Source organism: Streptomyces sp. BE303 (genome assembly GCF_036290945.1).
Lineage (GTDB): Bacteria > Actinomycetota > Actinomycetes > Streptomycetales > Streptomycetaceae > Kitasatospora.
Window position 1 is genome coordinate 1 of sequence record NZ_JAQYWZ010000934.1, and the last position, 47,720, is coordinate 47,720.

At 71.4% G+C, this 47,720-nt stretch carries 47 protein-coding genes; 20 read left to right on the forward strand and 27 right to left on the reverse strand.

Features of this window, described 5'->3' with window-relative positions:
* On the reverse strand, window positions 1-363 hold a 363-nt coding region (locus PUR56_RS38590), incomplete at its 3' end, for a DeoR family transcriptional regulator (RefSeq protein ID WP_329952438.1).
* Window positions 364-945: 582 nt separating this feature from the next.
* Between PUR56_RS38590 and PUR56_RS38595 the strand changes: the two genes are divergently transcribed.
* The 5 genes from PUR56_RS38595 to PUR56_RS38615 all read left to right on the forward strand — a co-directional run bounded on the left by PUR56_RS38595 (window position 946) and on the right by PUR56_RS38615 (window position 6,865).
* Window positions 946-1,734: a DivIVA domain-containing protein gene (locus PUR56_RS38595; RefSeq protein ID WP_329952406.1), complete on the forward strand. Its 789-nt coding sequence runs from the start codon at window positions 946-948 to the stop codon at window positions 1,732-1,734.
* 321 nt (window positions 1,735-2,055) lie between these two features.
* Window positions 2,056-2,982 carry an ABC transporter substrate-binding protein gene (locus tag PUR56_RS38600; RefSeq protein WP_329883486.1) on the forward strand — a complete coding sequence of 309 codons (927 nt, stop codon included), beginning with the start codon at window positions 2,056-2,058 and terminating at the stop codon, window positions 2,980-2,982.
* Between the two features lie 357 nt (window positions 2,983-3,339).
* Window positions 3,340-4,554, forward strand: coding sequence for a hypothetical protein (locus PUR56_RS38605; protein ID WP_329952407.1), 1,215 nt, complete (start codon window positions 3,340-3,342; stop codon window positions 4,552-4,554).
* Window positions 4,555-4,899: 345 nt separating this feature from the next.
* Complete coding sequence (locus PUR56_RS38610; protein ID WP_329952408.1) at window positions 4,900-6,096, forward strand: hypothetical protein; 1,197 nt, start codon at window positions 4,900-4,902, stop codon at window positions 6,094-6,096.
* A 337-nt stretch (window positions 6,097-6,433) separates the two neighbouring features.
* Entirely contained in the window at window positions 6,434-6,865 is a 432-nt protein-coding gene (locus PUR56_RS38615) for a peptidase inhibitor family I36 protein (RefSeq protein ID WP_329883489.1), read from the forward strand.
* A 34-nt stretch (window positions 6,866-6,899) separates the two neighbouring features.
* On the opposite strand, the gene PUR56_RS38620 is transcribed toward PUR56_RS38615, so the two are convergent.
* A complete protein-coding gene (locus PUR56_RS38620; protein ID WP_329952439.1) occupies window positions 6,900-7,583 on the reverse strand; it encodes a hypothetical protein in 684 nt (227 codons plus the stop codon).
* Window positions 7,584-7,792: 209 nt separating this feature from the next.
* Between PUR56_RS38620 and PUR56_RS38625 the strand changes: the two genes are divergently transcribed.
* Window positions 7,793-8,974 (forward strand): MFS transporter, encoded by a 1,182-nt coding sequence (locus tag PUR56_RS38625; protein ID WP_329952409.1) that lies wholly within the window; start codon window positions 7,793-7,795, stop codon window positions 8,972-8,974.
* A gap of 72 nt (window positions 8,975-9,046) precedes the next feature.
* Here the strand turns inward: PUR56_RS38625 and PUR56_RS38630 are convergent, their stop codons facing one another.
* Window positions 9,047-9,781, reverse strand: a complete 735-nt coding sequence (locus PUR56_RS38630; protein WP_329952410.1) for a hypothetical protein — start codon at window positions 9,779-9,781, stop codon at window positions 9,047-9,049.
* A gap of 539 nt (window positions 9,782-10,320) precedes the next feature.
* Between PUR56_RS38630 and PUR56_RS38635 the strand changes: the two genes are divergently transcribed.
* Both PUR56_RS38635 and PUR56_RS38640 read left to right on the forward strand, forming a co-directional pair.
* Window positions 10,321-10,797 (forward strand): hypothetical protein, encoded by a 477-nt coding sequence (locus PUR56_RS38635; protein ID WP_329952411.1) that lies wholly within the window; start codon window positions 10,321-10,323, stop codon window positions 10,795-10,797.
* Between the two features lie 168 nt (window positions 10,798-10,965).
* Entirely contained in the window at window positions 10,966-11,355 is a 390-nt protein-coding gene (locus tag PUR56_RS38640) for a roadblock/LC7 domain-containing protein (protein WP_329883492.1), read from the forward strand.
* Between the two features lie 180 nt (window positions 11,356-11,535).
* Here PUR56_RS38640 and PUR56_RS38645 read toward each other — a convergent pair whose 3' ends face one another.
* Window positions 11,536-12,213 carry an NUDIX domain-containing protein gene (locus PUR56_RS38645; protein WP_329952412.1) on the reverse strand — a complete coding sequence of 226 codons (678 nt, stop codon included), beginning with the start codon at window positions 12,211-12,213 and terminating at the stop codon, window positions 11,536-11,538.
* The gene (locus PUR56_RS38650) at window positions 12,210-12,593 is read right to left on the reverse strand and encodes a DUF4406 domain-containing protein (RefSeq protein ID WP_329952413.1); all 384 of its coding nucleotides are present in this window, start codon (window positions 12,591-12,593) and stop codon (window positions 12,210-12,212) included. The genes PUR56_RS38645 and PUR56_RS38650 overlap by 4 nt, the downstream gene beginning before the upstream one ends.
* A gap of 48 nt (window positions 12,594-12,641) precedes the next feature.
* Here PUR56_RS38650 and PUR56_RS38655 point away from each other — a divergent pair, with 48 nt between their 5' ends.
* Both PUR56_RS38655 and PUR56_RS38660 read left to right on the forward strand, forming a co-directional pair.
* Window positions 12,642-13,400: a DeoR/GlpR family DNA-binding transcription regulator gene (locus tag PUR56_RS38655; protein WP_329952414.1), complete on the forward strand. Its 759-nt coding sequence runs from the start codon at window positions 12,642-12,644 to the stop codon at window positions 13,398-13,400.
* A gap of 263 nt (window positions 13,401-13,663) precedes the next feature.
* Window positions 13,664-14,191 (forward strand): trypsin-like serine protease, encoded by a 528-nt coding sequence (locus PUR56_RS38660; RefSeq protein ID WP_329952415.1) that lies wholly within the window; start codon window positions 13,664-13,666, stop codon window positions 14,189-14,191.
* 250 nt (window positions 14,192-14,441) lie between these two features.
* Here the strand turns inward: PUR56_RS38660 and PUR56_RS38665 are convergent, their stop codons facing one another.
* The 7 genes from PUR56_RS38665 to PUR56_RS38695 form a co-directional block, all read right to left on the reverse strand.
* Window positions 14,442-14,789 carry a hypothetical protein gene (locus PUR56_RS38665; protein WP_329952416.1) on the reverse strand — a complete coding sequence of 116 codons (348 nt, stop codon included), beginning with the start codon at window positions 14,787-14,789 and terminating at the stop codon, window positions 14,442-14,444.
* A gap of 685 nt (window positions 14,790-15,474) precedes the next feature.
* A complete protein-coding gene (locus tag PUR56_RS38670; protein ID WP_329883497.1) occupies window positions 15,475-15,711 on the reverse strand; it encodes a hypothetical protein in 237 nt (78 codons plus the stop codon).
* A 467-nt stretch (window positions 15,712-16,178) separates the two neighbouring features.
* Window positions 16,179-17,009, reverse strand: a complete 831-nt coding sequence (locus PUR56_RS38675; protein WP_329952417.1) for a PIG-L family deacetylase — start codon at window positions 17,007-17,009, stop codon at window positions 16,179-16,181.
* Window positions 17,010-17,014: 5 nt separating this feature from the next.
* Entirely contained in the window at window positions 17,015-17,770 is a 756-nt protein-coding gene (locus tag PUR56_RS38680) for a hypothetical protein (RefSeq protein ID WP_329952418.1), read from the reverse strand.
* A 425-nt stretch (window positions 17,771-18,195) separates the two neighbouring features.
* The gene (locus PUR56_RS38685) at window positions 18,196-19,515 is read right to left on the reverse strand and encodes a UDP-glucose dehydrogenase family protein (RefSeq protein ID WP_329952419.1); all 1,320 of its coding nucleotides are present in this window, start codon (window positions 19,513-19,515) and stop codon (window positions 18,196-18,198) included.
* Between the two features lie 67 nt (window positions 19,516-19,582).
* Window positions 19,583-20,023, reverse strand: coding sequence for an NUDIX domain-containing protein (locus tag PUR56_RS38690; protein ID WP_329952420.1), 441 nt, complete (start codon window positions 20,021-20,023; stop codon window positions 19,583-19,585).
* A gap of 28 nt (window positions 20,024-20,051) precedes the next feature.
* Window positions 20,052-21,818 (reverse strand): asparagine synthetase B family protein, encoded by a 1,767-nt coding sequence (locus PUR56_RS38695; protein WP_329952421.1) that lies wholly within the window; start codon window positions 21,816-21,818, stop codon window positions 20,052-20,054.
* Window positions 21,819-22,064: 246 nt separating this feature from the next.
* Between PUR56_RS38695 and PUR56_RS38700 the strand changes: the two genes are divergently transcribed.
* Entirely contained in the window at window positions 22,065-23,456 is a 1,392-nt protein-coding gene (locus tag PUR56_RS38700) for a sporulation protein (RefSeq protein WP_329952422.1), read from the forward strand.
* 152 nt (window positions 23,457-23,608) lie between these two features.
* Here the strand turns inward: PUR56_RS38700 and PUR56_RS38705 are convergent, their stop codons facing one another.
* Together PUR56_RS38705 and PUR56_RS38710 are read right to left on the reverse strand one after the other, a co-directional pair.
* On the reverse strand, window positions 23,609-24,211 hold the full coding sequence (locus tag PUR56_RS38705) for a hypothetical protein (protein ID WP_329952423.1): 603 nt from the start codon (window positions 24,209-24,211) through the stop codon (window positions 23,609-23,611).
* Between the two features lie 3 nt (window positions 24,212-24,214).
* Window positions 24,215-24,493, reverse strand: coding sequence for a hypothetical protein (locus PUR56_RS38710; RefSeq protein ID WP_329883505.1), 279 nt, complete (start codon window positions 24,491-24,493; stop codon window positions 24,215-24,217).
* A gap of 505 nt (window positions 24,494-24,998) precedes the next feature.
* Between PUR56_RS38710 and PUR56_RS38715 the strand changes: the two genes are divergently transcribed.
* Entirely contained in the window at window positions 24,999-25,634 is a 636-nt protein-coding gene (locus PUR56_RS38715; RefSeq protein WP_329883506.1) for a hypothetical protein, read from the forward strand.
* Window positions 25,635-25,668: 34 nt separating this feature from the next.
* Here the strand turns inward: PUR56_RS38715 and PUR56_RS38720 are convergent, their stop codons facing one another.
* From PUR56_RS38720 to PUR56_RS38735, 4 genes are all read right to left on the reverse strand, one after another.
* The gene (locus tag PUR56_RS38720; RefSeq protein ID WP_329952424.1) at window positions 25,669-25,860 is read right to left on the reverse strand and encodes a cation transporting ATPase C-terminal domain-containing protein; all 192 of its coding nucleotides are present in this window, start codon (window positions 25,858-25,860) and stop codon (window positions 25,669-25,671) included.
* Window positions 25,857-26,990 (reverse strand): HAD-IC family P-type ATPase, encoded by a 1,134-nt coding sequence (locus PUR56_RS38725; protein WP_329883508.1) that lies wholly within the window; start codon window positions 26,988-26,990, stop codon window positions 25,857-25,859. Before PUR56_RS38725 ends, PUR56_RS38720 begins: the two co-directional genes overlap by 4 nt.
* A gap of 53 nt (window positions 26,991-27,043) precedes the next feature.
* A complete protein-coding gene (locus PUR56_RS38730) occupies window positions 27,044-27,985 on the reverse strand; it encodes a polyphosphate kinase 2 family protein (RefSeq protein WP_329952425.1) in 942 nt (313 codons plus the stop codon).
* A 231-nt stretch (window positions 27,986-28,216) separates the two neighbouring features.
* Entirely contained in the window at window positions 28,217-29,959 is a 1,743-nt protein-coding gene (locus PUR56_RS38735; RefSeq protein ID WP_329952426.1) for a SulP family inorganic anion transporter, read from the reverse strand.
* A gap of 399 nt (window positions 29,960-30,358) precedes the next feature.
* On the opposite strand from PUR56_RS38735, the gene PUR56_RS38740 reads away from it, so the two are divergent.
* Entirely contained in the window at window positions 30,359-31,666 is a 1,308-nt protein-coding gene (locus PUR56_RS38740) for a discoidin domain-containing protein (protein ID WP_329952427.1), read from the forward strand.
* Window positions 31,667-32,067: 401 nt separating this feature from the next.
* On the opposite strand, the gene PUR56_RS38745 is transcribed toward PUR56_RS38740, so the two are convergent.
* Entirely contained in the window at window positions 32,068-32,430 is a 363-nt protein-coding gene (locus PUR56_RS38745) for a hypothetical protein (RefSeq protein WP_329952428.1), read from the reverse strand.
* A 760-nt stretch (window positions 32,431-33,190) separates the two neighbouring features.
* On the reverse strand, window positions 33,191-33,523 hold the full coding sequence (locus PUR56_RS38750; protein WP_443034620.1) for a hypothetical protein: 333 nt from the start codon (window positions 33,521-33,523) through the stop codon (window positions 33,191-33,193).
* Window positions 33,524-33,780: 257 nt separating this feature from the next.
* Between PUR56_RS38750 and PUR56_RS38755 the strand changes: the two genes are divergently transcribed.
* The gene (locus PUR56_RS38755; protein WP_329883514.1) at window positions 33,781-35,490 is read left to right on the forward strand and encodes a hydroxysqualene dehydroxylase; all 1,710 of its coding nucleotides are present in this window, start codon (window positions 33,781-33,783) and stop codon (window positions 35,488-35,490) included.
* Here PUR56_RS38755 and PUR56_RS38760 read toward each other — a convergent pair.
* Together PUR56_RS38760 and PUR56_RS38765 are read right to left on the reverse strand one after the other, a co-directional pair.
* Complete coding sequence (locus PUR56_RS38760; protein ID WP_329952429.1) at window positions 35,474-36,535, reverse strand: polyprenyl synthetase family protein; 1,062 nt, start codon at window positions 36,533-36,535, stop codon at window positions 35,474-35,476. The genes PUR56_RS38755 and PUR56_RS38760 overlap by 17 nt on opposite strands.
* 204 nt (window positions 36,536-36,739) lie before the next feature.
* Window positions 36,740-37,840: a hypothetical protein gene (locus PUR56_RS38765; RefSeq protein WP_329952430.1), complete on the reverse strand. Its 1,101-nt coding sequence runs from the start codon at window positions 37,838-37,840 to the stop codon at window positions 36,740-36,742.
* 426 nt (window positions 37,841-38,266) lie between these two features.
* On the opposite strand from PUR56_RS38765, the gene PUR56_RS38770 reads away from it, so the two are divergent.
* Complete coding sequence (locus PUR56_RS38770) at window positions 38,267-38,815, forward strand: LURP-one-related/scramblase family protein (protein WP_329952431.1); 549 nt, start codon at window positions 38,267-38,269, stop codon at window positions 38,813-38,815.
* A 170-nt stretch (window positions 38,816-38,985) separates the two neighbouring features.
* Here the strand turns inward: PUR56_RS38770 and PUR56_RS38775 are convergent, their stop codons facing one another.
* On the reverse strand, window positions 38,986-39,354 hold the full coding sequence (locus tag PUR56_RS38775; protein WP_329883518.1) for a recombinase family protein: 369 nt from the start codon (window positions 39,352-39,354) through the stop codon (window positions 38,986-38,988).
* A gap of 492 nt (window positions 39,355-39,846) precedes the next feature.
* Here PUR56_RS38775 and PUR56_RS38780 point away from each other — a divergent pair, with 492 nt between their 5' ends.
* Window positions 39,847-40,002: a hypothetical protein gene (locus PUR56_RS38780; RefSeq protein ID WP_329883519.1), complete on the forward strand. Its 156-nt coding sequence runs from the start codon at window positions 39,847-39,849 to the stop codon at window positions 40,000-40,002.
* A 442-nt stretch (window positions 40,003-40,444) separates the two neighbouring features.
* On the opposite strand, the gene PUR56_RS38785 is transcribed toward PUR56_RS38780, so the two are convergent.
* Both PUR56_RS38785 and PUR56_RS38790 read right to left on the reverse strand, forming a co-directional pair.
* Window positions 40,445-40,882 (reverse strand): DUF4259 domain-containing protein, encoded by a 438-nt coding sequence (locus tag PUR56_RS38785; RefSeq protein ID WP_329952432.1) that lies wholly within the window; start codon window positions 40,880-40,882, stop codon window positions 40,445-40,447.
* A 77-nt stretch (window positions 40,883-40,959) separates the two neighbouring features.
* Complete coding sequence (locus PUR56_RS38790) at window positions 40,960-41,427, reverse strand: DoxX family protein (protein WP_329883521.1); 468 nt, start codon at window positions 41,425-41,427, stop codon at window positions 40,960-40,962.
* 342 nt (window positions 41,428-41,769) lie between these two features.
* Between PUR56_RS38790 and PUR56_RS38795 the strand changes: the two genes are divergently transcribed.
* On the forward strand, window positions 41,770-42,153 hold the full coding sequence (locus PUR56_RS38795) for a hypothetical protein (protein ID WP_329883522.1): 384 nt from the start codon (window positions 41,770-41,772) through the stop codon (window positions 42,151-42,153).
* A gap of 293 nt (window positions 42,154-42,446) precedes the next feature.
* Here PUR56_RS38795 and PUR56_RS38800 read toward each other — a convergent pair whose 3' ends face one another.
* Window positions 42,447-43,310, reverse strand: coding sequence for an NAD(P)H-binding protein (locus PUR56_RS38800; protein WP_329952433.1), 864 nt, complete (start codon window positions 43,308-43,310; stop codon window positions 42,447-42,449).
* 437 nt (window positions 43,311-43,747) lie between these two features.
* Between PUR56_RS38800 and PUR56_RS38805 the strand changes: the two genes are divergently transcribed.
* A complete protein-coding gene (locus PUR56_RS38805; RefSeq protein ID WP_329952434.1) occupies window positions 43,748-44,299 on the forward strand; it encodes a DUF6245 family protein in 552 nt (183 codons plus the stop codon).
* Between the two features lie 136 nt (window positions 44,300-44,435).
* On the opposite strand, the gene PUR56_RS38810 is transcribed toward PUR56_RS38805, so the two are convergent.
* A complete protein-coding gene (locus tag PUR56_RS38810) occupies window positions 44,436-45,266 on the reverse strand; it encodes a MerR family transcriptional regulator (RefSeq protein WP_329952435.1) in 831 nt (276 codons plus the stop codon).
* A 346-nt stretch (window positions 45,267-45,612) separates the two neighbouring features.
* On the opposite strand from PUR56_RS38810, the gene PUR56_RS38815 reads away from it, so the two are divergent.
* Window positions 45,613-46,248: a sigma-70 family RNA polymerase sigma factor gene (locus PUR56_RS38815; RefSeq protein ID WP_329952436.1), complete on the forward strand. Its 636-nt coding sequence runs from the start codon at window positions 45,613-45,615 to the stop codon at window positions 46,246-46,248.
* Window positions 46,245-47,015, forward strand: a complete 771-nt coding sequence (locus PUR56_RS38820) for a hypothetical protein (RefSeq protein ID WP_329952437.1) — start codon at window positions 46,245-46,247, stop codon at window positions 47,013-47,015. The genes PUR56_RS38815 and PUR56_RS38820 overlap by 4 nt, the downstream gene beginning before the upstream one ends.
* Window positions 47,016-47,720: the final 705 nt, after the last annotated feature.

Genomic DNA, 47,720 nt, shown 5'->3' on the forward strand with positions numbered 1-47,720 from the left:
GCCGGGGATGTCGAGGAGTTGCCGGGCGACGGCGAAGGCGGTGGTCCCCGCTCCGACGGCGACGACGCTTCCGGGTTCGACGAGTGCGGCGGCGGCGCTCGCCAGGGCCTCCTTGGCGGAGGGTTCCAGCTGGGACTTGGCTTCGAAGTCGGGTTCCTCGACGAGGGTGCTGACGACGGCTCCGCCGTAGGTCTTCTCGATCGCGCCGGTGCGGGCGAGGGCTTCGAGATCCCGGCGCACGGTCATGTCGGAGACGCCGAACCGGTCGGCGAGCTCCGCCACGCGTACCGCGCCGTCACGGCGTACGCGGTCGAGGATGAGCGCCCTTCGCTGCGGCGCCAGCAGCCCCGTGTCCTCCACGATCTCACTCCGACTTTCCACGCCGCTGCCGGCGTCCACCACGGTCGGCGCAGGAAAGCACCACGACTCACGGGACTGGGTGGCGAACGTGGTGGATCGCGCCCGTCCGGTCGCCACCATAGTTGAACATGAAACAACGGACAACCCTGTGCGAGGGGGAAGGGCCGCACCCCGGCGTGCACGGCCGGCCAGGCCGGCGTCTCGGGCGTTCGGGCCGGATCGCCGACGCGCGCGGTGCGACGTTCCAACTGTCCGGCGCCGGTCCTCCCGGGTTCGCCGGCGGCCTCGGGGCAGGGGCCCGGCGCACCGCCGGTCCGCGATTCGGGCAAAAGCACAGAACCTGCCGATACCCCTGGACGGGACGTGTGCAAAGCGGATAGAAAACGCGCAACGGCAATCCGTACACCCACGGCCGCCGTTTGCGAGGTCGCTTGCCGCGCCTCGTCCGCGCATCCGGCGCCCGGTCACCGATGCCCGCGCCGATGCCCCGCTCCCGCAGTCCGCCCGCAGCCCGCCGTCCGCAGTCTCGTCGAAGGCGCCGGGCGCGAGCGGGCCACCCGGTACGCCGACAGTTGAGGTTGCCCCATGCCCCTGACCCTTGCCGAGCTCCACGCCCGCACCTTCAGCACCGTCCGTCTCCGCCAGGGTTACGACGAGGGCGAGGTCGACGAGTTCCTCGACCGCGCCGAAGCCGAGCTCGTCCGCCTGTCGAACGAGAACGAGCACCTGCGGGCCGCCATCGCCGCGGCGCTCCTGCGCCCCGCAGCCACGGCGGCGAGCACCGGCACGCCCGGCCGGGTGCTCCCGTCTCCGCGTCAGACCGAGCGCCGCGCCCCGAACGGCGCCGAGGAGGCCGCCCGGGCCCTCGAACTCGCCCAGCGGATCGCCGACCGGGCCGTCGAGGGTGCCCACGCCGAGGCCCGGAGCGTCATCGCCGCGGCCCGCGCCCGCGCCGAGGCCGTCGAAGGCGCCGCACGGGACGGCGCCCATGCCCTGGAACACGACACCCGCGCCTGGATCCAGGAGGTGATCGGCGGCCTGGAGGCGACCCGGAGCGCTCTTGAGGCCGGGATCCAGGGTCTGCGGTCGTTCGAATCCGAACAGCACCACCGGCGGAGGAGCTACCTGGAGCAGCAACTGCGCAGACTCCGGCCGCCTACCGGTGACGGGTCCGCCGCGGTCGAGCGCGGGCCTGCGGCGGCGGACCTTCACCCCGTCCGCCCCCGCCCGTCGGCCGACCCGCCACCGGGCATGGCCGACCCGAGGGTCACCGCCCTGCCGCACTCCGTGAACATCCCCATCCCGGGCCTGCTTCTCAAAAGGGTCGCCGCCACGGTCCACCGCGCCGCCGTGCACTGCCACCCGGCCCGCTGAGCCGCAGGTCGACCGCCCCGACCGATGCTCCGGACATGTCGGGAAGACCCGGGTGCGTGTGACGCGCATACGCCCCTCGTGCCGACCGCGTACGACCTGCACCTGCACCATCACCTCGGACACCCTGCCGGTAACGACAAGATCCTGATCCCGACCCGGCGGGCACCCGGGGGAGCCCCAGGGCACGGTCAACCGATAGCAGATCGTGACACGCCTGCCGCCGGTCACCTCCGAACCGGATGGGAGGATCCCGTTCCCGGCCACTTCCGACTCCTCGCGGATGCCGGTCGCGCCGCCCCGCCCAGCAGAGGAGCACCCGTCGTGCGACATCTCTCCTGCCTGTTCCCCCACCGCCGGACCCTGCCGGCCGCCCTCACCACCACCTCGGCCCTGCTGCTCACCGCGTGCGCCGGCACGGATGCCCCGAAGAGCGCCGTCGACAAGGTCCAGGCGGCCGTCCCCGCCGCGCAGCGGGCCGCCGGGGTGCTGCGCATCGGCTCCGACCTGAACTACCCGCCGGTGGCGTTCCGCGGTGTGGGCGGGAGGCCGGACGGCCTCGACCCCGACCTGGCCTACGCCCTGGGGAAGGTCCTCGGTCTGCGGGTCGAGATCGTCGACACGCCGTTCGAGAAACTGATACCGGGCGTCAACGCCAGGGAGTTCGACGTGGCGATGTCGGGGATCAGCGACACCTCCAAGCGCCGCAACGCGCTCGGTGAGGACGGCATACCGACCGGCGGGCCGGGCGTGGACTTCGTGGACTACTTCATCGCCGGTACCTCGATCATCGTGAAGAAGGGCAACCCGAAGGGGATCCGGACGCTGAGCGACATCTGCGGGCACACGGTCGCGGTGCAGCGTGGCACCACCCAGGACGAGATCGTCGGCCGCCAGGTCGCCGCCTGCGACCGGCGGGGCAAGCCGCTGCAGGTCCGCCGCTTCGACGACGACAGCCAGGCCCTCGCCGAGGTGGCGGCCGGCACGGCGGTGGCCGACTTCAACGACCTGCCGGTGGCGGCGTACGCGGCCAGGACCACCGACGACGGCAACCGCTTCGAGGTGACGGGCATGCAGACACAGTCCAGCCCGTACGGGATCGCGCTGAACAAGAGCGACACGGCTCTGCGTGACGCGGTGGTGAAGGGACTGGACCAGCTGATGCGCAGCGGCGAGTACGACACGATCCTCGCGAAGTGGGACGTCAGCGCCGGCGCCGCCCAGGCTGCCGCGATCAACGGAGGTCTGTGACCCGAGCGGCGTCGCGCGGGTGGCCGGAAGCCGCTGCGGTCTCCCGCTGTGTACGGGCGGGCGAGGGTGCTCGCCGCACGCCCCGACGCGACCGCCGCCGTGGGGCAGGAATTGCTGCTGGGGCGCCGTCACCCGGAGAGCGGGCCCGCCTGCGGGACGGGGCGGACGCTTCGGACGGCGGGTGGCACGGAGCAAGGTGAACGGGTGTACGAATCCAGTCGTTTCGGAGATCAAGCTGCCAACCGGTGAACAGAATCGGAAAAATTGAGCTGCAGCGCGGGTTCCCTGCCGGCCTGGAACAGACCCCACACCCATGCCCTTGCGCGTCAATGTCATTGACGAGACAGGAGTGTCCGGATGGCCCGCTTGCGCGTTCCCCGACCTGCAACCTTCGCCGCTGCGGCGGCAACTGCCCTGTTCCTCCTGGGCTCGGCGCCCGTCGCGGTGGCCGAGCCCTCCGAACTGCTGCCGGCCTCACGGCTGCTCCCGATCCCGCAGGGAGCGATCCACAGCCTCGCCAAGGGGCTGAACAGCAGCGGCACGGTCATCGGCGAGTACTACGTGGAGGGCTCCGACGGGCCGCTCGCGATCCGGTGGAACGCCGGCCGCCCCGGCTACACCCGCCTCGCGCCGCTGTCCGGTGAGAAGTACAGCCGCGCGACCGCGCTCAGCGACGCGGGATGGGTGATCGGCCTGTCCTACGACGCCCTGCCCGCCTTCCACCCCGTCCGCTGGACACCGGGCGGCACCCCGACGCGGTTGGCGCTTCCCGGCGGGTCGCGCGGCGGCAACGCGTCGGCCGTCAACAACGCCGGGGTCGCGGTCGGCGACGCCTACGAGGAGGACTACCGCTCCCACCCCCTGCGCTGGCGGTCCGACGGCAGCAGGACCGACCTGCCCGTGCTGCCCGGCGACAGCAGCGGCACCGCGACGTCGATCAACAACGCGGGCACGGTGGTCGGGTGGACCGAGCAGCGCGACGGCGCCGGTGGCCCCGCGCACCCCGTGCGCTGGAACGCGGCGGGTGTCGTGAGCGCACTGCCCCTCCCGGCCGGGTTCGTCGGGGCCCGGACGAGCCAGATCACCGACAACGGCGTCGTCCTCGGTCACGGGCGGTTTGCCGGGAGCACGGAGTACGACCGGGTGTTGGTGTGGGCGGCCGACGGCACCGTCCGCGACGCCGGGCGCGGGCGGGGATACGACGTCAACCGGGCGGCCACCGCCGTGGGGGCTTCGCTGCAGGACTCCCCGAACGGCGACCCGGCCCGGTGGAACGCGAACGGCACGCGGACGGTTCTCGCCAATCCGGCGGAAGCGGCCGGCGAGGCGCTGGCGATCAACAACCGTGGGACGGCGGTCGGTTACGCGTGGCCGCCGGTCGGCAACGCCGCGCTGGACAAGGCTCTGCTGTGGAAGCCCGACGGTACGGTCGTCCCGCTGCCGCCGTCTCCCCTCGGCCCCTACGGCTCGGCCTCCGCGATCAACGACGCCGGAGTGATCGCCGGGGTCGCCGTCGGCACCGACGGCGCCGGGAACGCGACGACCTGGCGTGCGACCGTCTGGAAGCGCTGACACCGGCCGGCTCCTCGGCGGGAGCCCCGGTAGGGCTGCTCCGGTAAGGGGGCGGGCAAGGATTGCCCCCCCCGGGAATCCCCGGCGCGTCGCGCGACGCGCCGGGGATTCCCGGGGCCCGGCTGCCGCCACGGGCGTGCGGGCAGACCGGTGCGGCATCGCCGACACGGCTGTGGGGTCGGGTGCGGCGGTCCCGTTCGCGCCCGGCCGGTGCGCGCGGAGGCCGCGCCGGACGGCCGGCTCCCCTGATGGCTCGTCTGTCGGTGGCTGCGTCTAGGGTGCTGGCGACGATGGCGAGTCCGGGTCCTGTCCCACGTACCTCGCCGCGAGGATCTGGAGACCGGTGTGCGTTCTTTCGTGGTGGCGGATGTTCCCGAGACGGACGACGCGGAGGCGTGGTTCACCTACGCGGACGTGCTGACCGCGGCCGGCGACCCGCGGGGAGCGGCGATCCGTCTGGAGCACGCGTGCGACGCCGACGGCGGGGCCGCGGGTGGGGACCGGGCCCGGCTCGCCGGGCTCTACGCGGAGGTGGAACGGCAGCTCGGTCTCGACGGGCTGCGCACGGACGGCTCCTGGCGGTTCACCTGGAGGCGGGGCTTCCTCGACGAGGCGCGGTTCGCCCTGGCCGAGGACACCGGGGCGGGGCGTCGGGCGCTGGTCGAGGGGCTGTTGGCGGACCACCCGTGGGTTGCGGCCGTCGATCTCACCGACCCCGAGTGCTGGGAGGGGGCGCTGATCGACGCGGTGCTGTCCCACCCCGTCGCCCACCGGCTGCGCGTGCCGGAGCTGCGCCTGACCGACTACCACCACTCCGCCGAGCACTCCGCCCGCTCGCTCGCCGGCGCTCCGCGCCCCCGGCTGGAGCACCTGTCCTTCGGCTACGGGTTCGAGTTCCTCTACGAGGACGGCAGGACGTCGACGGGCGGCCGGATCGATCCCATGGACTACCACGGCGACGGGCTCGTGCAGACGGCTCCGTGGGATTCGCTGCCCGCCCTGCGCACGCTCGAACTCCAGGGGGCGTTCCTCCTCGGCTCGATCCTCCACGACGGCCTGACGCGTCTTCGTGTCCGTGGTCCCGCGACCGGCGACGGGGCCTACTTCGACCTCGGGTCGACGCGGGGTGTGGAGTCGCTGGTGGTGGAGGCCGAGTGCGACGTCTTCGGAGGGTGCTGTCCTGTCGAGCAGCTCGACGAGCTGACCACGGCGGGGTTCCCGGCGTTGAAGCACCTCGACCTGGGCGGGTCGGAGTTCGACGCGACCTCGTTCGAGCTGTTCTCGGCGCTCGCCGAATCGCCGATCCTCCCTCAGCTGGAGAGCCTCACCCTTCCCGACCTGCGGATCGGGCGGTCGGACTGCGAGGGCGAGCCGCTGGTCGTCCTGTCCAGGTGGGCACCGAGCTTCGCCCATCTCGCTCTGGGCGTGCGGGGCACCGTCGACGTCGAGGGCGCCGACGGGCCGGAGGTCGACCGGCTCTTCCCCGGAATCGGCGCCGGTTCGCTCGCGATGGGCACCGCTGTGGAGCGAGAGGGCGACTGACGTCCGGCCGGGTCGGCTGTCCGGCTCCCGTAATCGACCACCGACCACCGACCACCCGACTCCGGTTCCCGGGTCGGGAATGGCTGCGTTTCACTCGACCGAATCGAGCGGCCGACCGATTCTTGTCGGCCCCGTGTTCGATGAAAGAGCCTCGTAGGTAACCCTTTCGTGTGAACTCGCACAGTCGGTCGCATGCGGAAACGATTCGGCTGGACAGGCCCTCTGTAGCCCCTCCGCATCTGCCGACGAGCGCGGTGCCGTGTGCCACCGGTCCGCCGCCCGTTCGGCCCGACGCGTCATCACCCCCTCGCACGGAGAACTACGAAGGGAACATCGCATGCGCAGCATATGTGCCCGTACGACGTTGGCGGTCGCCGGTGCGACCGTGGCCCTGGCCACGGTGCTGACCGGTACCTCGCCCGCTCAGGCCGATTCCGGCAGCAGCGCGGCCGTCGCGCGGCCTCGGGACAAGATCGCCTGTCCCCGTGGGTTCGTGTGCATCTACCCGGACATCGACTTCGTCGGTCAGCCGTACGTCAAACGCGCCGTCGACGGGAGTGTCCGGCACCTGCCGGACTACATCCGAGGGGCGGGGAGCTCGGTGATCAACAACAGCGGCCGGACCGCACGGGTCTACCAGAAGGACAACTACTTCGGGCGGCACGTGTGCGTGGGGAGCGAGGGCGGCTCGATCCACGACCTGCGCTCGTACCAGCTCAACGACGTCACGCACTCGCTGAGGATCAACAACACTCCCTGCGGCGCCTGATACCTCCGGTGTCGGCACGGACAGTCCGACCCTCTCACCAGAGACCGGAGGGCCAGGCTGTCGGGGCTGCTCCCGGCGGGACGTCCGGAGCCGTGACCGCGTAGGCGGGCACGGCGGCTTCGGGATGTCCCGCCCGGTCCGGCGCGGCACGGATCGTGGCCACCTGGCCGTCCGTCCTTCCGCTCGGCCCGACGACGTGCGCCCCGGCTTCGAGCTGTGCCACGGCCGTCTCACCGTAGATCCGCAGCGCGCGGTCGTCGTCCACCTGACCGTGCTCGTCGAGCACCCCGCAGTGACCGTGGTCGGTGAACTCGTCGGCGCACACGCCGGGCATGATCACCGTGCCGTCGCCCACCTCGGCCCGCACATCGCGCAGCGCCGCGTTCAGCACGCCGCCCGGGTCGAGGCCCCGGGTCCCCTCCGCGTCGTACGCGACCGGAGTTCCGAGAATCCTCACGCCGCCGACGCCCGCTTCCGTGGCTTCGACGACCGCCTTGCGCAGCGAGTCACGGGTGTGGTGGACGACGCCGGGCATCGAGGTGATGGGGATCGGCTCGACGACGCCTTCCTTGACGGACATCGGCAGCACCAGCTGACGCGGTTCCAGGCTGGTCTCGGCGACCGGTCGCCGCAGGGCAGGGGTTCGCCGAAGCCCCCTCGCGGGCGCGGTTCCGGAAACACCGACGTCCTCCGCGATGCCGTACGCATGCGATGACAGGTCCTTCCGGACTGCTGGTTGGCGTAGATACCCTTCGGGTTGTCAGGAGGCCGTGTTTTCAGGTCCGGAACCCGCCACAGTCACTCGATCGAGAGTCCAGTTCGACCACCAACCCTCATGATCGGAACGACAACAGCCACTCGGGGAGATCGAAGGCTCCGAGCGCGTCTACCGCCTGGGCTCATTACCGGACATGAGGGTGTGAATCTGTGCGGACCGAGTTGGAACCCGAGACCGAGACCACCGACAAGCGCTCCTTGCGGTACGCGCTGTTGATCGCGCTGGCGAACGGGATCGGCTACATGCCGTTCGCGTTGACCATCCCGGTCCTGCCCGGCTACGTCACGGGTCGGTTGCACGGTGGTCCGGCGGAGGTCGGCGCGGTCATCAGCGGGTACGCGCTGACCGCGTTGCTGTCCCGCCCGGTGTCGGGCGCGCTGATGAACCGCCTCGGCACCCGGGCCCTGACCATCGGCGGAACGGTGCTGACCACGCTCGCCACCGTCTGCTACCCGCTCGCCGGGTCGATCGCCGAGCTGGTCGGCCTGCGGATGCTGGTGGGCGTCGGCATGGGCGTGATGCTGGCTGCGGCCGGGGTCTGGCCGGTGCAACTGGTCGCCAGGGACCGGCAGAGCTGGGCGCTGGGGTTGGGCGGCACCGTCAACTACGTGGCCATCGGCCTGGGCGCTCCGCTGGGTAGCCTGATCGATCACCTGGTGGGCACGGCGGCCACGTTCGTGATCTCCGGGCTGATCGCCCTGCTCGTCATCCCGATCGCCCTGTGCGTCCCCGAGGTGCGCGTCCCGCCGAAGACGGAGCGGACCGGCACCGACAAGGGCCGGGCCCTGCTCGGCACCGCGCTGCCCGGCGTCGCGTTGATCTTCACCGCGTTCGGCTTCGCGGCCGTCTCCAGCTTCGCGGTCGCGAAGTTCGACGACCTCGGCATCGCCGGGGGAGCGGCGGTGGTCACCGCGTACTCCCTGACCGTGGTGCTGTTGCGGGTGGCGGGCACCTGGATCCGCTGGGAGGCCACACGACCGGTGGCACTGGCCGGCCTGTTCCTCGTCGAGGCTCTGGGGATCGCGCTCCTCGGGGTGGCGGACGGCCTTGCCGTGGGCGTGATCGGCGGTGTCCTCATCGGTGTGGGCATGTGGCAGATCTACCCGGTGCTGGGGCTGTTCGTGGTGCGCTCGGTCAGTGAACGCCGGCGCGCCACGGCGCTGTCCACCTTTGGAGCCTGCTTCACCGCGGGCCTCGCCGCCGGGAGCGGCGCCCTCGGGCTGGTGGCCCGGGCCGCCGGGTACCAGACGATGTTCCTCGTCTGCGCGGCCTGTGTCGGTCTGGGACTGCTGGTGGCCGTGGCCGCGGCCCGCGTCGCCCGGACCGACTGACGGCCTCCCGATGACGGGGTGTCCTCGGCGCGTGGTGAGCGGCAGGCGGACACCCCGCCACGGGAAGGGGCGTCAGCCGGCCGGCCGGGGGCGCCAGGTGATCGTGGTGATGGAGGCGGTCATGAGGAGCCAGCCGAGCACGGGAACGGCCAGGGTGGCGGCGAGGGGCAGCTGGGACGAGATGAGGGTGAGGCAGCCGAAGAACGCCATGGCGGCGACGAAGACGGCCATGGCGACGTAGAAGGGGGTCGCTTGCGCGCCGGTGCGTGACCAGGTCAGTCCGTGGGCGGTGAGTGCCGATCCCAGGGCGGCCAGGAGGGCGATCTCGAGGGAGATCAGCCAGGGCGTGCCCGCGTTCGGGGCGCGGTGCCCCTGGTAGGAGACTTCGGCGACCCGCCCTCGGAAGACCGTCAGGTCCACGTCCGTGCCGGTCTTCGTGGCGTTGTAGAAGGCCGAGTCGACCGTGTAGCTGCGCCTGGGAGCCTCGTCGGGTACGGCCGTCTCGCGCGCCACGGTCAGCGTGTAGATGGTCGAGTCGCCGCTGGTGGCGGCGTACCTGGCCGTCACCCTGCCACTCGCGCGCTGTGCGCAGTCCGTGCCGGGCGTGTGCTCGGCCCTGCCGCAGATCGGGGCGTTGCGGTAGGCGCTCGCCGCGTCGTTGGCGTCGACGAACCAGCCGAAGCCGAGAACCGTGGCGGCCAGTCCTGCCAGAAGGAACAGGCCCTGCGTCAGTGCGCGGGCGACCGCGCCTGGGGGCCGGGGCCGGGGCCGGGTCGGCGGCTTCGTGTCCCTGATCCGAGCGTTCATCGCAACCCCCATCGATCGCGTCCACGAGCACCTCCCCGATGCCCTTCGGGAATGATTCCAGGGAAGTGCCCGGCCGGGTGAGTAGCCCGTCGTCCTTGTAGCGAAGTTGTGGATATTCCGGCCCGACGGGATCGCCCGATCCTTTCCCCGGTCGACTCGTCGAGGACGAAGTGTTGTCCGGTTGGATTCGTTGGAACGGCCTCCTCCCGGTTCGCGCGGACGACTTTCCGGGCCTCCTTGAGCTGGGCTGTGCCGTGCCGGGCCGGGGAAGGACGGCGGCCCTCCACGGTCGGCAGCGTGGCGGTGGAGGCCCCCGGCTGCGTCGGCCGCGCCGGCCCTCACCCCGGAGACCGTCTCCCCGGCTTCCGTAACGAGTGGATGTCGGACCAGGACGGAGAAGCAGTGCGGGACTCGGTTACTTGTCACCGGCCCCCGTCGCACTCGGCACACGCAGGAGGGCCGGTGCCTCCCTCAACCCTTGCCGTGGACCACGGCATCGGTGAGAGGTCCGCCGTCGCTCCTCCACGCCAGGATGGTTCATGTTCCAGCATCACAGCCACGGCCGTCGGGTCGGTGCGCTCCTGGCCGCCGCGGTGGCGGTGGGAGCCGCGTCCGTGGGCCCCGCCGCCGCTGCGGCGTCCACCACCTCCCCGGCGCCCGCCGCGCCCGCCGCGCCACCCTCCGGCACGTCCGCGAAAGCCGTGACGCCGCCCTCGCCGGCCCGGCCCTCCGCAGCGGCACCGACGCCTGCGCCGTCGGCGGCGCGGGTCTTCGCCGCCGCTGCCGCAGCGGTGGCGCCCTCCTCCACGCCCGCCGTCGTGGAGGACGTCCCGAGGGAGGCGGACACCGGCTCGGACGATGACGCACGCCGTCCGGCGGTGGCGCCCTTCTCCGCCCCCTCGTCGTTCGTCCTCGCCACGGGTGGCGCGCTGCTGGCCGCCGGGCTCGTCCTCACCCACCGTCTCCGCAGGAGCAGCGCCCGGCGCCGGGCTCAGCACGCCCGGACCCTGCCCTGACACAGGGCCGCCCGTCCGACGGGCAACCCCGCCAGGAACCGGACCGCAGGCAGCCTGCCTCCCGACCTGACCGGCGGCCCGGCCGGCCCGGGGAAGCGAAGGTCGCTTCCGCCGGCCCGTCGAACGCTCGCCGTACCGAGTGAACCGGTCGACAGAGAAGAGTACGAAATGAGCAGCCAGACACCGACCGCCGTGCTGGTCGACGAATTGAAGGCCCTTCGCGACGGGGTCACGGGCATCTCGGAGAGCCTCATCTCCACGGCGGACGGCCTCCTGGTGGCCTCCGACACGGACACCGTCCACCCCGAGTCGGTTGCGGCGCTGTCGGCTGCCATGCTCGGCCTCGGAAGGCACGCCGCAGCCGAGGTCGGCGTGGGTGGCCTGCGCGACATCGTCACCCGCTGCCACGGTGGCTACGTCGTGGTGATGGCGATCGGCGAGCAGGCCTTGCTGACGGTCATGGGTGACGAGGGCCTCGACCTCACCTTCCTGTACCAGAGCTCGCCCACCACGCTTCGTCGACTGGGCGAGCTGCTCGGGGTGGTCCCCGTGCCCTGAGACGCGGCCCCGGGCCGGTGGAGCGCGGCTGTCCGGGGCAGCGGACGCCGCTGCCGGACCACTCGCGCGCGGCACGACGGGGACCCTGACCCGGCAGGCAGGTAGTAGCACGGCGCCGCGGATCGGCCGGGACAGCACTGCGGGTGCCCGGTTCGGTTCCGGGCCACCGGGCAGGGGAGGTCAGCGGTCGCCCGCGGCGGGGGCGAAGGGCCCGTCGAGTGCTGCCCATTGCAGGAGCAGGATGGTCTTCCCGTCGGTGATGCGTCCGTCGCGGGTCATGGCGAGGGCCTCGGCGAAGGGCAGTTCGAGGACCTCGATGTCTTCGCCGTCCTCCTCGAGTCCGCCGCCGCTCCCGGACCGGGCGGCCGGGGTGTAGGGGGCGGCGAAGAAGTGGAGGCGTTCGGTGACGGATCCGGGGCTCATGTAGGCGTCGAGGACGTGGGTGAGCGGGCCGAGGGCGACGCCCAGTTCCTCGGCACTCTCGCGTCGGACGGCGGTGGGCGGGTCGTCCGCGTCGAGCAGTCCTGCGGCGGCTTCGACGAGCATGCCGTCCGGGTGGTCGTTGACGTAGGCGGGGTAGCGGAACTGGCGGGTGAGCAGGACGCGACCGCGTTCGGTGTCGTAGGGCAGGACGACGGCGCCGTTGCCGCGGTCGTAGGTCTCGCGCTGCTGGGTCTCCCAGCGTCCGTCGCGGCGGCGGTAGTCGAAGGTGGTGCGGCGTAGGACGTGCCAGCCCCGGGAGGTGAGCTCGACGTCGCGGACCAGGATGTCGGGGTTGCGGTCCAGGCCGCGTCCGGCCCGGTCGAGGCCGGTGCGGCCGCGGTGGTCGGGGGTGTCGATACCCGGGCGGCTGGTCACGCGGTCTCCTGCGGGGTGAGGCGGGGGATCTCGACGACGTCGTGGTAGATGGGCAGGCCGCGGCGGCGGGCGACGGCGACGTCCTGATCGGCTCCGGTGGACTCGCCGGGCAGGCGCAGTACGGCGTCGCAACGGGCGAGCAGGCGCTCGGCCGTGGGGTAGAGGACCTGGTCGGCGAGGGGGTCGGTGGGGCCCGCGCCGGCGGAGCGCAGGACGGGCAGGGCGATCCACTCCCCGATCACGGGGAGGTGGCCGGCGGCGAAGACGGGCCAGGCGGCGGCTTCGAGGCGGGCGAGGTTGGCGGCCATGGCCTGCGGGTCGCCGTCGGTGCCGGATCGGTAGGGGCCGGCGATGAGGATGAGCATCGGCTTGGCGGTCATGGGCGCTACACTACATGCAGAAACGTGCAAGAACGGGAGATAATGCGGATGCTGGCTGCTGAACGGCGCGACCACCTGCTCGGTCTGCTCGCCCGCGAGGGCAAGGTCGTCGCGAAGGAGGTCTCCGCCCAACTGGGCATCTCCGAGGACAGCGTGCGGCGCGACCTGCGCGACCTCGCCGCCGAGGGACTCTGTCAGCGGGTCTACGGCGGCGCCCTGCCCGCTTCGCCGGCGGTGGTCGACTACGCCGCCCGGCAGAGCGTGGCCCCGGACGGCAAGCGGAAGGTCGCCGCGGCGGCTGCCGCGCTGGTACGACCGGGCAGCACGCTGATCCTCGACGGCGGCACCACCGCCCTCGCCGTCGCCCACGCGCTCCCGCGTGATCTCGTCTGCACCGTGATCACGCACAGCCCGACGATCGCCGCGGCCCTGCTCGACCACCCGCAGGCGGAGCTCTTCCTGATCGGGGGGCGCGTCTTCAAGCACTCGGCCGTCACCTGCGGCGCCGCCGCGGTCGAGGCCGCGCAGAACGTCTCCGCCGACCTGTGCCTGCTCGGTGTCACCGGCGTGCACCCCGAAGCGGGACTGACCACCGCGGACGCCGATGAGGCCGCGATGAAGCGCGCCCTGGCCGCGCGGGCCGCGGACACCTACATCCTGGCCTCCTCCGAGAAGATCGGCACGGCTTCGCGGTTCCGCGTCCTGCCCTGGGAGAAGGTCAGCGGCCTGATCACCGACGCCGACCCCCACGACACGGTCGTCGAGCAACTCAGAGCGCACGGAGTGGAGATCCTGGCGGCCGACTGACGGCTACGACGTTCGACTGCGGTAGCCGTCGGCAGGCGCAGCGTGCGGAGCGGCGTCAGGGCGGTGGTTCGTCGGAGTGGAGCCTTCGAAGGGTGTGGGGCCGGTTCGGCGCGGTGGTCGGCCGGTGATCGTGAACGGCCGGTTCGCGGGTCGCGGTGTCGTCATCGGGGCCGGCCTGCTTCGGGGCGGTGCAGCCCGGAGCGAGGGGCGCCGGGGTGTGGTGGGGCGGGGGCGAGATGACGTCGGTGGGCGATCGGTGGCGCATGGCCGGGCGGTTGGTCGGTGCCGTGGTGGGTGTGCTGGTGGTGGCCGGATCGGTCGGTGGCGCGGGTGCGGCATCGGTGGTGCCGACGAGCCCTCCGGTCGGGCAGGTGGTGGGCGGGGCGGATGCTCCTGCGGCCGCGTACCCGTACCAGGTGTCGCTGCAGAAGCAGAGCTCCGGGACCTGGTACCACGCCTGCGGTGGGTCGGTCATCGCAGAGCGGTGGGTGCTGACCGCGGCGCACTGCCTGACCGGGACGGCAGCCGCCGGCCTGCGGGTGGTGGCCGGGTCGAACACTCTGATCCCGGCGGGCACCGCCTACGCGGTTCAGGAGACGGTCAGTCACGAGAGCTACAGCGGGGCTGCGGCCGGTGCGTGCGCCGGGGACAGCGGCGGCCCGCTCGTCCAGATCGGCCGCCAGATCGGCATCGTCAGCTGGGGCTCCGCCAACTGCAGCACCAACTACCCCTCCGTCTGTACCAGCACCGGCGCCTACCGGCTCTGGGTCACCGCCAAGACCGGCATCTGACCACGTCGAGCGCGTGCCATCGACCATCGTGTGGCGTGGGCCGCCAAGGGTACGGAGTGGGCCTGCGGCCGGTCGAGTGGGGTGCGGGAGGTGACGCCTCTCCCCGGCGGGTACGGACCGGCCGCAGGCGCAAAGGGCCTGCGGCCGGCGGCCGGTGAAACGGAGCGTGCGTCGAGCCCGCCGCCCGTGCAGGGACCGGTCTTTCGCACCGACCCCGACGGGGTTCGGGCAGCGGGCCGCTTCCGGAACCTCAGCCCGCGGTCTCGCTCCGGGCGGGCACCGCGGTGTACAGGCCGCGTCCGGGGCGCTGCGCGCGACCGGCCTTGGCGAGGCGTTCCAGCTTGGTGCGGATGGTGTTGATGTTCCCCTGAAGGGTGTCCAGGCCCAGCCGTTCGGTCACCTCGCGGGCTCGCAGGGGCTCCGCGGCCTGGGCCAGCACCGTCAGGACGCTGTCCGCTTCGACCTCCTGGCGCCGCCCGCCCGCCGTGGGCTCGGCCGGTTCGGCGGTTGTCCGGTTGGCGGGCGCGGTCTTCTTGGGCGCTGCGGGCGTGGCCGTGGACGCCCGCTTTGACGTGGCGGGCTCGGTGTCCTTCGCCACCTTTTTCGCGATCTTCTTCGCACGGGGGACGGAGGCCTTGGCCTCCTGCACGGGTGAGGCCGCAGCCTTCGGGACGGCCGGCTTCCGGACGGCGGCCTTCCTCGGGGTCCGGGCCGCAGGGATCGGCGGGACCGGCTGGGCCGCAGGGACCGGCGAGGGTTCCGCCTCCGGGGTGTCCGTCGTCGCCGCATTGTCGTGGCCGTCGGCCGCAGCCTCGGCCGGGACAGGGGTCAACTCGTCTGCGAGCGGCTCTCGTTGCCCGCCGAGTGGCGTTCCGGTCAGAAGGCGCAACCCCTCAAGTGCCTTGGTGATGGCCTCCTCTTCCCGCACGGCGGCTGCGACGTCCTCCTCCGCTCGGCGACGCCGTTCCAACACGGCGGGCAGTCGCTCCTCAAGCAGGGCGATCGTCGATCCCACACCGTTTTCCGTACCGAAGGCGCTCTCGATTCCCACAACACTCCCACCGTCTCAGCCGTCAGTCGTTGCAGTAATCTACGGCTCGCCGCGCCGGTTGTGGGGGGATTGGCCGAATGTCACCCGGCCGGGGCGGCGCAGGCGAACCCTGCGACGACTCCGCACCTCATCCTGAAACGATCGGTCGTAGGGGGTTCGAATCCCTTCTCCACCACGTCGAACGACGGTGGGCCGCCGGCTGTGCGGCCCACCGTCAGTGCGTCTCGGCGGCTCAGTAGAAGACCACGGAGAGCCGCGCCGGGCCGGTCTCGGTGGTGGTGTCACAGAAGTAGACGACGGCCTGGTGGCTGTTCACGTAGGCCTGGCCGGCCGCGTGGCAGGAGGCGGCGGTCGGGTAGATGCCGATGTAGGTGTAGGTGGCCGCCTGGGCGGTCGGGGCGGCGATGAGGGCGCCGCCGGCCACGATCCCGGCCACGGCCGCGGTGGAGAATGCCTTGCGAAGCGACATGGTGGTCTTCCTCCCATTGGTGAGCGCCGGGGTTCCGTGCCCCTGCGCTTCGCCGAGGAGCCTCCTCCGAATGTGTCGGCGAGGCAATGGTAGAGACCAATTCCGACCGGAAGCAGTGTGGTGTTTCTGTGACGATGCAGGTCGCGGGCCTGCCTGGCGGGCTGACGATCATCTTCCGGACAGTTTTTGCACTGTCCGGAAGATGACAGTCCGCCAGTGACGGCTCTCCGTGGACCACGGTGCACCGGCCGGGGCGGTGACGCCCCGGGGGTGTGGTCGAGGTGTGGGGCGGTTCTCGGGGCTGCCGGCCGGGTGCGGTGTCCTCGCGCGCTCGCCGTTCGCAGCTCAGTGAGAAGGATCCAGCAGCACCGACCCGGCGCAACCGGCGGAACGGATCGCCACCGCCGCCGGGTCGGTGCTGCTGTGGACACCACGCGGTGTCGCGGGGCGCCGCCGGGCGGGGCGGCTCAGCGAAGGCCGGCGAAGAGGTCGTTCTCGGGGAGCTCCGCACCGGTGGTGTCGTGGACCCGGAGGAAAGTCTCGACACCCATCAGCTGGGTGAACTTCTCCTTGCCCATCTTCAGGAAGAAGATGTTCTCGCCCTGGCTGGCGTGCGCGGCCAGCGCGTCGAACTTCTGACCTCCGAACCCGGTGGTGTCCACCCAGGTGGTGATCTCCTCGTCGGGGAGGCCGATCTCGGGCATCTCCGACTCCTCGGAGCCCGGCTCCTCCCATTCCCCGCCGAGCTCGCGCATGACCTCCCCGAACCGCGCCATCATCGAACGCGGGGCCGTCGTCCAGTACACCTTCGGCGCCGTGCCGGCCAGCTCCAGCGCCCTCGACGTGATGCGGTTGGCCTGGATGTGGTCGGGGTGGCCGTAGAAGCCGTTCTCGTCGTAGGTCACGACCACGTCGGGCCGGTACTGCCGCACCAGGTCGGCGAGGCGGGCGGCCGCCTCGTCCACCGGTGTCGTCCAGAACGAGCCGGGCGCGTCGTTGGCGGCCCAGCCCATCATCCCGGAGTCCCCGTAGTCGAGCATTTCGAGGTGGCTGACCTTGAGGACCTCGCAGCTGGCCTCCAGCTCCTGACGGCGCATCGCGGCGACGGCGGCCGGGTCGTGTCCCGCCTCGCCGGGCTTGACTCCTCCCGGTCCGTCCCCGCAGGCGCCGTCGGTACAGGTGACGAGCACCGTCCGGATGCCCTCGGCCGCGTAGCGGGCGAGCACACCTCCCGTACCGGTGGCTTCGTCGTCGGGGTGGGCGTGCACGGCCATGAGGGTCAAGGGCCGGTCGGTCATGGGGTTCATCCTTCGGTCTGCCGAGTGTTCGGCCTCAGTGTGCGGCACGGGTCTGACAGAGAACGGTTCACCGTGTCTCTGAATCGACTGTTGGAAACGACGGGGGCGCCGAGTCCTATTCCGGTGTGCTCGCGCCACGAGCCGCCGCCGGTGGTTGGTGGGTCGTCACCCACGACGCACGACGGATCCCGCAGAGCGCCGACCGGTTTCTGGGTCTTGCGCGCGTGCCCGTGCACGCACGGGCAACACCGCGGGCGCGCCGCTCGGTAGGCTCGGTTTCGGGCTTCCGGGCACCCCGCGGGGGCGGGCATGAGAGTCGTCCGGCCTCGCCGCCGGTGCCACGCCCCTACCGCTCCGCACATCGACGGGCCGTCGCCGTCGCGGCGGCAGAAAGGAGCGACCGTGCAGAACCACGACACCCACGCCCCGCGTCCGCCACGTCCGGAGGCGGATCGGCTCAGATTCCTCCGGCGGGCCGGGTCGAGCTCGGCCAGGTCGAAGAAGTAGCCGACATCGAACGCGGCAACGTGATCGCGAAGGCGGTTGATCGTCTCGATCCAGAGGTAGTTCAACGCGGCGTCGAAGAGTCCGACCGAGCCCGCCATGATCATCTTGGTGAGATAGGGGGCCTTCGACCTCGCTTCATCGCTCATCTCTTCGAGAATGACGTCGGGCGTGTTCCTGAGCAGGGTTTCGCGCTGGCGTGCGCTGACGATGATGCTGTCCGTCGGCAGACCCCAGGAGTCCAGCACTGTGAACATGAGGCTTTCGAAGGCCTCCAGTTCCGCTCCCCGCGGCCTGTGCCGCTGCCCGAGAGGCCACGGGCGCCGGCAGGTTCCGTGGGACTTCCTGAGGACTCATCCAATGCCTTCGATCGCTTCGTCGGGTCGATGGTTAGCCACCTGGTCAGCCTCGTGATCACGTGCTGGCCGGAACGCGGCCATTTGGTCTCAGGCTGGGACCGCACTGCGGTGAGGACACCCGTCCTCGTGGCCGACTACTGGCCTTACGTCCTGTCGGCGGGCCCGTCAACTCGGGTAGATGCAGCAGCATTTCGGCGGCGCTAGGCGTCCCTGCCGTGCTTTTTTCCCAAGCGCGGTTCGACTGGCCTGTGATTTACGTCGGGCCGCCCCTCCCGAAGGAGGGGCGGCCCGACGCTTCGTGACCGCCCGCTGAGGCCCTGGAGTCAGGGGCGACCGAGGGCGCGGTAGGTCCAGCCGGCGGCCCGCCAGCGGTCGGGGTCGAGGGTGCTGCGGCCGTCGATGACGCGGGGAACGGCGACGCGGGCGGCGACGGCCTCGGGGTCGAGGCGTGCGAATTCGGGCCACTCGGTCAGGTGAAGCAGCAGGTCGGCGTCGCGGACGGCGCCGAGCGGATGGGCTGTGAATTCGAGCTGTGGGTGGGCCTTGCGGGCGTTGTCCAGAGCCTTGGGGTCGAAGACGGTGACGGTCGCGCCGAGTTGGTGCAGTTTCTGCGCGACGGCGAGGGCCGGGGAGTCGCGGATGTCGTCGGTGTCGGGCTTGAAGGCGGCGCCCCAGACGGCGATGTTCTTGCCGTTGATGACGCCGCCGCACTGTTCGCGGGCGAGGTCGATCATGCGCTCGCGGCGACGGTTGTTGATCGCGTCGACCTCGCGCAGGAAGGTCAGCGCCTGGTCGGCTCCGAGTTCGCCGGCGCGGGCCATGAAGCCGCGGATGTCCTTGGGCAGGCAGCCGCCGCCGAACCCGAGTCCGGGCCGCATGCCGCGCCGGCCGATCCGGGTATCGTGGCCGAGGGCCTCGGCCAACAGCTGGACGTCGGCGCCGGAGGTCTCGCAGACCTCGGCCATGGCGTTGATGAAGGAAATCTTGGTGGCGAGGAAGGCGTTCGCGGCGGACTTCACCAGCTCAGCGGTGGCCAGGTCGGTGACGATGACCGGGGTTCCGGACTCGATGATCTTGCCGTAGGCCTGGCGGATCACTGACTCCGCGCGCGTGCCCTGGCCGGTGAGGCCGAGGACGATCCGGTCGGGGTGGAGGGTGTCCTCGACCGCGGAGGACTCGCGCAGGAACTCGGGGTTCCAGCAGACGTCGACCTGGTCACCGGCCGGGGCGAACTCGCGCAGGATGTCGATCACCTGGGGGGCGGTGCCGACCGGGACGGTGCACTTGCCGACGATCACGGCGGGGCCGGTCAGGCGGGGGGCGAGCTGGCGGACGGCCGAGAAGAGGTGGCTGAGGTCGTAGGCCATCTCGCCGGGCTTCTGCGGGGTGCCGACGCCGATGAAGTGCAAGTCGGCGAAGGCGGCGGTCTCCGCGTAGGACGTGGTGAACCGCAGCTGCCCGGTGGCGGTGTGCTTGGCCAGGAGGTCGTCCAGGTCGCGTTCGAAGAACGGGGCCCGGCCGGCGTTGAGGGAGACGACCTTGTCGGGGTCGATGTCCATGCCGAGGACCTGGTGGCCGAGTTCGGCCATGGCTGCGGCGTGGGTCGCGCCGAGGTAGCCGCAGCCGATGACGGTGAGCTTCACGAACGTGTCCTTCCGGAAGGGGTGGGGCCGCCCGGCCGGCGCCCCCGACCCTCTGAAGGGCGGGGCGTCAGGCGGGCCGGGCGGCGAGGTAGCGGTGGATGCCGTGGCGGATGAACGGCGGGACGGTCAGGACGGGCAGGTGCTCGGGGGCGAAGAACTGGAGCTTGACGCCCTCCGCGAGGGGCAGCGCCTGTTCGTTGCCGTCCCAGGAGGCGGCGAAGAAGGTGATGATCTGGCCGGAGCCGACGGTGTCCTTCGTCTCGAAGAGCTCTTCCAGGTCGTCGACGGCCAGGCCCGCCTCTTCGTCGAGTTCGCGGACGATCGCGATGGCCTGGTCCTCGCTGGGGTCGCAGCCGCCGCCCAGCAGGCTCCAGTGGCCGGGCCAGGCGATGCCGGTGATGTCGTCGCGCAGGTGCAGGAGGAGTTCGCCGCGCCCGTTGGTGATGATCGCGACCGCTCCGCGCGGTTCGGCGGCGGACGGCTCGTCGGGGAGAGTCTGGGAGTCCATCCCCTCACCGTAGTGAGCCGATGGGCCGTCATACCGCTGTCTCCACCGGCTGGTCGTTGAACCAGGCGGCCGCCATCAGCGACTGCATCCGAGTGCGGTCGAACCGCCCGCCGGGCCTCAGGCCGCCGGCCAGCAGCGGTCGCAGCGAGCGCGGCGCCTGGTCCAAGGCGGCACTGACCTGGGCGGTCGCCCAGGGCTCCAGTGGGCCGGTCAGCCAGCTCGGGACCGGGGAGGCGAAACCGAGCTTGTCCCGGCTGCCCCAGACCTCCGGCGGAAGCCCGAGCGCCTTCGCGGCGTCCCGCAGGATCCGCTTGCCGGCCGCCGGGTCACCAATCTTGTGCTCGACCGGCAGCCGGTAGCAGAACTCGACCAGGTCCCGGGCCAGGAAGGGCGAGCGCCGCTCCAGCGCGAACGCCGACGCCAGCTTGTCGCTCGTCATCACCAGCGGGCGCCAGGCGGTGGCCAGGTCCGCCAGCGTCAGCCCGCGCGCCAAGTCCCCGCCAGCCCGCCGGAGCGCGTCGGCAACGACCTCGCGCATGCACCCGTCCGGGTCCGAGCCCCGAAGGATCAGCTTCACGATCGCCTCGGCCGGATCCGGCGGGCCGCCCGCCGCGTTCAGGAGCTTGGAGGCCAGCGGCCGGTAGGCCTCCAGCCCGGCGTCCAGCACCGCCTGTGGACCGAACAGGACGAGCGCGTGGCGGACGTAGCCCATCAGGAACTCGTCCGGACCCAGCCCCCCGACCACGACCCGGAGCCCTCGCTCGGCGATCGCCCGGTAGGCCATGTGCTCGGAGAAGGTGGCTGCGTTGCCCATCGGGTAGTCCAGCGCGTGCATGATCTCCGGCAGGCAGCGGGCGAAGTCGGCGGCGGTCGGCTCGATGACGACCAGCTCGGCGCCGATGTCCCGCGCGACGACGGCCGCTGTCGCGGACTCGGCCAGCCGGTCCTGGCCCTGGTAGCGGACCGTGACGCAGACCTGCGGCCGCATCAGGTAGGCCAGCACCGAGGAGTCCAACCCGCCCGAGAGCAGGAGTGCGAAGTCCGAGCCGGGGGCTCGCAGGGGGAGGCTATCGGCCAACAGGGCCGAGAACCGGGCGAGTGCCGTGCGGTAGTCGCCCTGCCAGGGCTCCAGGCCCTCCAACTGCCACCAGGTCCGCTGGACGAGCGATCCGGTGGCGATCTCGAAGGCCAGCAGGCCGGCCGGCGGCAGGAGCTGGATACCTTGGAACGGGGTGTCGACGCCGGTCGGCGTCTCGATGGACAGCATCTCCGGACGGACGACCAGGGGTGCGGTGCCGTAGCCGGTCAGGGTGGTGACCTCGGAGGCGAACGCGAGGCGGCCGCCGTCCAAGCGCCAGTAGAGGGGCTTCTCGCCGAGCCGGTCCCGGGCGAGGAAGAGCCGGCCCTCACGGGGGTCGTAGGCGGCGACCGCGAACATGCCGTCCAGGCCGGCCAGGCAGCCGGGGCCGAGCTTGACCCAGGCCCGCAGGACCAGGTGGGCGTCCGTCTCGCCCGCCTCCAGCTGGATGCCCCAACCGGCTGCCGCCTGAAGGTAGTTGTAGATCTCGCCGTTGAAGGTGAGGACGACACCGCTGGCCGGGTCCTGGTAGGGGCCGGGCTGGGCGGTGGTGTCGACGATCAGCAGGGTGTTCATGGACAGCACCGCCCGGCCGTCGGCCGAGGTGAGGTGGCGGGTGCCGTCGGGGCCGCGGTGGTGCTGAGCGAGCCCCATCGCGGCGACGGTCGTGTGGTGGCGGACGGCGTCAGCGCCGGCCAGTCCTGCGAGTCCGCACATCTGGTTGTCACCCCCGAGCGTGAATCGGTGGAGGCCCCCGCCGGAGGGTCTGTGGTCCGGTCCGGCAGAGGCCCGGGGCATCAGACAACCGCGTCCGGTCAGGCCGGGGCAGGGCTCGCAGGGGGGCCCACAACTCGCGAAAGCGGTTCGCTGCGTGCAGCGAAGGCAATACCCTCGGTGATCCGGCGTCAGGTGCCGGGTGTACGACTTCTCGTGCCCAGTCGGGGACCGATTGAGGGGGACGCTGTGGCGTCGACCACGCGCCGGGCCAAGCCGCCGAACGACGCTCTGGCCCGGATGATCGACAAGTGCGAGGGCGCCAGCAACAAGTCGCTGGCCCTCCGCGTGAACCAGCTCGCCCACGAAGCCGGGCTGACCACGACGTATACGCATACCTCGGTCGCGAACTGGTGCCGCCGCGGCATGGTCCCCGAGTGGCCGGTGCCCAAGCTCCTGGCCCAGGCCATCAGCGAACGCCTCGGCCGGCCTGTGCAGTTGGCGGAGATCGGTATGGCGGATGCGGAGACACCGGACTCCGCGGTGGGGTTGGATTTCCCGCGAGACCCCGCCGACGCCGTGCGCGTCGCCACCTCGTTCTGGAGCACTGTGGACCGCCGCGACTTCCTCACCGGAACGGGCTTCGCCGTCTCCGCGTTCACCACCCCGGTCACCCGCTGGCTGGTCACGCCCGCCGATGACGATGCCGCCCACCGAGGCCGCGGCCGGGTCGGTGCCGCGGACCTCGCCGAGCTGCGGGAGGCTGCCGATGATGCTCGGCGGTGGGACTCGAAATATGGCGGCGGGAACTGGAAGGCCAACTCCGTCACGGCCTGCCTGCAGGAACGCGCGGTGCCGCTGTTGAACGGTTCGTTCAGCGACGGGGTGGGTCGCGAGCTGTTCTCGGTGACCGCCGAGTTGTCCCGTCTGGCCGGCTGGACCGCCTTCGACGTCGGCCAGCACGAGGCCGCCCAGCGGCACTTCATCCAGGCCCTCCGTCTCGCGCGGGCCGGCGGTGACATCGAGCTCGGCTGCTATGTGCTGACGACCATGGCGATGCAGACCTTGCTGCGGGGTTTCGCCAGCGAGGCTATCGACATGACTCAGGGCGCCTTCCAGCGTGCCAAGGGCCGGGCCGCCCCCAGGGTGCTGGCCTTCAGCAAGCTCATCGAGGCCCGGGCCCATGCCCGGGACAGCAACGCCAAGGCGGCTTCCGCCGCTCTGACCGCCTCCGAGACGCTTCTCGACCAGGCCTGCGGCGGCGCTGACGAACCGGCTTGGATCGACTTCTATCACCACGCCCGGCTCTCGGCGGACGCCGCCGAGGTCTTCCGCGACCTGGGGAGGCCGAAGGAGGCTCTCGTCTGGAACGCGCAGGCCGCAGCCATGCAGCCGGGCGTGTTCACCCGCTCAGTGGGGATGCGTCTGGCCATCGTGGGGACCGCCCATCTCCAGAGCCGCAACCTCGACCAAGGCCTCGCGCTCGGAAACCAGGCCGTCGAGATCCTTGCCCGCGTGCAGTCCTCCCGGGCTCTGGACTACGTCCGCGAGTTCACCGCCGCCCTCGCCCCCTGGCGCCGGGAGACGGCCGTTCGGGAGTTCGTCCACCGAACGCGTCAGGAGCTCAGGGTCGCTGCCTGACCTGGCCTGACGCCGGGAGCAGGCGTTGGCGACACGGTACTTTCTCCGCAGCCGGTCCGACACCAGGCGCCGTTGTCGAACCCAGCCGTCAGTTTGCGGCAGCCGTCAGCCAGTGGAACGCTAGAACTCGGGTGCACCCAGGCAGAGCGCCATTACATTTTGACTGCACGGGGGTACTCCGTGTGCATTATTAAAGGCGACGAAGTACGTTGCGTCAGAGCGGACCGGGCGCCAGCCGGAACGTTTCTCCACCACCCGTATGCCGTCCATCGCCTCGTAGCGCCCCTTGGCCTGGGCCCGGCGACCACTGCCCGCCGCGTCGTCCTCACGTAGGCGTCGATCGCCCGCAGGCACTCGACCGCGACGTAGGACGTCCGCTCGCGCCGGCTCTTCGTCGTCGCCCTCGCCAGACGCCCGTCGAGATAGCGCTTGACGCTCTCCTCCAGCACCGGGACCTCGATCGTCAGCAGCGATCCGCCCTCCGAGCGCCGCATCCCCGAAGAAAACAGCAGGTCGGAGTAGGCCGCGTTGCGGTCGTCGTTGCGGCCTAGCCACGACGGATCACGGCGGCCGTCTGCGGTGTAGCCACGCAGACCCACGTCCCTCCAGAGCCGGTAGGCCCGGGGCGCCAGCCACTTCACGTTGCTCGACCGCACGTCTTTCGCCCGGGCCGCCGGCACCTTCATCACGTCGCCGCGTCGGCCCATCACCTCGTGTTCCACGATCGGGTTGACGGCCATGTACCCCTTGGCCACGGCTCACTTGTAGAGCCGGGTCAGCGCCGCGAGCTCGCGGCTCCACTTCGCCCCACCGATCCGCTGCGGGTTCCGGGGCGACCAGCGTCGCCAGTCCTCGAAGTTGAGCAGGTCCTCGGAATCGGCCCCGTACCAGTTCCTCTCGTGCTGCCAAAGGAAGTTGAAGAACAGGCAGCAGTCCCCGGCGTCGTTCCGCCGCGCTTCCTTGGCCAGATGCGCAAAGGAAGAGCGCGTCAGGAAGTGTGTCAGCCGTGGGTCCACCCTGTAGTTCGGGTCCGTCATGAAGACGTCCCAGGGTCGATCCGGCTGGCCTCCTTCCGCTGATCAAGGTCGATCCAGCCTCGTAACACAGGGTGATCACTCACCATTGCGGACTGGCCCCTCGTTACCCAATGCACCTGCCAGGTCTTGCTCAACACGTTCCTCTCCGCTCGCAACACGTACCGCTGCAACACGAAGATTCAATAGGGAACATAGTGCAGGCCGACCCCCGCCAGCCGTGTACGACTGGGTCATCGACGACCTCGGCAACGGCGGCACCGACCCCCGCCACCCTCCAGGCGTTGATCCTGACGTGTCGTACATGGAGTTCCGCAGCAGGTCCCGTCCCCGTTGAGCGAGGCGGCCGGGAGACTCCCGGTCTCAAAGCGGTCCCGGACCGCCGGGGGCACCCCTGTCCGGCGGCCCCTGACCGGAGACCGACCACCCCTCGGAAACGCTACGCTCTCGCTGCCAGAATCATGATCAGTACGGATGTTCGGGTGCGACCCGGGGTGAGGGATGACCGATGAACGAGGCAATCGAGTCCGATCCTGCGGGATCGGATGCGGAGGTCAGGCCGACGGAGGCCGCCGGGCCGGTCGCGGCGCCCGAGAGTCCTGCGGGCAGGCGCTGGGGGCGTTGGTGGCTGCTCGGCGGCGCCGCCGCGCTGTCGGCGGCCCTTGTGGCGACAGTGTTGGTGCTCGGTGAGGACGAGTCGGTGGTCGAGCAGTCGATCTGTGGGTTGGAACGGGCGGCCGGCACTCCGCTGAGCACCCTGTTGCCGCCCGGTCGTCCGGGTCTGGGGGAATGGGCGGTGGAACCGCGGGGGGACGAGGGGCGGATCCGCTGGTCCTGCCAGATCACGGTGGACGGCCAGGAGGCCCTCTCGATCTCGATGTTCGAGATGACCGGAGTCGAACCCGACCAGCCCGAGGGTGACCTGTCCCTGGAGGACCTGGTCGGTCGTACGGTGGTCAGCTCCAGTGGGTCGTCGGCGATCGAGTACTGCTCCGACGACCGCACCCGGGTGGCGGGCTCTTTCGTGTACGAGAACATGGACCTGCTTCCGACGGACAGGGCGAAGCAGGACAGCCACGCCCGCGCGATGGCCGACGTGGCGGAGGCCGTACTCGCCGGGCGGGGACGGGATGTCTGCCGTTGACGGCAGAGCGGGCAACGCCGGCCCCGGCCTGGTGTCACAGTGCGGACCGGCCCTGCCGGGCCGCGACCTTGCCCAGCTCCCACAGGAGCAGCAGGGCGAGGGGGGCGAGCAGCGCCCAGCCGAACTGGGCGAGGGTGAGCTCGGTCGTGCCGAGGATGCGCCGGAAGGCGTCCGTCTGTGTCACCAGGACCGCGAGGGCGAATTCGCCCAGGGCCGCCAGGTTCATCGGCCTGCTGTCGAAGGTGGGCCGTAGCCGCTGCCCGAGACCGTGTAGCGGTCGGTGGGGGTGAGGACCTCGACGACGGTCATCTGGTTCATCGTCAGGGTGCCGGACTTGTCGGAGTTGATGGCCGAGGTGAAGCCCAGGGTCTCCACGGACGGCAGTTCCTTGACGATGGCGTTTCGCTTGGCGAGGTTCAGGCTGCCCACGGAGAGGATCACCTGGGTGACGGTGGGTAGGGCCTCGGGGATGGCGGCGATGGCCAGCGACACGGCGCTGACGAACAGGGCGTCCCAGGCCTGGTCGCGGCTGCGGCCGAGGGCGAACATCACGACCATGGTCAGTCCGGCCGCCGCCGCGATCCACAGCGTCAGGGTGTTCAGCTCCCGGGTGAGCGGCGTCTGCTCCTTCTCGGTCGCCGAGAGCATCCCGGCGATCTTGCCGAGCTCCGTCCCGGCGCCCGTGCCGGTGATGATCAGCACACCGCTGCCGTGGGTGACCGGGGTGTTCATGAACGCCATGGTGGACTGGTCGCCCGGGCCGAGCCGGTCGCCCGTCAGGGTTCCCGCACCCTTCACCGCCGGCACGCTCTCGCCCGTCAGCGCAGACTCGTCGATCTGCAGCGAACTGGCCCGGACGATCCGCCCGTCCGCGGGGACGGTGTTGCCGGCGGCGATGAGCACGACGTCGCCGACCACCAGCTGTTCGGCGGGAATCTCCGCCTCGGCCCCGTCCCGCCGGACCCGGGCGGTGGTCTTCATCATCGACCGCAGCGCGTTCATCGCGCTCTCGGCCTTGCCCTCCTGCCTCAGGCCGACGACCGCGTTGAACAGCGTCAGGACGATCAGTAGGACCGCGGTGCTCCACTCCTTGATCGCCAGCGCCACCACGGCGGAGGCGACCAGGATGATCTGCATATAGCTGCGGTACTGGTCGAGGAATCGCAGCCGGCCCGGCCGCGCACTCTCCTCCGGCAGCGCGTTCGGGCCGTCCGCGGCCAGCAGTTCCGCCGCCCGGGCCGCGGGCAGTCCGGCCTCCGGATCCACGCCGAGCAGTGCCGCCACCTCGTCCGGCGGTGTCGCGTACCAGGGCCGCATGGCCGGGCCCGTGTCGGACCGGTCAGCTTGCGGCGCCATGTCCGTACCTCCGAACCATCCCGTTCGTCGCGGAGGCGAGGCCCCTCCGGCCTTCAGTCACGGTGCTCGGCCTCGTACGGGTCGCGCTCGGCGCCTTCCGGGGCCTGCTGCTCCAGGAGCCTTTTGGCGGCCCGCAGTTCCTTGCGGGCCTTCTTGCCGACGGTCGGGTACCGGGGGTCGATCTCTATCAGCGTGTGCGCGAGGACCGCGGCGGCGCAGATGCGCGCGAACCACTTGCGGTCGGCCGGCACGACGTACCACGGCGCCCACGGAGTACTCGTGGCGGAGAGCATCTCGGAGAAGGCGTGCTGGTAGTCGTCCCAGCGCTCGCGCTCCCGCAGGTCCGCCGCGGAGAACTTCCAGTTCTTCTCCGGCAGGTTGATCCGCTTCAGGAAGCGTGTGCGCTGCTCCTCCTCGGAGAGGTTCAGGAAGATCTTCACGATCCTGAACCCGTTGTCGCAGAGGTAGCGCTCCCAGTCGTTGATCTCGCGGTAGCGGCGGTCCCAGACGTCCGGACCCTTCGCCGACCCGGGCAGCCTCTGCCGGTCGAGGTTCTCGGGATGGACCCGCACCACGAGGACCTCCTCGTAGTGCGACCGGTTGAAGATCGCGATGTCCCCGCGGGCCGGCAGGCGCCGCGCGTAGCGCCACAGGTAGTCGTGGTCGAGCTCCTCGGTGGAGGGCACCTTGAAGCTGCTGACGTGGACGCCCTGCGGGTTGACCCCGCTCATCACGTGGCGGATCGTCCCGTCCTTCCCGCCCGCGTCGATCGCCTGGAGGCAGAGCAGTACCCCGTAGCTGTCCTGCGCGGCCAGCTTCGCCTGGTACTCGGCCAGCAGGCCGACGCCGGTCCGGAGTAGCTCGACGCCGTCCCGCTTCTTCATCCGGGCCTTGTAGCGGGAGTCGAAGTCCTCGGCGAGGTCGACCCGTGAGCCCGGTTCCACGCGTAGCGGCTCGATGAACTTCGCGATCCGCCTGGCCTGCTTGTGTGTCATCGCCGACACCGCCTCCTCCAGGTCACGGTCACGGTCACGGTCACGGGTTCGGGTTCGGGTTCGGGTTCGGGTTCGGATCGTCCGTCCGGTGCGGGCGCCGGGCCCGGTGCTGGCCGGTGCGCCGACGCCGGCACGGCGACCCGGCCGTCCGGTGGACACCGGTACCTGTCACCCTCCGGCGGGCCGGAGGGCCTGTCCAACCGGGCGCCGCCGTCCGGGCAGCCGCCCGCCTCACGGCCGGTCGGTGGTCCGCGGCCCGGGGCCGCCGCCGGAGGCCCAGACACGGTAGGCGGTGACGGCGGTGGGAAGCGTGGGGAAGATCCGGTCCGTGCCGACGGAGTCGGTCAGCCCGTACGCGTCCAGGTCGGCCCGCAGGTCCTGCTTGACCCGGGCGAGGGCGAAGACGACGCCGCGTCCGGCCAGCTCGGCCCGGAGCGCCTCCAGCGAGTCGAGCGCGGTGATGTCGACCTCCACGTTGGCCTCCGCGTTGAGGACGAACCAGCGGACGGCCCCGGCCTCCTGGGCGACTGCGGCCAGCGCCCGGCTGCGGAAGTCCTCCGCGTTGGCGAAGAACAGCGGCGAGTCGTAGCGGTAGACGACCAGACCCGGGACCGTGTGCGCCTGCGGGTAGTCGTCGATGTCGTGCATCCCGGGAACACCGGGCACCATTCCCTGGACGGCGTCGTGCGGGCGGGCCACCCGGCTCAGCAGCTCCGCCACCGAAAGCCCCACGGCCACCAGCACCCCGTACAGGATGTCGAGCGCGAGTACCCCGACCAGGCATCCGACGGCCAGCAGGAACTCCCGGCGCCGGAACCCCTTCAGCCGGCGCAGCCCCGCCACGTCGATCATCCGGATCGCGGCGAAGACGACCAGCGCGCCCAGCACGGCCGCCGGCGTGTACCTCAGCAGCGGGCTCAGGAACAGCAGCACGGCGAGCACCGCGACGCCGGCCGCCAGTGCGTACGCCTGGGTGCGCCCGCCCGCCGACTGGGCGAGCGCGGTGCGGCTGGCACTGCTGCTCACCGGGAAGCCGTGCAGGAGTCCGGCGCCGAGGTTGGCCCCGCCGAGGGCGAGCAGCTCCTGGTTGGCGTCCAGCTGCTCGCCCTCGGCGCGGGACTCGAAGGCCCGCGCGGTGAGGATCACGTCGGTGTAGCCGACGAGCAGCACCCCGAGCGCGGGCAGCACGAGGTTGTGCACCTCGCCCAGGTCCGGCAGGGAGGGACTGGGCAGCCCGGCCGGGATCTCGCCGATCACGGCGATTCCGTGGTCCTGCAGTCCGAACACCGCCACCACCGCGGTGCCGGCGACCACGGCCAGCAGCGGCCCGGGGAAGCGGGGAACGAAGCGGTCGAGGGCGAAGAGGAAGAGCAGTGCCGCCGCGCTGAAGACCATGGTGGCGGTGTCCGCCTGCGAGAGGTGTCCCACGAAGTAGTTCAGCTGCGGACCGAACCCCTCGCCCTCCACCTCGACGCCGGTGAGCTTGGACAGCTGGTCCACCATCATGATCAGCGCCACCCCGGCCAGGTAGCCGATCAGGACCGGCCGCGAGAGCAGGTCGGCGACGAATCCCAGCCGCGCCAGCCACGCCAGCGCGAACAGTACGCCGACCACCACGGCGAGCGTGGCGGCCAGCACCGCGTAGCGGTCCGCGTCGCCGCCGGCCAGCGGGCCGACCACGGTGGCGGTCATCAGTGCGGTCGTCGACTCGGGCCCCACCGACAGCAGCCGGGAGGATCCGAGGAGGGCGTACACGGCCAGCGCCGGGAGGATCGCCCAGAGCCCTGCGACCGGTGGCAGACCCGCGACGCCCGCGTAGGCCATGACCTGCGGCACGAGGTACGCCGCGACGGTGCCGCCGGCCAGCAGGTCACCGCGCAGCCAGCCGCGCCGGTAGCCCCTGAGCACGGCGAGCCCGGGGAGTGCAGGTGCCGAGGGGCGCCATCCGCCGCTCCGTGGACCAGGCTGCGGCATGAATCTCCCTCCGTGACCCGTTCATGATGCGGCAGAGCTTCGTGGATCTGCGGCAAGGCTTCCGCCCAGCGCGTCCGCGCCGGAGGCCGGAGTCTTCCGACGTCCTCCTGACGGCCCGCCGCGGAGGGCCGTACCACCGAGGCGTCGCCCACGCCGGGCTCCGGTGAACTGTGCAACTCGACAATGCGCATGACCACGCAGTGGATTGCTCGAAGTTGCTCGTAATGCTTTGGATTTTATCAACTCTTGACACCCCCGCCGATGCCGTCGAACTTGAAGCCCCTGACGCCCTGGTTGTCCATCATGTCGAAGGCCACTGAACGGAAGCGGTCGTCGTAGGCGGGGTCACCGAGTTTGAACCTGCCGCTGCTGTGGGTTTCGTACTGTTGTGCGGCCGGCTTGCTCCTGTTCAGCCGGCTCAACCAGTCCGGCCCCAACAGCAACTACCTCACCGACTACGAAGCCTTGCTGGATCTCCCAACGGATCTTCGCGGCCGCAACAAGGACGTCTGGGTCAACGCCACCGTAAGAACCTGGGGATCCCCCTACTGGCTCTGGTACGTGGACTCCATCTGGCGCGACGGCGAGGACGCGGGCCAGACCGGCGACGGCTCCCCCCAGGAGAAGTACGTCAACTACCGCGACTCCCAGACATTCCGGAACATCGCCACCCAGAACCCCCTCTTCCCCATCCCCTCCGTGATGAACCACGGCATCATCTTCTCCGACAGGGCCCCACAGTTCAGCGCCGACCACGACCTCACGAAGCAGTCGGTCCGCAACGAGGTCTCCAACGACATCCGTTCCTACTTCGCACAAGGAATGGGACTGCAGGAACTCTACGTCCGCGACACACTGGTACGCCCCAACCTGCGAGGAGCACCCTGGTTCTGGGACACCCTGGCCGCCAACGCCAAGTGGGCCCGCGCCAACCAGGACCTGCTCACCGACGTCCGCTGGATCGGCGGCGACGCAGCGGCCGGCGACATCTACGGCACCGCCGCCTGGAACTCCACCGCCGGCACGTCCAAGGGCGTGCTGATGCTGCGCAATCCCTCAGCCACACCGAAGACCTTCGCGGTGGACCCTCAGCAGATCTTCGAACTGCCCGGCGGCACCCAGGGCACGTACCGCTTCACCGAGAAGGACGGCCTGCGCGCCGCCTTCACCGCTCAACGCGGCACACCGGCCGGCATCACACTGCAGCCGCACGAGGTGGCCGTGTTCGAGGCCGCGCCCATCACCGGCACCACCGCCTACACCGCCATCCCGCGCGGCGGCTGGACGGCCACCGCCGACAGCACCGAGACCGTACGGGCGAACGGCCGAGCCACCAACGCCATCGACGGAAACGACTCCACCATCCGGCACACGCAGTACGGCACCGGCATCACCCCCATGCCGCACTGGATCGACATCGACCTGGGCCGGTCCCGAACCGTGGGAAGGCTCGACTACCTTCCACGCCAAGACGGCGGCACCAACGGCACCACGGCCGACTACCAGATCCTGACCAGCACCGACGGAAACAACTGGACCGCCGTGGCGAGCGGCACCTTCCCGCCCGGTTCGGGCGTCAGGACGATCACCTTCCCCGACACCACCACCCGCCACATCCGACTGAAGACCACGCGAGCCGCCAACGGTGCCGGCGACGCCTCAGCCGCTGAGATCAGCCTCTACCAGCGACAGGCCACCGCACAATGACCATGCCGGTACCAGCAACACCACCAGCATGACCGGAAGGCCGACCCACCCCATGGTGGGTCGGCCTCTGCCCCGGCCCACACTGCGCGCGCCCAAGAATCAGAGCGTTCCAGGAGCCCCGACCGAGCCGCCCGTGCGAGCGCCTCACGCGCACTCCACGCCGGGTTCGGCGGGCGGCGCGTGCGCGGGTGGCCGGGCGGCCGGTGAGTGGGCGTTGTGGATGCACGGGCCCGGCGGTGTGTGGTGCCGGGTGATCCGGTGTACGGTCCCGCGTGCGTCCACGGCCCACAGCACGTCCGCGGCGACCTCGCGCCGGGCCATGCGGACGATTCCGGGGCCGCCGTTGGGTAGGTCGACCGTGCGCCCCACCCAGCGGGACCAGGCCGGATCCGAGCTCGTGATCACCGCCCCCACCCCCATTGGGCGATCAGCGCAGACGCCGGGAGTTCGATCACACGGTTTCCCGAACTGGTGAGTTGGGACCAGATCGAGCGCGCTTCGAGGTCGGAGAGGGAGAAGACGAACGGGCCCGGGACGAGCACCGCGCGGAAGGCGCCCGCGGTCAGCAGCCCGATCAGACGCTGGAGGGCGGGAAGCGGGCCCCGGGAGCGGCAGCCGTTGTCGAGGAACACGGCCGGAGGCGCGAACCCGAGCTCGTTCGCGAGGTGCCGCAGTGCGTGCAGGTGCGTTCCCATCCCGCTCGGGTCGAAGGGGTAGCAGCGCAGGTAGACGGCTGCGGAAGTATCGGTGCGAACCGGTTTCATGTGTCACGCCCCGGGAATCCGGATAATCCGGGACAGTGCCCCGGAATCGGTCATGGCGACAGGAAACCGCTCGGGGACCCGCCGGGGCCAGCCCCACCGGCTATCGTTCTCGTCACGGTTCGGCCGAGGAACGGGGCGATCGACGCGCACCGGGAGCGGGAACCGCCCCGCCCGAGACACCCCGGTGGGCCGTGAGGTGCCGGACGGCGCCTCCGGCCCCGAACCCGGCCGGGCGCCCTCCGGCAAGCGTTCCACCGCCTCGCCACCCCCGTCGGCGGAGACCGGCCGCGCGGCGCCCGAAACGCCGGAGCGGGGCGACCGGGAACCACACGTCCCGGCGGTGCGGCGTTTCCTCCTTCAGCCCGGATTCGACTACTCAGAGTCACCGCCAGTCCCAGGGCGCACAGAGGTGACCGTCGACGTGCCCTCGCCGGCCGCACGCCGCGCGGGGCGGTTGAAGGAAGACCGCCCCTCAGTGCGCCGGACCACCGCGCTCACCGCGCGGCCTGCTGGTCGGGCAGAATGCCGGCGTCCTGGCGGACGTACCAGTGGTGGGGAGCTACCGGGCGGGGGCCGCCTGGTCCTGCACGGCGTCCGCGGATCATCTCCAGGTCCGTGTACGGGGACAGAGCTTCGGATCGGGCTGGAGCGGCGGCCGGACCGTGCGCGGTTCAGTCATCCCCCCATGATCGCCCAATTGCTCGTGGGCCGGCTTGGGATTCCAGAAGGACAGAAGCCCGGCTTCGCACTACGACGTCTCCTACTCGAACGGCTCATCGCTCCAGCGGAACCAGGCACGGTCACCGTCGACCTGGAGCAGGAACTCGGCCACCGGGCCCGCCGGGGCGGCCAGCTCCAGGGTCCGGCGGATCTCATCGGTGACGGCTTCCCACTCGTCCATCTCCTCCTCCTCGACCAGCACGAGCTCGCGATCGAACAACGGCTTCACCGCGGCGAAGCCGGGAGCGGGCAGGAAGCGGCCTGACAACCAGGGGAAGTCGGCGTCCTCGATCACGATCTCGCCGACAACCTCACCCTTCTTCAGCAGCTGCCAGATCTCGCCCACCAGCAACACAGCCGTCGCCTCTCCCACGAACCGGAATTGTCCGAAGAAGCCTTCCATACAGCTCTGACACCCGCCGAGCGCCAGGGACGGCGGCCTGACGGCCGGGAGAGGCGCCCTCGCCTGCCCCGGCGCCCGCACTCCCACGCGGCGACCGTGTCCACTCGTCCCGTCGCGCGCGCCCGCCGGTCGCGGGCCGGGCGGACGGCTGACGAACCGTCTGCTCTATCGTTCCCGTACGGGTCGGGTGGGGCCGGTGAGTGCTGGCCGGCCGGAAGGGGTGCGGGGTGTCGGGGGGTTCGGGGCGGACGGTCGTGGTGCTGGGTGGCGGGGTGGCCGGGCTGACGGCGGCCATGGAGCTGGCGGAGCGCGGCTTCGAGGTGACCGTGGTGGAACCCTCCGGGTGGGGCGGCAAGGCCCGTAGCGCCTCGGTCCCCGGGACGGGGACCGGCGGGCGGCTCGACCTGCCCAGCGAGCACGGGTTCCGGTTCTTCCCCGGCTTCTACCGGAGCCTGCCCGACACGATGCGGCGGATCCCTCTGGAGGGCTCGTCCTCGGGCGTGGAGGGAAACTTGCGGGAAGCGCCGCAGATGCTGTCCGCACGGTCGGGGAGGATCGGCGAGACGGTCGCCGACGTGTCCATGGCCACCGGCCCGAGGACACCCCTGCAGATCCTCCGCGCCCGGGGCATGAGGCTGGGCGCCGAGGGCGAGCTGAACGAGGAGCTGCTGTACTTCGCCAACCGCATGCTGGTCTACATGACCAGCAGCGCCGAGCGGCGGCTGGGACAGTGGGAACGGACCTCCTGGTGGGACTTCACGGCCGCGGACGGCGCCTCCGAGGAGTACCGGAAGGTGTGCGTCGTCGGGGCGACCCGCACGGTGGTGGCGGCCAGGGCGGAGGTGTGCAGCGCGCACACCGTCGGGGGGTTCCTGGAGGCCTTCGGTTACGGGTTTCTGGGCCGGGGTGAGGCACAGGCCGCCGACCGGGTCCTGAACGCGCCGACCAGCACCGCCTGGATCGACCCCTGGGTGCGGCACCTGGAGCGGCTGGGGGTGCGGCTCGAACTCGGCTGGCGGGTGGAGCGCCTGAGGGTGCGGGGGCGCGCCGTAGTCGGCGCGGTGCTGCGCGGCCCGGGCACGCGGCGGCGGGAGGTGGACGCCGACTGGTACGTGTGCGCGCTCCCCGTCGACCGGATCGGGGCGCTGCTGGAACGCGGCCTGGCCGAGGCCGACCCCGAGCTCAAGAAGACGGCGGGCCTGCGTACCGACTGGATGGTCGGCCTGCAGTTCTACCTCACCGAACCCACCCCGATCACCCGCGGCCACGTCATCTACCAGGACTCCCCGTGGGCGCTGACCTCCATCAGCCAGGCCCAGTTCTGGGACACCGACTTCCGCGCCACCTACGGTGACGGGACGGTCGCCGACTGCCTGTCGGTCGACATCTCCTCCTGGGACACCCCCGGCATCCTCTACGGCAAGCCGGCCCGCGAGTGCACCCGGGCCGAGGTCGTCGCCGAGGTCTGGGCCCAGCTCACCGACGCCCTCGACGACGGGCGTCGGCGGACCCTCCACGGGGGCCTGCTCCACTCCTGGCACCTGGACCCGGCCGTCAGGAACCTCGACGGCCCCGGGCCCGCCACCAACGACGAGGCCCTGCTGATCAACACCACCGGCTCCTGGGAGCTGCGCCCGACGGCGGAGACGGCCGCGGTGAACCTGTTCATGGCCGGCGACTTCGTCCGCTGCCCGGTCAACCTGGCCACGATGGAGGGCGCGAACCAGAGCGGCCGGGCGGCGACGAACGCGCTGCTGCGGGCCGCTGGTCACGGCGGTGAGCCGGCCGTCGTCCACGCCCTGTACGAGGCGGAGGAGCTCCGCCGGCTGAAGGAGGTGGACGCCGCGCTCTACCGGCAGGGCCGGGCGCACATCCTCGACACCCCGCCGCCGTGGTCCTCCCGCGCGGGGGAGGACCGCTTCAGTACGACCGGGTGACGATCAGTTCGCAGAGCGCGTCGAGGTCGTCGACGGCTCCGGGTACCGTGCCCGGTTCGTCGGCGAGCTGCCGCAGCCGGAGCCGGGCCTCCTCCGCGTGCCCGGCGGCGCGCTCCACCGTCCAGCGCCGGCCGCCGGCTTCTTCCACCAGCAGAGCCAGCGCCGCCTCCTCGGCGCGGTCCGGGGAGGCCGGCAGGGAGTAGCGGCGGGCCAGTTCGTTGCCCGCCGCGGTGCCCGAGGCCATCGCGGCGACCACCGGTACCGAGAGCTTGCGCGCCCGCAGGTCCGCGAAGACCGGCTTTCCGGTGACCGCACCGTCGCCCCAGATCCCGAGCACGTCGTCCACCAGCTGGAATGCCATGCCCAGGTCGTGACCGAACGCGGCCAGGGCCTCGACCTGCGCCGGTCCGCCGCCGCCGTAGAGGGCGCCCAGCCGGCAGGCACAGGAGATCAGGGACGCCGTCTTGCCCGACACCATCTCCAGGCACTCGGGCAGCCCGATGCGCGGCTCACCCTCGAACAGCACGTCCAGGCCCTCACCCACCGCGAGTTGGACGAGCGTGTCCAGCAGGGCTGCCGTGGCCTCGCCCGAGACCGCCCCGCCCGAGACCGCCCCGCCTGAGACCGCTTCGCCGCCGGGGCCCGCGAGCACCTCGAACGCCACCATCAGCAGCGCGTCGGCCGACCTGGTCGCGGCGGCAGGCCCGAACACCTCCCAGGCGGAGGCGCGGTGACGACGGACCGCATCGCCGTCCAGGACGTCGTCGTACAGCAGCGACAGGTTGTGCACCATCTCCACCGCCACGGCGGCGGGTGCCGCGAGGTCCGGCTCCCCTCCCACAGCCCGGGCGCAGCTCAGCGTCAGGGCCGCCCGGACGTTCTTGCCGCCGCGCCCTGTAGCCGGGAATCCGCCGGACCATCCGAAGTGGTACGCCGCCACCTCCCCGAGCGCACCGCCCAACTGCCCGACCCAGTGCCGCAACTGCGGTTCGCAGGTGGCCGCCGCGCCCCGCAGCAGCGACTCGGCCCGCGTACGATCCGACAACACCCAGCCCACCCCCGTTCCCCCGGCCATCCCCGCCCCGGGCGGCACCCGGGCGAGCCTACGCGACCGCCCGGGCGTGCTGCCCCTCGCCGAGCAGGCCGCCCGGTGCCCGGCGCTCCCGTCTCGCCCCGGGACGACGCCCCCGGTGTCGTCAGCGACCGGACGACCGCGCGCCGGGCGGACCCCGGCGCGCGGCCGCTCGGCTCAGTGGCGTGGACGGCGCCGGGACGCCAGGACCGCGGCACCGCCGACCACCAGCAGGAACGCCGAGGCGCCTGCGACCCGGGGGAGACCGGGCCCGGCTCCGGTCTCCGGTAGTTCCCCGCTCGGAGACGGATGCGGGACCCGGGTCGGGGTCGGGGTGGGGGCCGGTGTCGGCGTCGGACGGGGAGTGGGCGACCCGGAGGGCGAGGGGGACGGTGACGGAGACGGAGACGGTGCGGGTGTGGGGGACGGGCTCGGCGACGGCGTCGGGGTGGGTGAGGGTGAGGGTGTGGGGGACGGGCTCGGCGACGGTGTCGGGGTGGGTGAGGGAGTGCCCACCCGGCAGCTGACCTCGACCGCGCCCAGGCGCAGATTCGTCACCTCGCCCTGGTAGAGCTGGTTGCCGCCGGTGTCGTTGAGCGTGCCCCGGACGTCGATGTCGAGCCAGGCCTCCGCGGTGTCCTGCCGGTTCTGTGCGGCCGGGTCCTGATGGGGGGCGACGGTCACGGTGAGGGTGCTGGGTCCGATCTCGGGCCTGTCGAGGTCGGCGCCGGTGACGGCGAGGGTGGAGGTGCCGATGGGGACGAGCTGCCCGAGGACGGTGATCCGGCCGGCGTCCGTCCGGTTGTAGGCCAGGGCGTAGGGCCCGACGGGCGGCGGCACGCACTCGGCGTAGGAGTCCATGGAGGCTACCGTGCCGCTGGGCGCGATGCGGATCAGGTCCTTGCTGCCGAGCCGGACGACGAGGTCGGTGAGCTGGGCCTGGGCGTAGTACTTCGCGGCGTCGGCGGCGGTCCGGGTCGTCATGGTGCTGATGGTGATGCGGCTGAGCATGCCGTCCGGGTCGCTGAAGTCCCCGTCGTCGGTGTCGCCGACGAACGTGCTGAGCGCCGTGCCGTAGGTCCCGCTGTACGGGGTGAAGCCCAGGGGCGGCACCGAGGGGGTGGTCAGCTGCACCAGCTTCGCGCCGGCGAGCGCGCCCGGTGGGAGCACTGCCGCTGCGGGGGTCTGGCCCTGTCCGAGGAGCACCACGCTGGCGAGGCCGGCGGCCGTGACCGCCCCGGCGACGGGGAACGCCGCCCTGCGTACGAAATCGTCCATGCGGCAGCAGTAACAGCCCCGCGGCGAACCGCCGGACAGGCTCGGCGTCCCGAACCCGTTCGGCCGCCGGAGCTCCCACCGGCGGCCTAACCAGGCGCGGGCCCGCGTCGGCTCGGCCCCCTTCTCCTGGCGCCCGCCCCGTCCGCCTCGCGCCCCGTCCGCCTCGCGCCCCGGAGGCCGGGCGCCGCCCCGCCGGGACCGGCCCGGCCCCCGCCGCCCGGCTGCGGGCCGGGCAGCCCCGGTCCCATGCGCACGCCGTTCACCTGTACGGCGCAGCGCGCCCGGCCGTCGGTGGCCCGGCCGGTCCCGGCGGGGTGCGATGGCAGTACCGGAAGGACCTGCCGGCCGGCGGGGGCGAGCGGCCGTTGATCACGACCGGCGCCGAGGCGGGGTGAACCGCCCGCCCACCGGGGAAGGGAGCCGAGGATGTTCGGCGAACGACGGGCCCGCCACCGGGCCAACAACGCCTTCGACGACGGCGAGGGCGTCACCCGCTACCGCATGCAGCAGAAGGTCTTCTCCATCGGGGACGACTACTGGATCGACGACGAGGCCGGTGACCACGTCTACAAGGTCAACGGCAAGGCACTGCGCCTGCGCCGGACGTGGGCCATCGAGGACCGCGAGGGCCACCGGGTCGCCGCCGTGCAGAGCCGGCCGATGCGGATCAAGGACTCGATGGAGATCGAGGACGCCGACGGCCACCGGATCGCGCTGGTCAAGAAGGGCCTGGTGGGGCCGGTGCGGGACCACTGGCGGATCAAGCAGGAGGAGGGCGGCGACCTGACCGTCCACGGCAACATCGTCGACCACGAGTACACGATCGAACGGGACGGCTACAAGGTCGCCGAGGTCTCCAAGAAGTGGTTCCGGCTGCGCGACACCTACGGTCTCGGCATCGGTCCCGACACCGATCACGCCACCGTTCTGGCAGCCGCCATCGCCATCGACGCCATGGCCCACCCCGGCGACTGACCGCCCGCGGCCGAGGACGCTCCGAACGGCTCGGCGCGGGCGGAGACGATCAGGGTCCGGTCGGTCGCAGTCGCCGGCGTGCGGGTCGCGCGCCCGGATCACCGAAAGGGTTCGGGACGTGTCCAGAGGGGGCCCCAGGGCGCCCCCGAAGTCTCCTCCGGGCGGTGCGGTCAGGCGCGGGCTTCGGCGCGGGTCCGGCGCCGGGGGAGTTCCACGACCTGGGTGCCGGCCGCACGGAGGAACTGTGCGACGGAGTCCGCGGTGGCACCCTCCAGGGAGAAGACCCAGAGGCCGGGCACCAGCACGGTGTCGACGAGACCCTTGGAGGCCCGGGCGAGCAGGATGCGCAGCTGGGGGCGCAGTGCGGAGGACGAGGTGCCGTTGTCCAGGTAGAGCCTGGGGGTGCCGAGGCCGAGCTGCCGGGCGTGGTCCTCCAGCGCCCACCGGTGAGCGGCCATGTCCCAGTGGTCGTAGGGGTAGCAGCGCAGGTAGACCGCGCTGCTCCCGATCAGGGTGGGCTGCTCGTGGATGATGGTCATCGTCGCTCCTCGCCGGTACGGCAGGCGTGTGGCGCACGCCGCCGGGCGGTGCCCTGGACGGCTCGGTGCGCGATGGCCGCGCATTCGTCCGGGGTGGGATCGGCTACGGCCAGGTGTCACACGGTGGCTTCGGGTGAGGATGGCGACGGGGTGTGTGCGACCTCGGGAAGTGCCTTCCATCATGGAGCGGCGGAGCGGATATGTCTATACCAATGGGGCATGCGCGGAACGGCCGGCGCGCGCCGTTCCCACTCCGCAGCCGCGACCCCTGCTGCCCGCCGGTCCATCGTCGCGGCACGCCGTCCTGACCGGACCGGCACACCCCACCCCCGGCGCGGACGCTGACATTCTCCTTCGTCCATTCTCCTTCGTCCCGACCTGCTCACAGACGGGGGAGGGTCGCACCCCGGCCGGCTCGTCGTGCCGGGTACTTCTGCTGTTCGGGGTGCAGCGGTGGACGGCCCCCAGGTCGGACCGCCCTAATCCAGGGCTGTGACGAAAGCAGCTGGGCGCAAGTACGCGGAGGTCCTGGCCGTCGTCGCCGCGCCGGAGCCCCTGCCGGGTGTCGGCGGGATGACCCCGCACGCCGGGCCCGACCCGTACCAGGGCCCGGCCGAGGAGTTGCGCAAGCGCCGCTTCGGCATCTGACCGACGAAGCGGGCGGCCGTGCGGCGTCGGACATCACCCACCGTCACTCCGAGGTGGTGTCCGCCTCGTCCAGCGCAGCAGCACGCTTCTCCTCACTCCTTCTCGGAGAGGGCGTAGTCGTCGGTCGGCTTGACGATGGCGTGCGTGATGACCTGCCCGCTGATCTGCTTGGTCTCCAACCTCTGCTGACCTTCCGCCACGTCGCCACTCCTTTGCCGTGTCCGGTACGTCTGACCTCTGGCATGCTCCCGCTTGGTTACGCTGCGTAATGATGACGAGACATTGGTGAACCCGTCGGCTCGAAACGATCACTCGAACCGTCCGCGCACGGCACGCCCCAAGGTCACCCGACTGAGCCGCCGCATCCGAGCCCGTACTCACCAAGATCGGTACGACGACGGCTTCTCATATCTCTCGTGATGGGTGACGCTGAGTCAGCAGATCAGATTTCGAACAGCGAGTCTTCTTGAGGCTTGGTCGGTGGATCAAGGATTCCCCGGAGGTGACTGATGCTCTGGCGCCATCGTGGGCCGTCATCGGTGTCGTCCCAGAGTTCGGCGAGCTCGGACTCCTCGGCGAGGACTCGGTCGAGTGCCTCGGCGGCAAGTGTCCGGAGGTCGGTGGCGAGGAGCGGCAGGGCCTCGTCGGGGCCGAAGCTGCTTGTGACCGGCTCGCCGTCCGGGCATTGCGCTGCGATGAGGGCAGCGGCAGCGACAGCCTCCACGGCCTCGGAAGCGTCGAGATAGTCCTGGGCCTCGACGGCGCGGTTCAGCGTGCTGCGGATGAGGTTCTCGCGTTCGTCCAGGGACGTCTCGTCGAGGGTGTCGGCGAAATCCGCCGCCGTGTCGTCCTCGAAAGGGCCGATGCCCCAGGTGCCCATGCTGATCTCCTCGTGTCGCCGTTCTGTGATCCGTTCCGGCGATCGGCGATCGGCGGTCGGCGGTCGTCGATCAGCTGTCATGCGGTGCGGATGGCGGCCGCGGGGTGTCGTGGCGTGCGGACGAGGATAGCGGCGGCTGCGGCGATGTAGAGGATCTGGAGGAGGGTGCGCGGGCCGAGGCGGTCTCCCTGGGCGGTGTTCCTGCGGGCGGCGGAGACGTTGGCGGGGAACACGGCGATCATGAGGGCGATGAGTCCGCCGGCTGCCCATCGCGCGGTGGCGGGGATGATCAGGCCGATCGCTCCGGCGGCTTCGAGCAGGCCGGTGATCGTCACGAGCAGGCCGGCGCGGGGCATCCACGGCGGGACCATGTCGACGAGATCGGGCCGCAGGGCAGGGGCGAAGTGCGCGATCGAGGTGAGCAGGAACATGGCCACCAGCCCGGCCCGCAGGGCAGGCTGCCAGCCGGCGAGCGCGTCCGCTCCCAGTAGACCGGCCAGTCGGGCCGCGGTGAACCCGACGACCAGCGCGATCAATGGCTCCACCGGAGCGCTCCTTCCAGCAGGTGCTTCCCGGCGACGCGCGCCCGCCCGCTTCGTCCGTCCTCCAGTCCACCACCGGGCACGCACGCCCGCCACCGAAAGCGCGCCCGGCGCACCGGCCGCGGTTGTTCGTCCCCGCGGTGCCGCGCTGGTCGAACATCACCAGGCGGTAGTCCTTGAGAACGGCCTCCAGCCTGGTTGCCGTCCGCTTGATCGCCGGGCCGCCGGGCCGGCCGGGGCTGCCGGTGAGGAAGAGCAGATCGTCCCTGGGTGCGGTGGGCGTAAGATCGATCTCTGCAGTGGTCAATGGAGGTAGTGTGACTAATTCGGCCAGAGGGTTTTTCTATGCGTTCGGTAGAGGATTTCATCGCTGCGGCCGCTCGTTCCGGAAAATTCTTGGAGATTGATACGGCCGAGGCTGTCGCGAATCCTCGGGTGGTTGATATTCATCTGGAGCACTCTGCCGGACACGAGTTCATTGTGATGGTGCGAGAGGACAGGGGTGAGGCCCGGATCCTCTTCGAGGACTACCTGTTCGATGCCGTCCCTGTCCATAGGGTTCTGGAGTTTCTGGATCTGCTTGCAAGCTGTGAAGTCGTCCTCGCGCTGAACCGGTCCGGGCGTCTGCTGTCTTTGACGGTCTCCTTGCCCGAGGGTGACTGGATTGACAGGCGGACTTGTGCCAATGACTTTTCGGAGTGGGAGAGGAGCGTTGGAGAGCGTGGCTAGCACTCCGAAGGATCCCGAGACTTTGTCTGATCAGAGGACGTGCGGTGAGTTTAGTGGGCCAATTCCTGCCAAGGGGTGCTTCGTCCGGGGCCGCCTCTTGATGACGCGCAGCTCATGTTGGTGGCGAGGGAGTAATGAGGGCGGCGAGGTGGCGCACCTTCCTTTACGGCGAGCCCGAGGCGACCTGGCTCGAACGTGCACCGAACGCGCACCGAACGCTGAGGACGCCGTCAAGGCTCGCGCCGAGGTCGTAGCCCCAGCTGAGTACAGATGAACGAGGCCGGCACCGGGGCTCAACGAAAGGCGGAGGCATTCTCCGAAACCCACTGACGGAATGGCCTGGCCGGGGAGCCGGTCACCCGCGAGACCGTGTCGCGCACCTTCAGCAGCTCGTCGTCGATGTCCCCGCCCGTCACATCGAGCACCGCATCCGCGGCCTCGTCTCCCAGGAACGCGGCCATGTGACGGTGGGCCTCCTCCCTGTTGATCTCAACGAACGGCACCTCCCGCTCCAGTACTGCCGCGATGACCGCCACCTGCTGCCGGGCGGTCACCCGCTCCGGACCGGTCAGGGCGTACGTCCGGCTCCGGTGACCGGACTCGATCAGCGCCACCCGCGCCACCGACGCGATGTCCGCAGGGTGGATCGTGGGGAGCCCGATGTCCGCATACGGCACCCTGACCGGTTGGTGCTCGCGGATGGACGCCGCCCACCACAGGGCGTTCGAGGCGAACTGCGTCGGCCGCAGAATCGTCCAGGCCATGCCGCTGTCCTTGAGTAGTCGCTCGACAGCCAGATTCTCGTCGGCGGGGCCCAGGTGCGGATGGGTCTGGACGGTAATGGACGACACGAGCACCACGTGCTCCACACCTGCCTGCCGGGCGGCGTCGAGGATGTCGGCATCTGGGCCCATGCGCGACACGAGGAACAGCGAGCGCATACCCTCCAGCGCGCGCTTGAGCGAAGCAGGCTCGGCGAAGTCGCCCTCAACGGCCTCGACCCCTTCGGGGAACGAGGCCCGCGCGGCATCGCGAGTGAGACCTCTCAACGGCCCGGCGCCGCACGCGTGCACGGTCGAGCTCACCTGCCCGAGGTCCTCCGAGCCCGGCGCCACCTCGACCGGCTCGCCCGTCGTCGCGACCATGGAATCCAGCACGCCTTCGATCTTGCCTGGTAGATCATCGACGAGTGGTCCGCTGGTGGCACGCGGTGAGAACTCGGGCGGTCGTGGACCCGCCGTCCTGTCCACATCGAGCTCCACTCCGCCGGCACGAAGACCCCCTTCGAGGACCTCTTCGCCCGGTACCCTTCCCCGAGACCGCGGTGCTGACGGACGTGATCCTCGACCCGCCGACGGAGGCCGTCGATCCCGAGGAGCTCTATCTGGCCGCGACGGCAGAGTCGGGCTGAGCCGGGGATTCGCGCGGATCTGCACCACCCGCGGCCAGGACCCGCTCTGCCTGCGCTTCTGCCGGCCCCACAGAGCCCGGAAAGGCTCCTGATCAGCCGTCGGACTCGTGACGAGCTCGCTGCCAGGCACTGATTGTCCTTACTTCGGCCCCCGCGTCCGGGCCGGGCGGGTAGCTTGCCGGTATGACGAGTGATGACATTCCCGTGACGGTGGAACAGATCGGCGCTGCCCTGGTTGCGTTGGGCGTCTACGAGGGCAACAACACGCCGGTCGAGCACGCCGAAAGGGCCGCGCAGTTCGCCAGCCCCGACGTCTACCGGCTGCGTCTGCTCAACACCCTGCTGGGCGCGGTGCAGGGACAGGCGAAGCTCGCCGACGAGGCGGAGGAGGACGGCGAGGACCTCTTCACCGCATGGTTGGAGCAGCTGAACGGGGCTGGAGCCGGGGACGACCCGGTCAGGCAGATATCGTTCCTGGGCTGGCAGGTCCGGCGGGTGGGTATCCCGCTTTTCCTCCTCGCCAACGATCCGGACACCGGGGCCATCGTGGACGCGGCCGCGAAGGCTGCCGAGGCGCTGCACATCATGCTGGGCGTGATCGGCACACTTGAGGAGGCGGACCCGGCCGTCGACTTCGTCAACATCATCAACCAGGGCGGGATGCTGAGGGCGGGCCGAGAGCTACTGGTAACCGCTCTCGACAACACCGACACCGCGCTGGACACGTTCAAGTAGGTCGGCCCGTAGCGGCCCATGCCCCGGCCCAGGCCCCGGCCCCGGTCGGCCGGGGCCGCCTCCGGCGGCTCGCCCAGGACCAGGTCCGGGGCGGCCGTGGCCGGGCCGTCCACGGGCCCGGAGGTCGCCCGGGCTTCTACGTGGCGGAGCCCGGGTGGAAGGGTACGGCGACGTCCATGACGTGCTCGCCCGGCTCGGCGGTTGCCCAGTTCGGGTAGTAGACCTCCCGGTTGGAGGCGCTGCGGGTGTGCCTGTGGCTGGCGAGCCAGGCACCGACGGCGTCGTGGACGGCGGCGCCCGACGCGGGAGCGTCGTCGCGCTTCGTCAGGGCGGTGTACGCCTCGCGGTGCGCGGCCTCGATGCGAACCCCGATGTGCCCTGCCGGTTCGACCGGACTGTCGGTGGGGGCGCAGACTTCGACCGGGCCTTCGGAGTCGTCGTCCACCAGTCCGTGGTAGACGGCGAAGAGCGGTCCGGACAGGCGGGCGTTGGCATGCCGCAGGTGGGTGAGGAGCAGTTCGGCCGCTTCGGCGAGGAAGGCCGGCAGGTGCGCGGCGTTCACGTGGCGTTGGATGCTGAGCACCTTCTGCTCGGGGATGTCCCGTTCGGCGATCTCGTACATGGTCTGCGGCCTTCCTGCCAGGACCGCCCGGGTGTAGGTCACCGTGGCGCGGCGGGCTGCGTGTGTGCGCGCTTGTTCGTGCCAGTACGCGTCGAGCAGGGGGACGCGATCCGCTGCGTCCGCGTCGAGTACTGCGGCGATCCGGGCCAGTGGCATTCCCAAGGCGCGCAGCAGCGCGATGTGGCGGGCGCGTTCCACCTGGGTGGGGCCGTAGCGGCGAAGCCCGGTGCGCGGGGCGACGTGGGCGGGCGGCAGCAGCCCCCGTGCGTCGTAGAGCCGCAGCGCCTTGGGGCTGAGCCGGGTCGCGGCGGCGAGTTCCCCGATGGTGATCGTCTGTTCCTGCACGCGGATCACTGTGCCCCCTGCCCCAGGGGCAGGAGCAAGTCCACCATCGGGCGCGGCGTCCCCTCGGCTCCGGACGCCCGGGTCGGGAGGCGGAGGCGTGGGATGCGGCCCCGGACGCGGGGCGTCGCCGGGCACGCTCCCGGGGGCAGGGCAGGACGCTTGGTGACCGAATGATCGGGCTTAATGCCAGGCAGCCGGTCAAGGTGCGTGCTCTTGCGGCAGATCCGGTCAACTTCTGCCCGGCCTGCAGATCCACGGTGCCCAGCCGGTTTCCTGGTCCCGAACAGGCCACGAGGCCGGGACCGACCGTCGGCCCAGGCTTCCGGGGCGGGAGGACGGACGCCACATGGTCGGCATCGACGGCGGCGGTCGCGCTGATGCGCACGATGACGCCCCGATCCCTCAGGATCACCAGGACCCTCCCGAGCAGGTACCCGAGGGCGGGGACCTCGTACCGGAGACCTCCCTGCCCAACGACCTGGTCGCCCTGATGGTGATGCACGGCGAGGCGTACTGGGAGTACGCGCGCCTGCACCTCGGCGATCCCGACGCCGCCGACGCGCTGGTCGACGACGTCTTCGCGGACCTCGCCGCCAACTGGGACCTGGTGCTGCGCCAGGAGAACGCGGGGCAGTTCTGCTGGGGTGTGCTGCGGGCGACGGTCGACGACACGCCGGAGCGCGTCGTCCGGCCGTCGGCCTTCACCTCCGCCGCGTTCGCGTTCGCCATGGCCGACGCCCGGGAGGCGTTCCGGGCGCTGGAGAGCGGGATCGGCCTGTTCGCGGCGATCGGCGACCTGCCGGACAGGCAGCACGACGTGGTCGTGCTGACCTACGTGCTCGGCTATCCGGTCGTCACCGCCGCACGGATCATGGGTATCACCAAGAGCGGGGTGTACAGCCTGCGCCGCGACGCCCGCCGCCGGCTCGCCTCGGCGCTGGGTCTGGACGAACAGAGCGCCGAGACGGCGGAAGAGCAGTGATCGACATCCACGGCGCCGTCGACGCGCAGTCCGGCGCCGTCCGCGGGGCCTCGGACCCGGGCCCGGCCTGGTCGCCGCTCGCGTCAGTGCGTCTGCCGCAGCCCGAGGCCAGGGGTCGGGCCTCCGCCTGTCTCGACGGCGCGCCGGCCAGGGTCGCGGCGCGCCTGGCGGCGCGGACGCGGGCCTCGCAGCGGCCTTCACCGTCGGTCGCGGTCCGTCTGGACCGGGCCGGGTTCGAGCTGTTGGCGCTGTGTCACCTGGTGCTGGAGGACGCCCGGTCGCCGGGGTGGATCGCGGCGCTGACGGACGCGTCGGCGATCGAGCCGTACGGGGCGCTCGTTCTCGGAGCGCTGTGCCACCTGGCTGTCCACGAGGGGGAGGACGAGGACGGCGCGGTCATGCGCCGGGCGCTGGCGGACGGGCCGCGGACATGGTGGCAGCTCGGGGCCGGGGCAGGATGCTTCCAGGCCGCCTACGCCCTCGCCTGTCTGTGTGCCGGAAGGGGGGACCAGCGCGAGGCGCGGCACTGGCAGGACCAGGCCCGCCGGCTGGCGGGGGTGCGGGACGTGCGTTCGGCGGTCCTGGCCGCCTTCGCCGGGTTCCGGCCCGGCCACGGCCTGTGCGCCGACGTCCGCCAGGCCCTCGCGGCCCTGCCCACCAGCCACGACCCGGACTTCGGGCGCACACCCGCGATCGATCCCGAGGTGCTGGCCGCGGCACTCCGCAGGCACCGCACCGGCGCTTGCTGCCGACCCGCGCTGCCGTAGCGGGCTGAGGAGGACGTCGGGGCGGCGTTGCACGCGGTGACGCTGGCCGACCTGCCGTCCTGGTCGCGAAGCAGACCCTGAAGGTCCCGTTGACGGCGCCTCGTCCGTCAGCACCGCGGCGTACACCGACTTCGGCCCCGCGGGATCTTCGCCGCGCCGATCGACGTCGACTGACCCGCCCCTACCGGGCGGGAGTCCCCCGGGTGTGACTGGTAGAGGGTCGAGGGTGGATCCTGTCCCCGGGGCGGGTCAGTTGATCCGGTCCGGCGCACTGGCGACGAATTGGGGTTCGAACCGCGGGACGAGCCACTGTCTGGGGGCGGAGGTCCTTCGCCGAGCCTCTCGGAGGCAAGGCTGCTTCCCTTCGCAACCACCGTCAATGGGGATGTGGCGTTCTGGATATGCGAGTCGGTCGACCCCGAGACTTGGGAGATCGTTGTCTTCAAGCGGCAGCCAGGGTATGGAGCCGACCCGTGGACCCGGTTCGAGGTCGGGTTCGGGGAGTTTCTCGTAGGTCTTCTTGAGTGACCGGCGAGATGAACGGGCAGCGGCCCCGGGCCCGGCGGGCCGGCGGGGGTCAGAGCGGGACGCTGGCGAGCATTCGGAACCGGCCCGTCCCGGTGTCCGGGACGGTCAGCTCGCCGTCGTGGGCGGCGAGGCGCTCGCGCAGTCCGCGCAGCCCTGTCCCGCTGCCCTGGGACGGGA

Coding starts and splice junctions, on each gene's coding strand:
- PUR56_RS38595 (WP_329952406.1), top strand. CDS start 946: ATGCCCCTGACCCTTGCCGAGCTCCACGCCCGCACCTTCAGCACCGTC.
- PUR56_RS38605 (WP_329952407.1), top strand. CDS start 3,340: ATGGCCCGCTTGCGCGTTCCCCGACCTGCAACCTTCGCCGCTGCGGCG.
- PUR56_RS38615 (WP_329883489.1), top strand. CDS start 6,434: ATGCGCAGCATATGTGCCCGTACGACGTTGGCGGTCGCCGGTGCGACC.
- PUR56_RS38630 (WP_329952410.1), bottom strand. CDS start 9,781: ATGAACGCTCGGATCAGGGACACGAAGCCGCCGACCCGGCCCCGGCCC.
- PUR56_RS38635 (WP_329952411.1), top strand. CDS start 10,321: ATGTTCCAGCATCACAGCCACGGCCGTCGGGTCGGTGCGCTCCTGGCC.
- PUR56_RS38640 (WP_329883492.1), top strand. CDS start 10,966: ATGAGCAGCCAGACACCGACCGCCGTGCTGGTCGACGAATTGAAGGCC.
- PUR56_RS38650 (WP_329952413.1), bottom strand. CDS start 12,593: ATGACCGCCAAGCCGATGCTCATCCTCATCGCCGGCCCCTACCGATCC.
- PUR56_RS38655 (WP_329952414.1), top strand. CDS start 12,642: ATGCTGGCTGCTGAACGGCGCGACCACCTGCTCGGTCTGCTCGCCCGC.
- PUR56_RS38660 (WP_329952415.1), top strand. CDS start 13,664: ATGGCCGGGCGGTTGGTCGGTGCCGTGGTGGGTGTGCTGGTGGTGGCC.
- PUR56_RS38670 (WP_329883497.1), bottom strand. CDS start 15,711: ATGTCGCTTCGCAAGGCATTCTCCACCGCGGCCGTGGCCGGGATCGTG.
- PUR56_RS38675 (WP_329952417.1), bottom strand. CDS start 17,009: ATGACCGACCGGCCCTTGACCCTCATGGCCGTGCACGCCCACCCCGAC.
- PUR56_RS38680 (WP_329952418.1), bottom strand. CDS start 17,770: ATGTTCACAGTGCTGGACTCCTGGGGTCTGCCGACGGACAGCATCATC.
- PUR56_RS38690 (WP_329952420.1), bottom strand. CDS start 20,023: ATGGACTCCCAGACTCTCCCCGACGAGCCGTCCGCCGCCGAACCGCGC.
- PUR56_RS38695 (WP_329952421.1), bottom strand. CDS start 21,818: ATGTGCGGACTCGCAGGACTGGCCGGCGCTGACGCCGTCCGCCACCAC.
- PUR56_RS38710 (WP_329883505.1), bottom strand. CDS start 24,493: ATGACGGACCCGAACTACAGGGTGGACCCACGGCTGACACACTTCCTG.
- PUR56_RS38715 (WP_329883506.1), top strand. CDS start 24,999: ATGAACGAGGCAATCGAGTCCGATCCTGCGGGATCGGATGCGGAGGTC.
- PUR56_RS38720 (WP_329952424.1), bottom strand. CDS start 25,860: ATGAACCTGGCGGCCCTGGGCGAATTCGCCCTCGCGGTCCTGGTGACA.
- PUR56_RS38725 (WP_329883508.1), bottom strand. CDS start 26,990: ATGGCGCCGCAAGCTGACCGGTCCGACACGGGCCCGGCCATGCGGCCC.
- PUR56_RS38730 (WP_329952425.1), bottom strand. CDS start 27,985: ATGACACACAAGCAGGCCAGGCGGATCGCGAAGTTCATCGAGCCGCTA.
- PUR56_RS38735 (WP_329952426.1), bottom strand. CDS start 29,959: ATGCCGCAGCCTGGTCCACGGAGCGGCGGATGGCGCCCCTCGGCACCT.
- PUR56_RS38745 (WP_329952428.1), bottom strand. CDS start 32,430: ATGAAACCGGTTCGCACCGATACTTCCGCAGCCGTCTACCTGCGCTGC.
- PUR56_RS38765 (WP_329952430.1), bottom strand. CDS start 37,840: ATGGACGATTTCGTACGCAGGGCGGCGTTCCCCGTCGCCGGGGCGGTC.
- PUR56_RS38770 (WP_329952431.1), top strand. CDS start 38,267: ATGTTCGGCGAACGACGGGCCCGCCACCGGGCCAACAACGCCTTCGAC.
- PUR56_RS38775 (WP_329883518.1), bottom strand. CDS start 39,354: ATGACCATCATCCACGAGCAGCCCACCCTGATCGGGAGCAGCGCGGTC.
- PUR56_RS38785 (WP_329952432.1), bottom strand. CDS start 40,882: ATGGGCACCTGGGGCATCGGCCCTTTCGAGGACGACACGGCGGCGGAT.
- PUR56_RS38795 (WP_329883522.1), top strand. CDS start 41,770: ATGCGTTCGGTAGAGGATTTCATCGCTGCGGCCGCTCGTTCCGGAAAA.
- PUR56_RS38805 (WP_329952434.1), top strand. CDS start 43,748: ATGACGAGTGATGACATTCCCGTGACGGTGGAACAGATCGGCGCTGCC.
- PUR56_RS38815 (WP_329952436.1), top strand. CDS start 45,613: ATGGTCGGCATCGACGGCGGCGGTCGCGCTGATGCGCACGATGACGCC.